Annotated in this window: 30 protein-coding genes and 3 pseudogenes; 23 read left to right on the plus strand and 10 right to left on the minus strand. The window is 41.0% G+C overall.

What is annotated here, in order from left to right; translation table 11 throughout:
* The 12 genes from NBH01_RS21815 to NBH01_RS21870 all read left to right on the plus strand — a co-directional run.
* The coding region (locus NBH01_RS21815) for a n-acyl-d-glucosamine 2-epimerase (protein ID WP_250700297.1) at positions 1-1,015 on the plus strand (1,015 nt) is incomplete at its 5' end.
* Between the two features lie 22 nt (positions 1,016-1,037).
* The gene (locus NBH01_RS21820; protein WP_008760740.1) at positions 1,038-2,111 is read left to right on the plus strand and encodes a DUF4434 domain-containing protein; all 1,074 of its coding nucleotides are present in this window, start codon (positions 1,038-1,040) and stop codon (positions 2,109-2,111) included.
* Between the two features lie 22 nt (positions 2,112-2,133).
* Complete coding sequence (locus tag NBH01_RS21825; RefSeq protein WP_195583415.1) at positions 2,134-5,280, plus strand: SusC/RagA family TonB-linked outer membrane protein; 3,147 nt, start codon at positions 2,134-2,136, stop codon at positions 5,278-5,280.
* 13 nt (positions 5,281-5,293) lie between these two features.
* Complete coding sequence (locus NBH01_RS21830) at positions 5,294-6,925, plus strand: RagB/SusD family nutrient uptake outer membrane protein (RefSeq protein WP_130042317.1); 1,632 nt, start codon at positions 5,294-5,296, stop codon at positions 6,923-6,925.
* 16 nt (positions 6,926-6,941) lie between these two features.
* Positions 6,942-8,609 carry a DUF5018 family protein gene (locus NBH01_RS21835; protein ID WP_195583417.1) on the plus strand — a complete coding sequence of 556 codons (1,668 nt, stop codon included), beginning with the start codon at positions 6,942-6,944 and terminating at the stop codon, positions 8,607-8,609.
* Between the two features lie 74 nt (positions 8,610-8,683).
* Positions 8,684-10,060 carry an alpha amylase family protein gene (locus NBH01_RS21840; RefSeq protein ID WP_250700298.1) on the plus strand — a complete coding sequence of 459 codons (1,377 nt, stop codon included), beginning with the start codon at positions 8,684-8,686 and terminating at the stop codon, positions 10,058-10,060.
* A 33-nt stretch (positions 10,061-10,093) separates the two neighbouring features.
* The gene (locus tag NBH01_RS21845) at positions 10,094-11,416 is read left to right on the plus strand and encodes an alpha amylase family protein (RefSeq protein ID WP_195583419.1); all 1,323 of its coding nucleotides are present in this window, start codon (positions 10,094-10,096) and stop codon (positions 11,414-11,416) included.
* A gap of 17 nt (positions 11,417-11,433) precedes the next feature.
* The gene (locus NBH01_RS21850; protein WP_195583422.1) at positions 11,434-14,109 is read left to right on the plus strand and encodes a calcineurin-like phosphoesterase C-terminal domain-containing protein; all 2,676 of its coding nucleotides are present in this window, start codon (positions 11,434-11,436) and stop codon (positions 14,107-14,109) included.
* A 6-nt stretch (positions 14,110-14,115) separates the two neighbouring features.
* Complete coding sequence (locus NBH01_RS21855) at positions 14,116-15,540, plus strand: sialate O-acetylesterase (protein WP_195583423.1); 1,425 nt, start codon at positions 14,116-14,118, stop codon at positions 15,538-15,540.
* A gap of 10 nt (positions 15,541-15,550) precedes the next feature.
* On the plus strand, positions 15,551-16,969 hold the full coding sequence (locus tag NBH01_RS21860; RefSeq protein WP_195583425.1) for a DUF5009 domain-containing protein: 1,419 nt from the start codon (positions 15,551-15,553) through the stop codon (positions 16,967-16,969).
* A 3-nt stretch (positions 16,970-16,972) separates the two neighbouring features.
* The gene (locus NBH01_RS21865; protein WP_195583427.1) at positions 16,973-18,004 is read left to right on the plus strand and encodes a phosphodiester glycosidase family protein; all 1,032 of its coding nucleotides are present in this window, start codon (positions 16,973-16,975) and stop codon (positions 18,002-18,004) included.
* Positions 18,005-18,031: 27 nt separating this feature from the next.
* Complete coding sequence (locus NBH01_RS21870) at positions 18,032-19,084, plus strand: SGNH/GDSL hydrolase family protein (protein ID WP_195583429.1); 1,053 nt, start codon at positions 18,032-18,034, stop codon at positions 19,082-19,084.
* A 111-nt stretch (positions 19,085-19,195) separates the two neighbouring features.
* Here the strand turns inward: NBH01_RS21870 and NBH01_RS21875 are convergent, their stop codons facing one another.
* Both NBH01_RS21875 and NBH01_RS21880 read right to left on the minus strand, forming a co-directional pair.
* Positions 19,196-19,879, minus strand: coding sequence for a hypothetical protein (locus NBH01_RS21875; RefSeq protein WP_008760731.1), 684 nt, complete (start codon positions 19,877-19,879; stop codon positions 19,196-19,198).
* Positions 19,876-21,024 (minus strand): ATP-binding protein, encoded by a 1,149-nt coding sequence (locus NBH01_RS21880; RefSeq protein WP_008760730.1) that lies wholly within the window; start codon positions 21,022-21,024, stop codon positions 19,876-19,878. Before NBH01_RS21880 ends, NBH01_RS21875 begins: the two co-directional genes overlap by 4 nt.
* 452 nt (positions 21,025-21,476) lie before the next feature.
* Between NBH01_RS21880 and NBH01_RS21885 the strand changes: the two are divergent.
* From NBH01_RS21885 to NBH01_RS21930, 11 genes and pseudogenes are all read left to right on the plus strand, one after another.
* Positions 21,477-21,971 (plus strand): annotated as a pseudogene (locus NBH01_RS21885) (MFS transporter); the annotation flags it as partial.
* 37 nt (positions 21,972-22,008) lie between these two features.
* Entirely contained in the window at positions 22,009-23,172 is a 1,164-nt protein-coding gene (locus NBH01_RS21890; RefSeq protein ID WP_070750287.1) for a n-acyl-d-glucosamine 2-epimerase, read from the plus strand.
* Positions 23,173-23,249: 77 nt separating this feature from the next.
* Positions 23,250-25,442 carry an alpha-N-acetylglucosaminidase gene (locus NBH01_RS21895; RefSeq protein ID WP_070750300.1) on the plus strand — a complete coding sequence of 731 codons (2,193 nt, stop codon included), beginning with the start codon at positions 23,250-23,252 and terminating at the stop codon, positions 25,440-25,442.
* 134 nt (positions 25,443-25,576) lie between these two features.
* Positions 25,577-28,699 carry a SusC/RagA family TonB-linked outer membrane protein gene (locus tag NBH01_RS21900; RefSeq protein WP_070750288.1) on the plus strand — a complete coding sequence of 1,041 codons (3,123 nt, stop codon included), beginning with the start codon at positions 25,577-25,579 and terminating at the stop codon, positions 28,697-28,699.
* Positions 28,700-28,713: 14 nt separating this feature from the next.
* Positions 28,714-30,597, plus strand: coding sequence for a RagB/SusD family nutrient uptake outer membrane protein (locus tag NBH01_RS21905; RefSeq protein WP_016267827.1), 1,884 nt, complete (start codon positions 28,714-28,716; stop codon positions 30,595-30,597).
* A gap of 21 nt (positions 30,598-30,618) precedes the next feature.
* On the plus strand, positions 30,619-31,995 hold the full coding sequence (locus NBH01_RS21910) for a BT_3987 domain-containing protein (protein ID WP_225694232.1): 1,377 nt from the start codon (positions 30,619-30,621) through the stop codon (positions 31,993-31,995).
* A 77-nt stretch (positions 31,996-32,072) separates the two neighbouring features.
* A pseudogene (locus NBH01_RS26840) lies at positions 32,073-33,044 on the plus strand (DUF4855 domain-containing protein); the annotation flags it as partial.
* Positions 33,039-33,788, plus strand: coding sequence for a glycerophosphodiester phosphodiesterase (locus tag NBH01_RS26845; protein ID WP_050581214.1), 750 nt, complete (start codon positions 33,039-33,041; stop codon positions 33,786-33,788). The pseudogene NBH01_RS26840 and the gene NBH01_RS26845, both read left to right, overlap by 6 nt.
* Positions 33,789-33,980: 192 nt before the next feature.
* Positions 33,981-34,331: pseudogene (locus NBH01_RS21920) on the plus strand (fibronectin type III-like domain-contianing protein); the annotation flags it as partial.
* Between the two features lie 11 nt (positions 34,332-34,342).
* Positions 34,343-35,599: a hypothetical protein gene (locus NBH01_RS21925; protein WP_070750291.1), complete on the plus strand. Its 1,257-nt coding sequence runs from the start codon at positions 34,343-34,345 to the stop codon at positions 35,597-35,599.
* A 13-nt stretch (positions 35,600-35,612) separates the two neighbouring features.
* Positions 35,613-36,713: an SGNH/GDSL hydrolase family protein gene (locus tag NBH01_RS21930; RefSeq protein ID WP_070750292.1), complete on the plus strand. Its 1,101-nt coding sequence runs from the start codon at positions 35,613-35,615 to the stop codon at positions 36,711-36,713.
* A gap of 656 nt (positions 36,714-37,369) precedes the next feature.
* Here the strand turns inward: NBH01_RS21930 and NBH01_RS21935 are convergent.
* From NBH01_RS21935 to NBH01_RS21970, 8 genes are all read right to left on the minus strand, one after another.
* The gene (locus NBH01_RS21935; RefSeq protein ID WP_070750293.1) at positions 37,370-38,779 is read right to left on the minus strand and encodes a DUF5009 domain-containing protein; all 1,410 of its coding nucleotides are present in this window, start codon (positions 38,777-38,779) and stop codon (positions 37,370-37,372) included.
* Positions 38,776-41,430 carry an alpha amylase family protein gene (locus tag NBH01_RS21940; protein ID WP_070750294.1) on the minus strand — a complete coding sequence of 885 codons (2,655 nt, stop codon included), beginning with the start codon at positions 41,428-41,430 and terminating at the stop codon, positions 38,776-38,778. The genes NBH01_RS21935 and NBH01_RS21940 overlap by 4 nt, the downstream gene beginning before the upstream one ends.
* 11 nt (positions 41,431-41,441) lie before the next feature.
* Entirely contained in the window at positions 41,442-42,875 is a 1,434-nt protein-coding gene (locus NBH01_RS21945; RefSeq protein ID WP_016267817.1) for a calcineurin-like phosphoesterase C-terminal domain-containing protein, read from the minus strand.
* 134 nt (positions 42,876-43,009) lie between these two features.
* Positions 43,010-44,413, minus strand: coding sequence for an alpha amylase family protein (locus NBH01_RS21950; protein WP_008766057.1), 1,404 nt, complete (start codon positions 44,411-44,413; stop codon positions 43,010-43,012).
* Positions 44,414-44,459: 46 nt separating this feature from the next.
* Positions 44,460-46,157, minus strand: a complete 1,698-nt coding sequence (locus NBH01_RS21955) for a DUF5018 domain-containing protein (protein ID WP_070750301.1) — start codon at positions 46,155-46,157, stop codon at positions 44,460-44,462.
* A 19-nt stretch (positions 46,158-46,176) separates the two neighbouring features.
* On the minus strand, positions 46,177-47,838 hold the full coding sequence (locus tag NBH01_RS21960) for a RagB/SusD family nutrient uptake outer membrane protein (RefSeq protein ID WP_070750295.1): 1,662 nt from the start codon (positions 47,836-47,838) through the stop codon (positions 46,177-46,179).
* 18 nt (positions 47,839-47,856) lie between these two features.
* Positions 47,857-51,081 (minus strand): SusC/RagA family TonB-linked outer membrane protein, encoded by a 3,225-nt coding sequence (locus NBH01_RS21965; protein ID WP_008766060.1) that lies wholly within the window; start codon positions 51,079-51,081, stop codon positions 47,857-47,859.
* Positions 51,082-51,135: 54 nt separating this feature from the next.
* Positions 51,136-52,299, minus strand: coding sequence for a n-acyl-d-glucosamine 2-epimerase (locus NBH01_RS21970; protein WP_119200439.1), 1,164 nt, complete (start codon positions 52,297-52,299; stop codon positions 51,136-51,138).
* Positions 52,300-52,466 lie beyond the last annotated feature (167 nt).

Below are 52,466 nucleotides of genomic sequence, written 5' to 3' on the forward strand. Positions count from 1 at the left end.
CATCTGGTTGCAGGGACGTGAGGTATGGATGTTCTCCATGCTTTACAACAAAGTGGAAAAACGACAGGAATGGCTGGATTGTGCCGTTCAGGGTGGTGAATTCTTAAAAAAATACGGACATGACGGGAATTATAACTGGTACTTTTCACTCGACCGTTCGGGTAGACCACTGGTAGAACCATACAATATTTTCTCATATACTTTCGCCACGATGGCCTTCGGACAGCTGAGTCTAGCAACTGGTAATCAGGAATATGCGGACATAGCAAAGAAGACTTTCAAGATCATCCTTTCCAAGGTTGATAATCCGAAAGGCAAGTGGAACAAGCTTCATCCGGGTACTCGTAATCTGAAGAACTTCGCCCTCCCGATGATTCTCTGTAATCTGGCTTTGGAGATCGAACATCTCCTGGATCCCGGTTATCTGGAACAGACGATGGAAACCTGTATCCATGAAGTGATGGATGTCTTTTATCGTCCGGAGCTGGGGGGCATCATTGTTGAGAATGTCGATATGGACGGTAATCTGGTGGATTGCTTCGAAGGTCGTCAGGTGACTCCCGGTCATGCTATCGAAGCGATGTGGTTTATCATGGATCTGGGCAAAAGGCTGAACCGACCGGAGCTCATACAACAAGCAATGTTAACCACCTTAACAATGCTTGATTACGGTTGGGACAAGCAATGTGGCGGCATCTATTACTTTATGGACCGTAACGGTTGTCCTCCCCAGCAATTGGAGTGGGATCAGAAACTTTGGTGGGTACACATTGAATCCTTGATTTCATTATTGAAAGGTTATCAGCTGACCGGAGATAAAAGATGTCTGGAATGGTTTGAGAAGGTACATGACTACACATGGACACACTTCAAAGATCCGGAATATCCGGAATGGTTCGGTTATCTGAATCGGCAGGGAGAAGTATTGCTGCCACTCAAAGGTGGGAAATGGAAAGGATGTTTCCATGTACCAAGAGGATTGTACCAATGCTGGAAAGTACTGGAAAATTTATAAACCCTTATTTAAATAGAACGATATGGACGGACGACGTAATTTTCTAAAAACCGCATTTGCCACATGTTCATTGCTAGCAGGCAGCAAACTTCTGACGGCATGCACTCCCATCAAAAGGGCAGCATCTGAAGAAGAAGAAACATTTGAGACATTTGCCACTCCCAATGCCTTGAAAGGGATGCCTATCAAAGCTACTTTTCTGGACGAAATCAGTTGGGATATTCCGCACCAGAATTGGGGTACAAAAGAATGGGATAAGGATTTTAAAGCTATGAAAAAGATGGGAATCAATACCGTAGTGTTGATTCGTGCCGGTCTTGGTAAATGGATTGCTTCTCCTTTTCAATGCCTGTTGGGAAAAGAAGATGTGTATTATCCGCCTGTAGACTTGGTCGAGATGTTTCTGACACTGGCCGATAAATACGACATGGCTTTCTATTTTGGTATGTACGATTCCGGGAAGTACTGGCAGGAAGGATTATTTCAGAAAGAAATAGATTTGAACATGGCTCTGATTGATGAAGTATGGAAGAAATATGGTCATCATAAATCTTTTCAGGGATGGTATTTATCTCAGGAAATCAGCCGCCGGACGAAAAACATGTCTAAGATTTATGCGGAAGTCGGAAAGCACGCCAAGAGTGTCTCCGGCAATCTGACGACTTTAGTTTCTCCATACATACATGGAGTAAAGACAGACCAGGTAATGGCGGGTGACAAAGCCTTATCAGTGAAAGAACACGAAGAAGAATGGGACGAAATATTGGATAATGTAAAGGGAGCAGTCGATATCATGGCATTTCAGGATGGTCAGGTAGACTATCATGAATTATATGATTATCTGGTTATTAACAAAAAACTGGCTGATAAATATAATATGAAATGCTGGACCAATATCGAATCTTTTGACCGGGACATGCCTATTCGTTTCCTGCCCATTAAATGGGAAAAGCTATTGTTGAAACTGGACGCTGCGCGAAGAGCGGGAATGGAAAATGCAATCACGTTTGAGTTTTCTCATTTCATGAGCCCTAATTCGGCTTATCTGCAAGCCGGACACTTATACGAACGATATTGTGAACACTTTATTCTATAAACCTATCTAATATTGTAATGCAATGAAAAAAAGAATCAAATGGAATCCGAGGTTTATTACCTCATTATTTATTGCGTTCATGTGCACACTCAACTGTCTGGCACAAAACGTAATAAAAGGATCAGTCAATGATGGTAGTGGCGAACCATTACCTGGAGTATCTGTAGCTGTAAAAGGTACAACCAGCGGTACTATCACAGACTTGGATGGAAAGTTCAGTATCAATGCCCGAAATAATGATGTATTGATATTCTCTTATGTTGGCATGAATACACAGGACATCAAGGTAAACAACCAGCGTTTCATTTCAGTAACTATGAAAGACGACGTTGCTTCACTGGATGAAGTAGTAGTTGTGGGATACGGTACTCAAAAACGTGGAAGCATCACTGCAGCTATTTCTACCGTATCGGACAAAGAATTGCTGAAAGCTCCGACGATGAGTATCAGTAACGTAGTTGGCGCACGTATTGCCGGTGTGGCAGCTGTACAATCCAGTGGTCAGCCGGGATCTGACAACGCAACATTGACCATGCGCGGACAAACGGGTATTGTATACGTAATCGATGGAATCCGCCGTACATCAGCCGACTTCAACGGACTGGACCCTAACGAAATAGAATCGGTATCTATCCTGAAAGACGCCTCGGCTGTAGCCGTTTACGGTTTGGACGCCAATGGTGTTTTCATCGTTACTACGAAACAGGGTAAGGCAGAAAAGATGTCTATTACTTATACAGGTTCTGTCGGTTTCAGCCAGAATGCGGAACAACAGGAATGGCTGGATGGACCCGGTTATGCTTATTGGTATAATAAAGCACGCGAACTGCAAGGAGACTCTCAGGTATTTACAGCAGAGATGGTGCAGAAGATGAAAGACGGAGTTGATGGTTGGGGAAACACAAACTGGTATGATAAGGTATATGGCACCGGTACCCGTACACACCATAACATTTCAGCAACCGGAGGTAGTGACAGAGTACGTTTCTTTGCATCTATCGGTTATCTGAATGAGGATGGTAATATAGACAACTATGGTTACAACCGTTTGAATCTTCGTTCCAATATTGATGCAAAGTTAACCAAGAGCCTCACTTTCACCTTAGGAGTATCCGGTCGTATTGAGAAAAGAGATTCGCCGCGCTATTCTGCCGATCCGAATGCCTGGCATAATGTTCCGCAACAAATCATTCGTGCCCTGCCTTATGTGCCTGACACTTATGAATATGAAGGAAAAACATATAATGTATCCACTCCGACGGCTTCCTCTCCGGTGGCTCCGGTGGCATCTATCAATGAATCCGGATACAGCAAATCCAACTATTCCTATATTCAGTCTAATTTCAGTCTGAAATATGACGCACCTTGGCTGAAAGGATTAAGTTTTAAATTTCAAGGGGCTTATGACCTGACATATAATTTCAGCAAGATTCTCAGCAATCCTTATGAAGTAATGATCATGAATCTTCCGACTATTGAAAGCACCTCATTAACTTATTATAAAGGCACTGATGCATCAGGCAATTCAATCAGTCTGAGTGAATCTGCTTCCCGGGGATATACATTTACCACACAGTCAAGTGTGACGTATGACAATAAGTTCGGGAAACATACTGTAGGAGCTATGTTCCTGGCAGAAACCCGTGAAAACAAAAGTAATGCATTAAGTGCCACCGGTTATGGACTGGACTTTATCCAATTGGATGAACTCAATCAGATCACGAATAAGACAGGAAACGGAGCAGAAAAATTCCCATCTATCGGAGGATATAGCGGACATACCAGAGTAGCAGGTTTTGTAGGTCGTGTGAACTATAATTATGATGATAAGTATTATTTGGAGGCTTCTCTTCGTCACGATGGTAGTTATCTGTTTGGAGGTATGAATAAACGTTGGGTAACATTACCCGGTGTTTCTGCAGGTTGGAGACTCAATAATGAAAGTTGGTTCAATGCTCCCTGGATCAATAATCTGAAACTGAGAGCCGGTATTGGTAAAACAGCCACCAGCGGCGTAAGTGCCTTCCAATGGAGAAATACAATGGGAATCAGCAAAAATGCAGTTGTCATTGGCGGCAGCAGTCAGACCATGATGTATGCTTCTGTATTAGGTAATCCCAACTTGTCGTGGGCACAGTGCCTGAACTATAATGTCGGCGTCGATGCAACGATGTGGAATGGTTTGTTAGGAGTCGAATTTGACGTATTCTATAAATATGAATATGATAAACTGGCCACTGTGACCGGAGCATACGCGCCTTCAAGAGGTGGATATTATTTCAGTTCTGCCAATGTGAACAAGACTGATTATAAAGGTTTCGATGTTACTTTGACTCATTACAACCGTATCAACAAATTTAATTATGGTGCCAAGTTGATCTGGTCATATGCATACGGTCGTTGGCTGAAGTATGTAGGCGACTCAGACAATGCTCCTGAATATCAGCGTTTGACAGGAAAGCAAATCGGTTCTAAATATGGTTTTATCGCAAATGGTCTGTTTCAGAGCGAGGAAGAGATAGCAAATTCGGCAACAGTTAAAGGCTATAAGGCATTGCCGGGATACATTAAGTATGTAGACAGAAATGGTGATGGTATTATTACAGCGGCACAAGACCAAGGTTATGTAGGCAAAAGTGCTACTCCGAAGCATACCGGTTCTTTGAATTTATTCGGTAATTGGAAAGGATTTGACTTTGACTTATTATTCTCTTGGGGATTGGGCAATGTCGTTGCACTGACAGGTCAATATACAGCTAGCGGTTCTGAAGGTACACAGGATAATACCTCATTTACGAAGCCTTTCTATCATGGTGGAAACTCACCGACTTTCCTGGTAGAGAACTCATGGACACCTGATCACACTAACGCGGAATTTCCACGTCTGGAAATCACAGGTCCGAGTAACAACAATGGGTACTCTTCAACTTTTTGGTACAGGAATGGTAACTATATGCGTTTGAAAACTGCACAGATAGGTTACAACTTCCCGAAAAAGTGGTTGAATCCGGCAGGTATAGAAGGACTAAGACTTTATGTAGAAGGATATAACCTATTGACCTTCAGCGGACTTACCAAATACAACATCGACCCGGAATCACCGGCAGTAAACAATGGTTATTATCCGCAACAGAGAACATATACGCTAGGTGTAAAACTAACATTCTAAAAAACGGAAGCATATGAAAAAAATATTATTAAATATATCATTAGCACTGGCACTAGGCTTTAGTATAAGTTCGTGCAATGACTGGCTGGACGGTGTGGAGCAAACCTCGACCGTTAGTGATGAAATTGTTTGGCAAGATGAAGCATATGTGGATAAATACGTCAATGCATTCTACACATATCTAAACAAATACGGACAATTTGGTGAATCTCAGTTCTCGGGAAGTTTAACGGAAAGTTTGACCGAGACATTCAAATACGGTTCAGTATCTTTAGGAGACAGAGCCGGACATCCGAACAACTACGTAACTAATCCGGATGTTATCAGTCCGGACGGATGCCGTTACAACATTTGGGATAAGGATTTGGCCTACGGTAATATCCGTCAGATGAATCAGTTTTTGGTTATGCAGAAGAAGTACTCTACATTCCCGGATGATAAGAATCTGAAATGGGAAGCTCAGGTACGCTTTTTCCGTGCTTATGTTTATTTTCAGTTAGCCAAACGGCATGGCGGAGTCATTCTGTATGACGATCTCCCTACCTCTAACGACAAAGCACGCAGCACAGCAGCGGAAACATGGCAATTCATTGCAGATGACCTGGATTTTGCGGCAACCAATCTTCCTAAAGAATGGGATGCAGCCAACAAAGGACGAGTGACAAAAGGTGCGGCTTACGCATTGAAATCACGTGCTATGCTATATGCTGAGCGTTGGCAGGATGCTTATGACGCAGCTGATGAAGTAGAAAAGTTACAGCTGTATGATTTGGTGGACAACTATGCAGATGCTTGGAAAGGCAACAATAAAGAAGCTATTCTGGAATTTGACTACAATAAAGACAGTGGTCCGAATCATACCTTCGACCAGTATTACGTCCCTCAATGTGACGGCTACGACTTTGGTGCGCTAGGTACTCCGACACAGGAAATGGTAGAATCTTATGAAGATAAAAACGGAAATAAAGTAGACTGGTCCGAATGGCACGGCACTACCACCAAAGAACCTCCTTATGATCAGTTGGAACCTCGTTTTGCAGCTACTATTATTTATCGCGGCTCCACGTGGAAAGGCAGAGTGATGGATTGTAGCGTAGGCGGAACAAACGGTGCTTTCATGGCTTATCGTGAACAGTCATACTCCTATGGTAAAACAACAACCGGTTACTTCCTGCGTAAACTGCTGGATGAGAAACTGATTGACGTCAAAGGAACCAAAAGTTCTCAGGCATGGGTAGAAATCCGATTTGCTGAAGTTCTGTTGAATAAGGCCGAAGCAGCATACAGACTTAACAAAACCACTGAAGCACAGTCCTTAATGAATCGCGTCCGCGGACGTCAGGGAGTAAATCTGCCGGGCAAGTCTTCCAGTGGTGAAACATGGTTCAATGATTATCGCAACGAACGTAAGATTGAGCTTGCATACGAAGGACATCTGTTTTGGGATATGCGACGTTGGAGACTGGCACACATTGAATATAACAACTATCGCTGCCACGGTCTTAAGATTACGAACGGTACGTACGAATACATTGATTGCGACGGACAAGATCGTAAGTTCCCACAGAAGTTATACGTTTTACCGGTACCGACTTCTGAAATAAAAAATAATGCGTTAATTGAGCAATATGATGAATGGAAATAACTAAAAGCTTAATACAATGAAAAATAAAATATTATCAATTATTTCAGTCATTGCGTTTCTGATGGGTATAAGCGCATGCCATAGCCCTGAAGAATTCAATCCGACTGTTGAAAGGAACATTATCAATAATTTGACAGCATCCTTCCCGGATGATGACAGTGATGACAATAGTTTCACCAGTGAGATAGATTATACAAATCATGTGATTACCGTTGTATTTCCATATAACTATCCCAAACTTTCGGACAATGTCCTGCAACTGTCTGATCTGAAAAAGATGCGTATGATTGCTGATCTGGACAATAATGTATATGTATATCCTACATTATTATTTATGGATATGACGAAGGATAACTTTATAACAGTGAAAGACCAAACCGGCACAAGTACCGAATATAAAGTTGTGGCAGAAATTCGTAAAAGTAATGAGTGCGCAATCACGAAGTTCAATCTTACAAGTCTGGGATTATCAGGTATTATCAACGAAAGTTCCAAAACTATTTCTCTGATTAGCCTGGAAAGTATAGGTGAAGTATTAGCAGATGTATCGATCTCTCACGGAGCAACGATCTCGCCTGATCCAAGAACAGTCGCATTGAATTACGACCAAGACCAGAAAATTACTGTGACCGCACAAAACGGCACAACTAAGTCTACGTATACTGTCAAGAAAGAAATTCCAGAAAAGATTGCTGCCGGCTTACGCGCAAACAGTGCTAAACTTATTTGGGCTAAGAAACTTACAGACATAGGTATTTCAAGTTCTGATATGACGACTGGTATTGCTGTAACAAATGATTATGTAGTTATTAATGAACGCGCCAAAAATCCTATATACCTGAACGTCAAGAATGGAGAAAAAGCAGGGACAATGAATATTAGTTTTGCAGGTAGTCTGACAAACTTCTATACAACATCAGACAAGGACGGTAATATCCTGTTCACGAATCTGACTCCAAATGCCGGACCAGCCTTTACCTTATGGAAAGCCTCGGGAGTAGACCAAGCACCGGAAAAATACATAGAATTTCCTACTTCACTGGCTATGGGTAGAAAACTGTCAGTATCTGGCAGTCTGAACAATAATGCTATTATAACCGCTCCTATCTATGCTACTTCAGGACAGTTTGCCCGTTGGCAGGTAGAAAAGGGTGTACTTAAATCACAGACGCCGGATATTATTACAGCACAAGGAATAGGTGGCTGGGGAACAAATGCCGATGTCATTTACTCTGATCCGACAGATCCGACCAGTGATTATTTTACTACATTCTATGCCGAACCACGCAACCTATGCTGGATGGATGGAAAAACCAATTCAATCAAGAACAAGGGAGTGGCACTTGATGGAAACTACGTACCAAATGCAGTTGATCATGCTGTATTTAATAAGGTGGAATATGTAGCTTCAAATCTGGTAAATCCATGGAGTTGGGGAACTGCCGACAACATATACCTGTTCGATCTTTCATCAGGTTCATTAGGGACTCAGGCTATTGACTTCGGAAGTACCGGTCTGGGAATCAATGGAAACTATGGGTCTAAGATTCTTGGAAACACAAACGGTAATTATTGTGGTGATGTAGTATTGAAAGTTTCAGATGACGGTTATTATATGTACATCTACTTCATGTTCTGCAATGGATATGTAGGTTGTGTACAGTGCGACTGTATCGACATGTAAATACCATCTTTATGCAAGAAGCCTGTACCTCTTTCAGGTACAGGCTTCTTACTTCAACTATTAAGTCGTATAAAATGAATATTAAGAAAAATATAATAAAAGCATTTATGGGGGGAATAGCTGCCTGCTTGTGCATGGCATGTGGCGGCAACGACTCAAAAGATTATTGGGGAGACACCAGCGGAGGAGAAGACGAAGAACCGACAGAGAATCCTAATGCTTCCAAACCCCGTTATATCTGGATTGACGCGGCTGCCAACTTTCCCGATTTTGCCAACAGCAAAGAAAATATAGCTCGTGATCTGGCTTTGGCCAAAGATGCCGGTTTCACAGATATTGTAGTAGACGTACGTCCAACTACCGGAGATGTTCTATTTAAAACGAATCTTGTAGATCAAGTCAAATTTATGTATGCCTGGATCGGAAGTAACTATACCAAAGTAGAAAGAACGGCAACATGGGACTATCTGCAAGCCTTCGTTGACGAAGCACGCAAACAGGGGCTTCGTATTCATGCTGCCATCAATACTTTTGTCGGTGGAAATCAAATCGACGGAGGCACAGGACTATTGTATAGAGACCAGTCTAAGGCAGAGTGGGCAACACAGATGAACATGCAGGTAGGGATTACAAGCGTAATGAATACCAGTGAAAGTACCAAGTTTTTCAATCCTGCCCATCCGGAAGTACAAACGTTCCTTTGTGACTTGCTCAAGGATCTTGCAGGTTATGATCTGGACGGTATATTCTTAGACCGTGGACGTTTTCTCAATTTACAAGCCGATTTTTCTGACGAGTCCCGTAAGCAATTCGAGAATTACATGGGAGGTATAAAAATCCCCAACTACCCGAACGACATCTTGGCACCGGGTGCTTCCAGTCTTCCTGCCACCTATCCTAAATATCTGACTAAGTGGTTGGAATTCCGTGCAAAAGTGATTTATGACTTTATGCAGAAAACACGCACTGCTGTAAAAGGAGTGAAACCCGGCATCAAATTCGGAGTTTATGTAGGCGGCTGGTATTCTACCTATTATGATGTAGGTGTCAACTGGGCAGCTTCCACTTATGATACCTCGCGCTATTACAACTGGGCGACAAGCAAATATAAAAATTACGGCTATGCCGCCTGTATGGATCAAATACTGATTGGTGCCTATGCTTCACCGCTAAAGGTACACGGCACGACGGAATGGACTATGGAAGGTTTCTGTTCATTGGCTAAAGATAAAATAAAAGGAGAATGCCCCATTGTAGCCGGAGGTCCGGATGTAGGAAACTGGGATACCAATAATCAGGCTACTCAGGAACAAGAAAATCAGGCAATCGTACAATCTGTAAAGGCCTGTATGAATGTTTGCGACGGATATTTTCTGTTCGACATGATTCATCTAAAGAAAGCCGATCAATGGCAATATGCCAAAGAAGGCATCAAACTCGCAATTGAATAAAAAAGAATAACCGACACATTAGAATATGATCGTATGAGAAAAATAACAATAGTACTTTTATCAAGTCTGTTAATCATTGCATTGGGAGCATGTAAAAGCACAGCTCCCAAAGTGGAAAATGCCAAGCCCGCTTTGATGTGGTTTGATGCGGAAGCAAACTTTGAACGCTTCAGCAATCCTGACTCCATTGATTATTATCTGACAAAAATAAAATCATTAGGTTTCACCCATGCTATCGTTGATGTACGTCCCATCACCGGAGAAGTACTGTTCGATACGGAGTTTGCTCCTAAAATGCGTGAATGGCATGGATATGAACGCAAAGACTTCGATTACTTGGGACATTTCATCAAAAAAGCCCATGAACTGGGTATAGAAGTACATGCTTCACTCAATGTCTTTGTCGCAGGACACAATTATTTCGACCGTGGATTAGTCTATTCCACGCATCCTGAATGGGCATCGACAGTATACACTCCGAAAGGAATCACTTCCATCACCAATGAAAAGAAGAAATATTCGGCAATGGTTAATCCTATCAATGAGGAGTTTCAGACACATATATTGAATGTTCTCAAGGATTTAGTGAAACGTTATCCCGATCTGGATGGATTGATGCTGGATCGTGTACGCTATGATGGTATAACGGCAGACTTTTCAGACCTCTCCCGCCAGAAGTTCGAGGCGTATATCGGACAGAAAGTAGAAAAGTTTCCGGAAGACATCTTCGAATGGAAAAAGGACGAGAATGATAAATACTATCCCGAACGCGGAAAACATTTCCTGAAATGGATTGAATGGCGCACCAAGAACATCTACGACTTCATGGCCCGTGCCCGGAATGAAGTAAAGAAAGTGAATCCGGATATTTCTTTCGGTACATACACCGGAGCATGGTATCCTTCTTATTATGAAGTAGGCGTAAACTTTGCAAGCAAGAAATACGATCCGAGCGAAGATTTTGACTGGGCTACTCCCGAATATAAGAATTACGGTTATGCCGAACTGATGGACTTATATACTACCGGTAATTATTATACCGATATCACCATAGAAGAATCTCTGAAAAACAAAAAGAGCGTATGGAACGAAACTGATTCACAGGCACAAAGCGGCACGTGGTATTCTGTTGAAGGTTCTTGTCAGAAATTACGTAATATCATGAAAGATAATAAATTTATGGGTGGTATTCTGGTGGATCAATTCTATGACAATCCCGCCAAATTATCCGCAACCATAGAAATGAACCTGAAAGCTTCCGACGGACTGATGGTATTCGATATTGTACATATCATCAACAAAGGCTTATGGAAAGAAGTTGAAAACGGAATGAGAGCCGGAGGAGCTCTGAAGTAAAATCGAAAGAATACACTATGAATATGAAAAGATTCTCAATTATCTCCCTTTTATTATGGATAGGCATTCTGGCATTTGCCTCGGGAAAGCCAAAAGTAATGTGGTTAGACTGTTCGGCTAATTTCCAACGTTTCAGCTACCCCGATTCAATTCGCTACTATGTAGACAAATGCCATGAAGCAGGTATCACGCATCTGGTATTGGACATAAAAGACAATACGGGTGAAGTATTATATCCCAGCAAATATGCCGCACAGAAGAAGAACTGGAAAAACTTCGACCGTCCGGATTTTGACTTTATCGGTACCTTTATCGAAGCTGCTCATGCCCGCAATATGATCATCTTTGCCGGAATGAATATATTTGCTGACGGACAGAATATCGTGAAACGTGGCGCCATCTTCGATAAACACAAAAAGTGGCAGGCTATCAATTATGTACCGCGCAAAGGACTGCTCCCTGTAACGGAAATAGAAGGAAAGCCTACCATGTTCCTGAATCCGGCACTGAAAGAGGTGCAGAAGTATGAGATTGATGTGATCAAAGAAGTTGTCCGGAATTATGCATTTGACGGCATCATGCTTGACCGTGCACGATATGATTGTATTGATTCGGACTTTTCTCCTGAGTCAAAGAAGATGTTTGAGAAATTCATCGGAAAGAAAGTTGAGAAGTTTCCGGAGGATATTTTTGAGTGGCGCCCTAATGCCGAAGGAGGCATAGACCGTGTGGGTGGCCCATACTATCATCAATGGCTGACGTGGAGAGCTTCTGTTATATATAACTTTATAAAAGATGTACGTACTTCCATCAAAAAGATAAAGCCGGAATGTATGTTGGCCGCTTATACCGGTGCATGGTATCCTACTTACTTTGAGGTAGGTGTCAACTGGGCAAGCCGTAATTATGATGTCAGCAAGGACTTCAGTTGGGCTACTCCTGACTATAAGAATTATGGCTTTGCAGAGTTGCTGGATTTCTATACGAATGGCAATTACTACTGGAATGTAACGCTGGACGATTATTATAAATCTTCCGGTAAATTTAAGAATGAAACAGACAGCGAGTTTTCTACCGGAGAATATTTATGTGTAGAAGGCGGTTGCAAATATTCCAAGTACTTGCTGAAAGATGCGGTGCCAGTATGCGGCGGTCTGTATGTAGAAGATTACAAACGGGACGTAAACCAATTCCAGAAAGCAGTCCGTATGAACTTGAAAGAATCGGACGGTGTGATGATTTTCGACATTGTACACATTATCCGCAACGGATGGTGGGACGAACTAAAAGAAGCACTGGACGAAACTAAGCTGGATGAAGCGCGAATGATCAAAGGAACCGTTACTTGCGATGGCAAAGGTATAGCCAATGTGGTAGTGACAGACGGACAGCGTTGTGTCACTACAGACAAGAACGGTATTTACCATCTGCCCAATCTCGGAAACACACGCTTTGTATATATCACGACTCCTGCCGGATACTTGACGGATTGTGAACAAACGATTCCCCGATTCTATCAGGAAATTGATCTGAACAAGACGAATGAGTATAATTTCCGTCTGAAGAAGAATTCTAAAGACGACAGTAAACACTTGTTTGTGCTGGAAGCGGATGTACAGGCCGGTCTGAAAGAGCACTGGGATCTGTATGCTCCCATTGTCGATGACTATAAACAGTTAATCGATCAATATTCGGATCGTGATGTATTCGGTCTGAATTGTGGAGACATCTTTTGGGACACACCAGCTACTTTCTTTCCACCTTATATCGATAAGGCAAAGAAACTGGATATCCCTATATATCGTGCAATCGGTAATCATGATATGGATTGTAATGGAGCTACTCATGAAACGTCGTACCGGACTTTCGAAGGATATTTCGGCCCTACTCACTACTCATTCAATAAAGGAAATGCCCACTATATTGTTATCAACAACAACTTTTATGTAGGACGTGAATACTTCTATATCGGCTATATAGATGAAACAACTTTCAAATGGTTGGAAGAAGATCTGTCTTATGTCCCTAAAGGTACATTAGTCTTTTTCATAACGCATATTCCTACGAGAATAACGGAACAGAAAAGACCTTTTAATTACGACTATGCCATGTTGGCAGGAGAAACGATCAATGCTGAAGCGGTTCATCAATTATTGGATGGCTATGAAACACACTTCCTGACGGGCCATCTTCATTCCAACTCGAACATTGTATTTAACGATCACCAAATGGAGCACAATACGGCTGCCGTATGTGGTATCTGGTGGCATGCGGATGTCTGCATCGACGGCACCCCACAAGGATACGGAGTCTACGAAGTAGACGGAAACCAAGTGAAATGGTACTATAAAAGTGCCGGCCATCCGAAAGACTACCAATTTCGAAGCTATGCTGCAGGAACATCTAAGGAATTCCCCAAAGATATTATTGCCAATGTCTGGAACTGGGATAAAAACTGGAAAGTAGAATGGCTGGAAAACGGAAAAGTGATGGGTACCATGACTCAATATACCGGAGTCGACCCGTATGCGCATCAAGTATGTACAGACAAAAAGAGAACCATGCAGAGCTGGATATCAGCAGCAAGTACAGGACATATGTTCCGTGCCACTCCCCGTAATCCGAAAGCTAAAATAGAGATCAGAGTAACAGACCGTTTCGGTAAAGTGTATCAGCAAAACGTTTCTAAATAAAGATTCATGAAGTATATCATATACCACCTATGGATTATCAGCCTGCTATTCCCATTGGGAATGCAGGCCAAAGTCAGGTTAACTTCCATCTGGGGTGATAACATGGTGTTGCAACAACAATCGGAAGTAACCTTCCACGGCAAAGCCTCTGCCAATAGTAAAATTACGATTGAAGCGTCATGGAATCACCGGAAGCTAACGACCCGAAGTGACCAGCATGGAAATTGGAATATTCAACTTCCTACTCCGGAAGCAGGCGGTCCCTATACTATTACATTCTCTGACGGCGAGGCACTTATATTAAAGAACATCTTACTGGGAGAAGTCTGGTTCTGTTCCGGCCAATCGAATATGGAAATGCCGGTCAGAGGTTTTCGGGGACAGCCGGTTTATGGTTCACAACCCTATATCGTGGCTGCCGACTCCAAACGGGAATTACGTTTGTTTACAGTCAAAAGAGATTGGAGTACGACTCCTAAGGAAGAAGGTATTACGGGATATTGGTCGGAACTTTCTCCGAAAGAAGTCGGAGACTTTAGTGCTGCCGCTTATTTTTTCGGAGACTTACTACAACGTTCATTGGATATTCCTGTCGGACTGATTCATTGCTCATGGAGTGCTTCCAAGATAGAGACTTGGATGGATAAAGAGACACTGTCCCAATTTCCGGAAGTTCAATTACCGGATATTGGACAAACCAAGTTCGACTGGCCTGCGGGCACACCTACTTTATTATGGAATGCAATGGTAAATCCATGGAGGGGATTTCCGGTCAAAGGAGTCATCTGGTATCAGGGAGAATCCAATTCTGCTGATCCCGCTCTTTATAAAAAACTCTTTCCCGCAATGGTCGCCCAGTGGAGAGAATTCTTTCATAGCCCTGCAATGCCTGTATACTATGTCCAGATCACTCCATGGCAGGCCGAAGGTAAAGATAGGCTTGATCGTGCATGGTTCCGTCAATGCCAGCTGGAATTAATGCAGGAAGTTCCTAATGTTGGTATGGTCACAACAACAGATGCAGGAAGTGAAAAATTCATTCATCCTCCCTACAAAATTAAAGTTGGTCAGCGCCTTGCTTACTGGGCTCTTGCCAAGACTTATGGCAAAAAAGGTTTTCTGTATGCAGGCCCTTTGTATAAAAGCCATCAATTGAAAGAGAATGTAGTAGAAATCACTTTTGAACATGGCAGTGATGGACTGATCCCTGAAAATCAAAAGTTGAGGGGATTTGAACTTGTAGACGAAAAGGGAAATATCGTACCGGCAGAAGCGGAAATAATCAATGGTTCTGCTCGTGTGAAAGTATGGAATGATTCGGTGCCTCATCCTGTAGAAGTGCGTTATTGTTTCCGCAATTATATGGAAGGTGATCTTTTCAATAACGCGGAAATACCTGCTTCTCCATTTCGGGCCGTAATACATCAATAAAAGGAAAATTATGAGTAACAACAGTACACGAGCTTCTTCTTTGGATGTCCTGCGCGGGTATGCCATTCTGACGATGGTTCTTTCCGGCAGCGTTGCCTGGGGAGTACTTCCCGGATGGATGTATCATGCTCAGGTAGGTCCCCGTTCCAACTTTGTGTTTGATGGTTCTATATATGGAATCACTTGGGTTGACCTGGTGTTTCCTTTTTTCCTGTTTGCAATGGGAGCTGCCTTCCCTTTTTCAATAGGTAACAAATACAGAAAGGGCAGCTCCCGCTGGAGAATTATATACGACAGCCTTTTAAGAGGTTTTCGGCTGACTTTCTTCGCTATTTTTATTCAGCATATATATCCGTGGGTAGTATCTTCTCCTCAGGATGTCCGCTCATGGCTCATTGCATTGGGAGGGTTTGCCTTGATGTTTCCCATGTTCATGAGGATTCCGTTCAAAATGCCGGAATACGTAAGGATGCTGATTAAAGTACTGGCTTATGCAACGGGAGTGTTCATGCTGCTGAATATCAACTATGCCGATGGACGGACATTCAGTCTGGGCTACAGTAATATTATCATTCTGGTATTAGCCAATATGGCTATTTTCGGTTCTCTGATTTATACGTTAACGATCAATAAACCATGGATTCGTATAGCAATATTGCCTTTTATCATGGCAGTGTTCCTGGGAAATGAAAACGCAGAATCATGGAATCATAGTCTGATGGCGTTCTCGCCCTTGCCGTGGATGTATAAGTTCTCCTATCTGAAGTATCTGTTTATCGTAATTCCCGGTAGCATTGCCGGAGAATATCTGCATGAGTGGCTACACTACAAAAACACGATGCCGGTAAACGACAATAAAGACGAACGCAAAAGAATGCCATGGATACTCTTATTGACTATCGGACTGATCGTATTTAATTTATACGGACTTTATATGCGTTATCTTTTGCTCAATTTAGCGGGTACGATCGCTATATTGTGTATCCTCTACATTCTATTGCAGGTAGAAGGGAAAAACACCAGTTACTGGTATAAACTCTTCAGAGCAGGAACTTATCTGATATTATTGGGACTGGCTTTTGAAGCTTATGAAGGGGGAATCCGGAAAGATCCTTCTACGTACAGTTATTATTTCCTTGCATCGGGACTTGCCTTCATGGCAATGATTGCATTTTCTATTATGTGCGACATTTATTCTTGGTCCCGATTGACCCGTCCATTGGAATATGCAGGGCAGAATCCGATGATTGCATACGTATCCACCCAGCTGGTAGTATTACCTTTATTGAATCTGGCAGGACTGGGAACATATCTTTCCTATCTGGATCAAAATGCCTGGCTGGGCTTTTTACGGGGAGTCATCGTAACTTCCCTGGCTTTATTAATAACCATATTATTTACTAAATTAAAATGTTTTTGGAGGACTTGAACCATGTTAATCAAACGTCTGTATTTTATAGCAACAGCACTGCTTACCTTCTCTGTATGTTCATGTGGAGAAAGTTATCCCGATCATCCGTGGGAATGGGATCAGGAGACTGAAGAGGAAGAATCGAATCCTGATATTGTATCACAAGGATGGACGGCAGCCGATAATTTCGGCAATCTTCCGGACTATATTCATATCTATAAATCACCGGAAAATCTGACGGGAAAGAAGGCGATTGCCTACATAGCTGTCGCAGATATGAGTAAAGCTAAATTTGAAGTTCTGGGCGACATCGCTTTCTCACAGGAAGCCAATGGATATGGAAGCAAATCGATACACACCCCTTCGGAGTTTTATGAATCTTCCAAAGCACCGGTAATCATCAATGGAGGATTGTTTTTTTATAGTGCCGGATTCTATTATTCGCAAAATCTAGTGATCCGTGAAGGGCAGATACTGGCACCCAATCAGAACTATTATTCGAAAGACTGGGTAACCATGTGGTATCCGACTTTAGGAGCCTTCTGCCAGATGAAGGACGGAACATTTCAAACGACATGGACTTATCAGGCATCCGACGGAATCAATTATTGCTATCCCGCCCCTGCTGATAACGATATAAATAAGGATCCGCTACAAGCTCCGTCATCTACTTTCCCCAACAGCGCAAAAGCACTGGAAGCTACCACCGGTATCGGAGGTGTTACTGTTTTACTGCGTGCCGGAGAAATTAAAAACACGTATGTAGAAGAAATGCTGGATATTTCTGCAGCTTCCAATCAACCTCGCACCGCAATTGGTATAACAACTGACAAAAAAATGATTATCTTTGTGTGCGAAGGCAGAAACATGACAGAAGGAGTAGCGGGGCTGACCACTGCCAACGTAGCTAAAGTAATGAAAGACCTGGGATGTACAGAGGCGCTGAATCTGGATGGAGGCGGTTCATCATGCATGCTGGTCAATGGCAAAGAAACCATTAAAGGCAGTGACGGCAAACAAAGGAAAGTGCTGACCGCTGTCGGAATTAAATAGATGATGAAACAATTCTTTTTTTTCACAATGTTGTGCCTGTTCGGCATTCAGTTGCAGGCACAACAACTGACGTACTATGATGCGTCATGCTTTCCTCTTTTAGGAAAAGCAACACAAGACACAGGGGCAAGATATGAGAGACTACCGGATTCTCTCAAAAACATTTCTCGCCCTCCTCTATGGAACTTGAGTCGTAATTCGGCAGGAATGGCGATACGATTTCGTAGTAACTCTACCCGAATAGCGTTGAAATGGGAGAATCTCTTTAATAACCATATGAATCATATGACCGATGTAGGAATAAAAGGTCTTGATTTATATTGTTGGGAAGGGAACGGTCAGTGGAGATTTGTCAATAGTGCACGTCCTAATGGAAAAACAAATCAAGCTACCGTTATCGCCAATATGCAGCCTAAAGAAAGGGAATATATGCTATATCTTCCTCTTTATGACGGACTTGTGTCACTGTCTATAGGAGTCGATTCTTTATCTTCCATTGATCAGCCTCAGATTAATTATCCAATCCGTGAGAAACCAATTGTATTCTATGGAACCAGCATCCTGCAAGGAGGCTGTGCTTCACGTCCCGGAATGGCACATACCAATATCATATCAAGAAGGTTGAACCGAGAATGCATTAATCTTGGTTTTAGTGGTAACGGACAACTTGACCTTGAAGTCGCAAGAGTCATGGCGGAAGTGGATGCCGGTGTCTTCGTTTTGGATTTTGTACCCAATGCTTCAGTAGAACAGATGAAAGAACGTATGGAAACTTTTTACCGGATCATTCGCAACAAGCATCCGAAAACTCCGATTGTATTTATAGAAGACCCTATTTTCACTCATACATTATTTGATCAGAGAGTAGCTCATGAAGTAACAAGGAAGAATCAAACATTGAATGAGATTTTCAATTCACTCAAGAAGAAGGGGGAAAAAGATATATATTTGATTCATTCGGAAAAGATGATAGGAGAAGATGGTGAGGCTACGGTTGATGGCATTCATTTTACCGACTTGGGAATGATAAGATATGCCAATTTGATAACTCCATTCATAAAAAAAATGATAAAGCGATAGGGTCTATGAATTTATCTTTTTCATCCGGCTACATTTAAGCATTAAAACAGTAGATTTATAAGATGTTATTTAATCTACTGTTTTAATTTTCTGAATATCTCTCAACGCATATCAACTCAACCTAAATGAATATTCATGGCTGATTCTACGAAATTCGAAACCTTCGGCATTTATTGAAGGATGTTCCAATAAAGCTCCATTTTCTCCAGTTTCTCTAGATTCAATCAGCTTATATCTTCCAAAAGATTTTTGGGCGCTTGAAACCTTTGAATCTTCATCAGGTTTAATAAGATATGACATCAAGCATACTTTACGCTTATATCGATTTATAAAAGCAGAAATAGAAGGAACAGCCTTGATTGTTCTTAACGTTTCCAACAATTGTATTTCCGCTTTTTCATATTTTCCACCGGGATAGATCACGTTTTTATCCTTATCAAGTATAGGCTTAGATAAGTTCTCAATATTTTTTTTGGTAGATGTTTGTTCGTTTAAGATATAAAAACTATCACAACTGCCTCCTGTCTCGTGCAAAATAAAATCACACCTCTTCCTTCCGGTTTCAAATTTTGTTCCCTTCAGGCCTATTAGATACGCTTCATAATTAATAACCTGAACTTCTGTCCGATTACTATGATCGAAAGAAATATTCCCAGTCTTATAATCCACGATAGATGTCAGACCTCTGTCTGTCAAATCAAAGTGCTCTTCAGCAGTAATCTCATATGGAACATCAACAATGGTACGATGTAATTTATAATGTGACGGTAGTTCCCGTTTTAGTAAGTCAATCATTGTATCTCATCTAATTTATCGTACTCATTGTATATCTCGTTAATATCATCCGATAGGTAATCCGTGTTTATCAGATGGGCATTTTGAACTTTAATGCTTTTTACCATCCCATGCTCTACTACATATACCTCAGTCTTATGATAGTCCAATGCTGCATTTTCTATTTTCACCCCTTTGTCAAATGCTTTAAGCAAAAGATTCAAATGATTAATGATATATGGACTATGAGTAGCCAAAGTCAATGTCATATATTTATTTCCGTTCAAGCATTTATCTATAAGCATATTTAATGATGAACGCTGGGCTGTAGGAAACATACTCAGTTCCGGTTCTTCAATCATCAGATGTATGGAACGGTTGGCAATATCACCGATATTCATATCATGTCTGAAAGATGATAAACTATCATTTTTGCCCAATAGAGTAACTATAGAAGAATTAAATCCGTGTACCAGATCAAAATGTTTTGAGAAATATTCAGCGATCACAGCAAGGGGTGTCATCGTTTGAATGCCAGAAGATGCATCTTCAAAATGAATTTTATAAGTGTCATTTACATTGCTGATAAAGAATTGTCTACTTCCATTCTGAGCTTTCTTTTCATAGTAGCGAACACCTAAATAAGGCATTTCCAGCTCCTTTATCACTTCTGTAGCTTTTTTAAAGTCTTGAAAGGTCTCGGTAAAATAGAATCCCAACGCTGCTCCATCACTCAAATTTGCTAATAAAGGAGCTATAGCTCCCCGTTTATCAGAGAAAAATGAGATCTTCTCCAATGATAAATTCTCGCTGCTGATTATTTTTCTTGTTCCTTTTAGTCCTTTCTGTGGAGTATAGGTTATATTACAATCTCCTTTGCTATAAACTATTTCAGTATCATTTTTGACATAATCTGTCATCCCGCCATTACGTAGATATTCAGAAATGCTTAAATCTATGGTTTTATCAATAACATTACCCAATTTCAAGTATGAGCGAAGATTTATTTGCTTACACATATGTCTCATCATAGCCAGCACCTTTAAAATGGTACTTTTTCCACTACCTGATTCACCAATAAAGAAAGTGAATGGTTTGATATTATCTAATTTGACATCCTTTATCGGGCCAAAGGATTTAATACTGAGATATTCTTTTTGTTCCATTATTTATATAATTCTTTATTATTGAGTAAAGGTAGTCTTTTTTTCGAGAACAACTTCATTTCAATGTTACTAAAATGATTCTACAAAAATAATAAAAAACTTTTTAGCTATAATCACTTTCATTTTTTTGCAACGGACAAAACATACATAGTAAAATAAAAACTCATAACAAATAGTTTCTATTTATTGACTTATTATCAACAATACTCAGTTGATTCCAGAATCTTTTTACTAAAAATTTTAAACTGACATCCTATATCGCAGGAAAGCTTGTTACATCGTATATATAAATTGACAATTTATATATATTCATGTTTTTTATCGAGTAATTTGAATATAACGATAAAAAGCAACATATTACATCTATATACATTTCATCCTCTTATTTTTCTATATTTAACTAAAAAGAGGAGCTTTACTAGCTTCATCTGTATACTATAGTTAATTTAAGCCAAGTTCTCGTAGGACTAGTCAACACTCTGACCACTGTTCTTGCTCTTGTAATCATCGACAGGGTCGGGCGCAAGCAACTGGTCTATTACGGAGTTTCGGGGATGGTTGTCTCCCTCCTGCTGATCGGCATTTACTTCCTCTTCGGTGATTCCTGGGGAGTATCCAGCCTCTTCCTGCTCGTTTTCTTCCTGTTCTATGTATTCTGCTGTGCCGTCTCCATCTGTGCCGTGGTGTTCGTGCTCCTTTCGGAGATGTACCCCACCAAGGTGCGCGGACTGGCGATGTCCATTGCAGGATTCGCCCTGTGGATAGGAACGTACCTGATCGGACAGCTAACCCCCTGGATGCTCCAGAATCTCACCCCCGCCGGAACATTCTTCCTGTTCGCAGTCATGTGCGTGCCGTATATGCTCATCGTATGGAAACTCGTGCCGGAGACCACAGGAAAGTCACTGGAAGAGATTGAAAGATACTGGACCCGGTCGGAACAGTAGAAGAAAGAAACCTTAATAACTTAACACTTAAAGATATATGGATTTTAAAACACTAGCCAATCAATATCGGAATGAATTATTGGATAATGTCCTTCCATTCTGGCTCGAACACTCTCAAGATCTTGAGTTTGGCGGTTATTTCACCTGCTTAGACCGCAAAGGAGGAGTTTTTGATACAGATAAATTCATCTGGTTGCAGGGACGTGAGGTGTGGATGTTCTCCATGCTTTACAACAAGGTGGAAAAACGACAGGAATGGCTGGATTGTGCCGTTCAGGGTGGTGAGTTCTTGAAAAAATATGGACATAATGGAGATTACAACTGGTATTTTTCACTCAATCGTTCGGGTAGACCATTAGTAGAACCATACAATATTTTCTCATATACTTTTGCCACCATGGCCTTCGGGCAGTTGAGTCTTGCTACCGGAAGTCAGGAATATGCAGACATAGCAAAAAAAACTTTTGAAATCATACTCTCTAAAGTTGATAATCCGAAAGGTAAATGGAATAAGCTTCATCCAGATACACGAAACTTGAAGAACTTCGCTCTCCCGATGATCCTTTGCAATCTGGCTTTGGAGATAGAACATCTGCTGGACCCTGACTACTTAAAACTAACAATGGAAACCTGCATCCATGAAGTGATGAATGTCTTTTATCGTCCGGAGCTGGGTGGTATCATTGTTGAGAATGTCGATATGGACGGTAATCTGGTTGATTGCTTCGAAGGTCGTCAGGTGACCCCCGGTCATGCTATCGAAGCGATGTGGTTTATCATGGATCTGGGCAAAAGGCTGGACCGACCGGAGCTCATACAACAAGCAATGTTAACCACCTTAACAATGCTTGATTACGGTTGGGACAAGCAATGTGGCGGCATCTATTACTTTATGGACCGTAACGGTTGTCCTCCCCAACAATTGGAGTGGGATCAGAAACTTTGGTGGGTGCACATTGAATCCTTGATTTCATTATTGAAAGGTTATCAGCTGACCGGAGATAAAAAATGTCTGGAATGGTTTGAGAAGGTACATGACTACACATGGACACACTTCAAAGATCCGGAATATCCGGAATGGTTCGGTTATCTGAATCGGCAGGGAGAAGTATTGCTGCCACTCAAAGGCGGGAAATGGAAAGGATGTTTCCATGTACCAAGAGGATTGTACCAATGCTGGAAAGTACTGGAAGAGTTATGAGAAACAAATGAAATTATACATCCATGAAAATCACATATCTAACATATAATACACATTCTTATTTTTATTACCCTGATATGAACAGACAATACTTCTATATAATACTTACAATTTTTCTTTTTACAGGTTGTAGAAAGGATACTGGATCAAGTAACCCAGTATTAGAACAGATGTGCCAGAGATTATTTCCTCAACATGCAGATTCTTTTGAATTTGAATTATTAAATGACTCAAACCAGATGGATCGTTTTATACTAGAATCGGCACACAAGAAAATTCGCATAAAAGGAAATAATAATAATTCTTTGGCCGTAGGTCTTAACCATTATCTGAAATATTACTGCCATACGAATGTATCTTGGTATGCCTCTGATAGCATTGATATGCCCGAAGAGTTACCAGTAATTCCTCAACCAATATCTATCCGTTCTAAGTGTGACAATCGTTTCTTCTTGAACTACTGTACATTTGGATATACAATGCCTTATTGGAAATGGTCTGATTGGGAAAGGTTGATTGACTGGATGGCATTAAATGGAATTACGATGCCATTAGCTATCAGTGGACAAGAGACAGTATGGTATAAGGTCTGGAGCAAATTAGGATTAAACGATGAACAAATACGTTCATATTTCACAGGACCTGCGCACTTGCCCTGGCATCGTATGTCTAATGTCGATTATTGGCAAAGTCCCCTGCCGAAATCATGGTTGGAGCAACAAGAAGTATTACAGAAACAAATATTAAAGAGAGAACGCGACTTTAATATGACCCCTGTTTTACCTGCATTTTCTGGCCACGTACCTAAAGAACTTAAAGCAATCTATCCGGATGCCAAAATTCACGAAATGAGTCAATGGGGAGGATATGATTCAAAATATCGTAGTCATTTTATAGAACCAATGGACTCTCTGTTCAACATCATTCAAAAAATGTATTTGGAAGAGCAGACGGCAATATACGGTACAGATCATATTTATGGAATTGATCCTTTTAATGAGGTTGATTCTCCAAATTGGAATGAAGATTTCCTGGCAAAGGTTTCTAATCAGATATATGAGTCCATTTACCAAGGAGATGCTGAGGCTAAGTGGTTGCAAATGACATGGATGTTTTACCATGATCAAAAGAAATGGACACAACCCAGAATCCGTTCTTTCCTGGAGGCTGTGCCAGATGACAAACTCATACTGTTGGATTACTATTGTGACAGTACAGAAATATGGAGGAATACGGAAAAGTACTATGGGAAACCATATATATGGTGTTACTTGGGCAATTTCGGTGGAAACTCCATGATGGTCGGAAATCTGGATGATGTTGATAGCAAAATCAAAAGGCTCTTTGCAGAAGGTGGTGAGAATGTATATGGCTTAGGAGCTACCTTGGAAGGCTTCGATGTGAATCCTTTTATGTATGAATTTGTATTTGACCAGGCATGGGATTATCCGTTAACAACTGATCAATGGATTCTAAACTGGGCAAAATGCAGAGGGGGAAATCAAGACGAACATATTCTGAAAGCATGGGATTCATTACATAAAAAAATATATAAAAAGCATGCAACAGCAGGGCAAGCCGTTTTAATGAATGCACGTCCAATGTTAGTGGGCACAGATAGTTGGAATACCTATCCGGACATCACTTACAACAATCGTGACTTATGGGATATTTGGACAGAAATGTTGAAAGCCAGTCATATAGACAATACTGGATATCGATTTGATGTAATAAATGTAGGACGGCAAGTATTAGGAAATCTTTTTTCCTTGTTTAGAGATCATTTTACTCAATGCTATTCAGAGAAAGACATAGATGGCATGAAGAAATGGGCCAATCAAATGGATTCACTATTGATAGATACAGACCGTCTGTTATCCTGTGAAACCAATTTTTCAATCGGCAAGTGGATTGACGATGCCCGTTCTTTTGGAGAAACAGAAGCTGAAAAAGAATATTATGAAGAAAATGCACGTTGTATCCTGACAGTATGGGGACAAAAAGCAACTCAATTAAATGACTATGCAAACAGGGGCTGGGGTGGATTAACTAACAGTTACTATCGTAAGCGTTGGAAACGCTTTACAACAGAAGTAATATCCGCCTCACTATCTAGCAAAAAGTTTGACGAAAAGCAATTTTATCAATCAATTACTGACTTCGAATATGAGTGGACATTATCCAAAGAGCACCATCCTATAATTTCTGGAGAGAACCCGATATTGTTGGCTAAAACATTATCAGAGAAATATATCCGATATTTCTATTAAGCACGTATATCCCAATAATAATCAATTATAAAATAAAACAGCCTATGAATATAATACCAAACTTGTAATTAGTGGAATTATCAAATCTAAAGAAGAAAAAAATACAGAATTACTTAACTTTAAATTATTAATGTATGATGTCGGACTTACGAAAAAACATTTTTTCAATTAAAATCTGGACTGTTACGACATTCTGTTTATTATCACTAGTAAACATGAACGCTAGTAATGCTCTTGCGCATTCTTTACAAAAAGATGAGATCAAAGAAGTAAAGGACAATCCTTCTGGCAAGAAAGTCACAGGAAAAGTATTGGATGAATTTGGAGAACCTATCCCCAGTGCATCGATATTGGTAGAAGGACGTTCAAGGGGAGTTATCACTGACTTGGACGGAACATTTGTGATAGAAGTCTTGCCAACAGATAAACTGGTCGTTTCTTTTCTGGGAATGGAAACACAGACTATTTTAGTAGGTAAGCAAACAAATATCGTAGTTAAAATGCAACCCCAAACAGCGGAGCTTGACGAAGTTACCGTAGTAGCATATGGTAAACAGCGAAAAGCAAGTGTTATCGGTGCCATCAATACGGTTTCGATGAATGAACTGAAAATGCCTGTTGCTAAATTGAGTTCCGGTTTGGCGGGACAGTTAGCTGGTATAGTTGTCATGCAACGTTCAGGTGAACCGGGTGCAGGTGCTGATTTTTGGATTCGGGGTATCAATACTTTTGGTGCAGGCAACAAACCTTTAGTGCTGGTTGATGGAGTAGAACGTAGTATGGACCTTGTGGATGTTGAGGATATCGCTTCTTTCTCTATTCTGAAAGACGCTACCGCAACAGCATTATATGGAGTGCGCGGAGCCAATGGTATTGTACTTATCACGACAAAACGTGGAACCGAATCAGCGCCTAAGATTAATGCACGGGTAGAATACGGTTTTACCAATCCGGTACGTATGCCCGAATTGGCTAATACGGAACAATGGATCAATTATTATAATGATATTACTCTGGAATCATCCGGACGCTTGGCTATACAACCTGAAGAAAAAGCAAAATACCTGAATAATACAGATCCGGATCTTTACCCGAATGTAGATTGGATGCAAACATTGTTTAAAGACTTCTCCAACACCACACGCGTGAATATCAACGTTACCGGGGGATCTCCTAAAATACGTTATTATGTAGGCGGCTCCTTTTATTCGGAAGGCAGTGTATTCAATATTTCGGATAAAGACCGCTACGATGCTTCAATGCGCTATAACAAGTTTAGTTTTCGTTCAAATATTGATATCAATGTAACTTCATCTACTGAGCTGAGTCTCTCACTGTCCAATCAATATGAGACCAAGAACCGTCCTTATGGTTCACTATCAGATTTGTATGCTTATATGATCCGTACTTCTCCGATAGCTACTCCTACTATTTATTCAGATGGCACTTTAGCTAAACCAAGTACGGGTACCAATCCTTATAACAGCCTGAATAACTCTGGGTACTCGCAGGATTTCTTCAACAATGCGCAATCACTTATTTCGCTTACACAGGATTTCTCAAAAATGGTAACTCCGGGATTAAAAGCCAATGTTAAGTTCTCATGGGACGCCTACAATGCGCATACACTAAACCGCATTGTAACACCATCTACCTACTATGCAACAGGACGTGATGAAGAAGGAAATCTTGACTTTGTAAGGAGTACTGAAGGTAGTGATTATATGAAACTCACACGGACGAATTCGGGCACACGTACTATCAACTTTGAAGCCTCAGCCAATTACGACCGCCTCTTTGGAGAAAAGCACCGTGTTGGAGCCTTGTTTCTTTTTAGTATGCGTAACTATACAGACAATTTCCCGGGTAATTATGTAGACGCTTTTGCCCACAAAAACATCGGTATTGCCGGTAGAGCTACTTATTCATATTACGACCGTTATTTTGCTGAATTTAACTTCGGATACAATGGCTCTGAGAATTTCGCACCTGACAAACGTTTTGGTTTCTTTCCCTCTTTTGCTATAGGATATATGCTAAGCAACGAAGCTTTCTGGGATCCGTTGCGTTCTACTATCCACCTGTTGAAAATCAAAGGTTCGTATGGAGAAATAGGTAATGACCAGATTGGCGGAAACAGACGTTTTGCATTCAACTCCACCATGAAAGAAGGACAATACGGCTATATTTTCGGAACGAATCCCGGTAGTGGAAGTATCGTAGGTATTTCTACAGGTATTCCGGGAAACCTGAATGTTTCATGGGAGAAAGCTCAAAAAGCGAATGTGGGACTGGAACTTGGCTTATTTGACCAGCTTAAATTCCAACTTGATTATTTTTATGAAAAGCGTACCGGTATCTATATTCAGCAAGAAAGTGTTCCTTCAATCGTCGGTCTCAATGAAACCCAGTATGTGAATCTTGGAGAAATGAAGAATCAAGGTTTCGATGGTTCTATGGAGTATGAACAACGATTTAATGACTGGTATGTCTCTGCCCGTGCCAATTTCACTTACAATCGAAATAAAAAGTTGTATGATGATAAACCGACTCCTATATGGCCCTACCAAAGTGAAGCTGGATTTGCCTATCGTCAGCAACGCGGTCTTATAGCTCTAGGTCTTTTTGAGTCAGAAGAAGATATAGCCAATAGCCCCAAACAAAACTTTGGAAACGTTCGTCCTGGTGATATTAAATATAAAGACATCAATGGTGATAACGTTATCGACGCATACGATAAGGTAGCGATTGGCTATACGGACGTACCGGAAATAAATTATGGATTTGGTATTAGTCTGGGCTGGAAAGGATTTGACGCTTCTCTGTTTATGCAGGGAGTAGGAAATGTGACTCGTATTATCGGTGGAGACGCTCTTTATGGTGCCTCTGATAATATAGAGCGTTTAGGACAGATTTACGCAGATGTAGCCGAAAAACGTTGGACAACCAGCAATCCTAATCCTAATGCTACTTATCCACGGCTTTCTATGAGCAAGGTAGAGAATAATCTTCAACCCTCCACCTACTGGCAACGTAATATGAGTTTTCTTCGTTTGAAAAATGTGGAGATAGGATATACCCTTCCGAAGCATATTTATAAACGTCTGGGCATGTCATCAATTCGTGTTTATGCACAGGGTGTCAACCTTTTGACATTCAGCAAATTCAAATTGTGGGATCCCGAACTCGATTCCAACTATGGAAATATATATCCTCAGATGAGAACAATCACCTTAGGTCTTAATCTTAACTTTTAAAGTATATTAGAACTATGAATAAAAAGATACGAATTTTAGGAATATTCCTATACTTCACCGTTGCATTCAGCTTGGTATCATGCAACGATTATCTGGATGTGACTTTGCTCGACCAGCTTACACAAGACGAAACCTTTAGTAAGCGTGTCTCTACCGAACAGTATTTAGCGCATGTTTATAGCTACTTGCCACGGGAATATGAATATCTGGAAGAAGGAAGCGCAGTTCCCCGTAGTGATGAAGCCATGTTCTCCTGGTATCAGTGGGTCAACTACCTCTCTTTCAATAATGGATCATGGGGACCTTCTACTCCAAACTATAATATTTGGAAAGCAAAGTATACAGGCATAAAACAAGCTAGTATATTCATGAACCATGTTGACGAATGTTTGGAGATTGACTCTGAAACGAGACGTATAATGAAAGCAGAAGCACGTTTTCTGCGAGCTTATTATTACTTTGAACTATTCCGTCAATATGGTCCTGTGTATATCTGGGGAGACATCGAATCGGATGAACTTATAAAACCGGAAACGATAGACCGTCATACAGTTGATGAAAACGTAAATTTCATAGCTGAAGAATATGATAAGGCTATTGCAGAACTTCCTGCAGAGATCAGCGATTTCACAAAATGGGCAGGACGTATCACCAAGGGAGCGGCAATGGCTGCCAAAGCGCGTTTAATGCTCTATGCCGCCAGTCCATTGTATAATGGATGCGATCTTTATAAAGGACAAATGAAGAATCTGTATGGTGATTTCCTTTTTCCACAAAGTCCCGATCCTCAAAAATGGGAAAAAGCCGCTAAAGCTGCCAAAGACGTTATAGATATGAACATCTATGAATTGTACAAAGACCAGACTGAAGCAGACCCTTTACTGCGTGCCATCAAATCTTATCAAGGAGTTCTTTTTGAAGAGTGGAATAAAGAAACGATCTGGGGTGCCTGGGGACGTAATCCTACTAATACTGGACTCGGGGCTATAGGTTTCTATCTGTATAGCCGGTGCATGCCTCCTAGAGTTTGTGAATTGGGTGTCGGTGGCTTCTGCCCGTCTCTGAAATTAGTAGATACTTATCCGATGGCTAAATCCGGAAGATATCCTGTTACCGGATATGATAATAACGGGAATCCTGTAATTGATAAGCAATCGGGATATACCAATACCGGTTTTACAGAAAATTTTAAGCAGCCGGGAGCCAGTTTTGCACCTGGATTTAAAGCGCATAATAGCTGCGTCGGACGTGACGCCCGTTTTTATGCTTCTGTATTTCCAAATGGTTTTTATTGGATCAATCAATATAAAGGCATAAAACAAGTTACCTTTTTTACGGGAGGATCGTCCTCGTACTTAGAATCCGGAGATTGTGTCAAAGTCGGATATCTGTGGAGACGCCCACTCGATCCTGCTCTTAATACAGAAAGTGGCAGTTGGGGAACCGTATTCTGGCCCTATTTCCGTTTGGCCGAAATATATCTTGACTATGCTGAAGCTTGCAATGAGAAGCCCGAACGCAATGAAACGGAAGCATTGAAGTATATTAACCTTGTTCGCGAACGTTCCGGTTTAAATGCCCTCGAAACAGCGTATCCGGAAGTGAAAGGCAATAAGGATTTGTTGCGGATGCTGATTCAAAAGGAACGCATGGTAGAATTAGCCTTTGAGGGACACCGATATTATGATGCCCGTCGCTGGATGATTGCTCAACAAGAGTTTCCCGGACCGGAATATTCTCTTAATTTATTGGCCACTTCATACGAAGATTCTTGGTCGCGGACATCAAATGTTTGGAAAGGTGGTCCCCGGGTATTTGAGCCTAAGCATTATTTCTTCCCTATCAATCAAGAACAATTGAGTGAAATGAAGAATATTACTCAAAATTACGGATGGTAAATATATGTAATGGATATAAATATGAAAAAACATAAGACAATACAATTCATAGCTGCTGCACTTTTTATTGCATCGGCATGTACTGATGATCGTGATAATCTCATGGTTAATGATCAAATCGGACTATTGCATTCTACCTATACAGAAACGGAGGTATTCCGTGGTATGGATACCTCCTATCAATTATTTGTTATCAAAAGTGGGAAAGGAAAGCAGGAGGCGGAAGTTTCCATTTCTGTTGACGAGACTGTACTTCAGAGTTATAATACGGATAACGGAACATCGATCCAATTATTGCCTTCCGATTGTTATACCATTCTTCAGCCTGCTCTGCGTCTCAGCGATTCCGACTATCGGAAAGCTTTTGATATTAAATGGAATGCCGACCGTCTATCCGATCTTCTTTCTACGGGAAAGGAATATGGCTTGCCCATACAAATGAGTGTGGTGCAAAATTTTATCTCAGCAGATGATGAGAGACTAAAAACCATTATTGTACCTACTATTAAGGAACCTTATTTGCAAATGGATGTTCCTGGTATGAGTCCGGTTACTGATTTTATGCCGACTTTCGGCGATTTGAATGAAAGAGAACTATTCGTTAAGATAAGAACTAATTATTCTAATGCCGAAGATGTTTCATTTCACATTGAAGTCGATCCTCAGTTAGTCACTGATTATAATACCGCTCATGGCACAGCCTATAAAATGTTGCCGGAGAGTTCCTTTACTGTAGATAATAAAGGAGTTATATTAACAGGCATGAAGGAAACATTCATTAAAATTAAATACCACAAGAAAGGGTTAATACCGGAAGAGGGTACTTATTTATTTGGTGACTATGTACTTCCACTACGCATTACTTCCGTTTCAAAATATGGTATAAGTCCTGATGCTGCGTCCAAACTGTACACAGTTAAATTCCAACCGGACCCAATAGACAAGAAAGGATGGAGTGTTATAGATTTCAACAACTGTTGTACCCAAGACGGCGGATGGTATCTGAATATGGGATGGGGAGTGGAATCATTGATAGACAATAATCCTGGCACACAATGGCTATGCCGATGGGATGTAAAAGAGCCCTTGCCCTATTACTTTGTATTTGACATGGGGAAAGAATATACATTATTCAGATTTGGATTTGCCAACCCTGTTGCACCAGCAGCACACGTTTGGGCAGGCACAGCGAAAGCCGGTTATGTAGAAGCTAGTATTGATAACGAGAATTGGATCAAATTAAAAGACTGGACTTCTCCCAAAATCGGAGAACCCAACGTTAATATGGATGTTCCTGCGACACAAGCCCGATACATTCGTTTTGTAATAACTGATACCTATCCGACTTATGACGGGCTGAGAGTTAGTCTTGGTGAAGTTTATGCTTGGGGTATGTAACTAAAAACATGAAAATTATGAACTATTTCTCACTATATCTAAAAGGATTGATATGTTTCTGTCTGTTATTTATTACTATGGATAGCCATGCGCTATCCATAGATAAAGGATATAGACAAAATAAAATAAAAGATCTGGCACTTATTTACCAGGGAGGCGTGCATCGTATTGACTGGACTTCGGATCAATTTCTCCCCTATGTGGTACACCAGTTTGCAGATGGACATAAAGACTGGTTATTTGACGGATTCTTGTTTTTGGAGTTCACAGACGGAAAAGGCTGTGGCTTTGCAACACGTTATTCGGACAAAAATGCAAGAAAAACAGAATGGCTATGGTTATTAGATCGTCTTTTTGAAGATGGTAAAGCGCTGTCTGCCTTAGATCGATGTATCGGAACACAGATTAAAGAAATCGGAAAACCGGATTTTACTCATCAGATAGTACTATGTCTTCCGGAAGTTCTTCCCGGACAAAAAGATTGGGGAGAAGTGGATGGTGAGCCAATGGACTTTTCCAGACAAGAGGATCAGGTGAAGGCCACCTGTTGGTATATCGATGAGTTAATGAAGCGATTCAAACAGGCAAAATACAAACATCTGAAATTATCCGGTTTCTACTGGCTGGCAGAGGATATTGATTTCACCAAAGATCTGTCAGTTCCATTAAGTAAGTATATTCATTCGAAGAACAAAACATTTTGTTGGATTCCGTATTGGCAGGCAAAAGGCTACAACCAATGGAGGGAATTAGGCTTTGATATCGCTTATCAACAACCGAACCACTTTTTTAAAGCCTCTATTCCCGATAAAAGACTGGAAGAAGCATGTCAATCTGCCGCCACTCTGAACATGGGGATGGAACTTGAATTTGATGAAAGAGCATTGTTTGATGCCAAGGACTCGTTTTATAATCGTCTGGTAGCGTATATTGATCATTTTGAAAGACAACAAGCCTTCCGTACATCTGCAATGGCCTATTATAGTGGCAATCATGCTGTTCTTGATATGTATAAATCAACGAACCCGAAAGATCATGAAGTCATGGACAGACTGGCTAATCTGATTGTATCAAGACGTGGCAAGCAAAAAAAAGAATCTCATCAGACCAAAGTTATTGCCCATCGTGGATTCTGGAATACACCCGGATCTGCACAGAACTCGCTAGCGGCTTTAGTGAAAGCTGATTCAATAGGTTGTTATGGTTCGGAATTTGATGTATGGCTGACAGCTGACGATGAATTGATGTTGAATCATGACGGATGGCATGACGGATACTCTCTGGAGAAAACATCTTCTGACGTGCTACGCACTTTAAAGTTAAGCAATGGGGAGAATATGCCAACTTTAGAGCAGTTCCTTGATAAAGCGAAGAAACTTAAAATACATCTGATACTGGAGATGAAACCCCTCAGTACTCCGGAACGTGAAACGAAAGCCGTTGAAATGATCCTAAAGTTGGTGGAAGAGAAAAAATTGACTCACAGAGTAGAATACATCTCTTTTTCCCGTCATGTGATGTGTGAGTTTATACGTCTGGCACCTCCTAAAACTCCAATTTTGTATTTGGGACAGGATATTTCGCCCAAGGAACTGAAACAATTGGGAGCTACCGGGGCAGATTACAATTATTGGGCTTATCATAAAAATCCGGATTGGTTGAAAGATCTGAAAAATTCAGGGATGACCTCCAATGTATGGACTGTAAATATCCCTTCTGAGATGCAATGGTGTATTGACAATGGTTTTGATCTGATAACCACAGATGCACCGACAGCTTTCTTAGGCTTATAATAATCATTTGGATAATATGCTGATGGCAAATTCCATCAGCATATTATATTTATACTGTTTATACGGACAAAAATAACAAAACAATGAAATCAATAAATATCATAGCAATTATGCCTTTTCTGGCATCATCTTTCATGACGCAAGCTCCTGTTTATCAAGATGTGAATCACCCCATTGGAAACAGAGTGGTAGGCGTATGGAAAACTAACAGCAAACAAGAAAGTCATGTCAGTTGACGAAACAATAACTTTCAGTTTAGCTGTCAAGAACACAGGGAACCGTGAAAGACAGGAAATTGTTCAGCTTTATATCAGAGACATAAAGTCTTCTCTTCCCCGCCCGGTGAAAGAATTAAAGAGATTTAAGAAAGTAAAATTAATGCCGGGTGAAGAAAAAATAGTTTCTTTGTCTATTGATAAAGAGGCATTAAGCTTTTTTGATGCGGAAAGACATGAATGGATTTGTGAACCGGGCAAATTTGAAGCTATCATAGCAGCATCAGCTATGGATATCAAAGATGTTCTCAAATTTGAATTAAAATAAAGATAGAAGCCATGACGAAACGTTTAATCCTTGCATTCGTATTTTTATCCTGGCACTTAGTAGCCTGCTCGAATGGAGATTCGGGAATTTCTTCCGGACTCCCGGATAAGCCTTCTGCAGAAGAAGACTCTCCCGGGACTGAAACGATATCTGAAGAAATGAGAGTGAAAATAACCGGCGAAGATTTATATATATCAGCCAAGTTAGATGCCAAAACCGATATTCTTTATTGGTTCAAGAAGTGTATGTTCAATGAACTGTTCACATTTTATAGAGTAGGAACAATTGACAACAATATGCCTGCTCCTGTCACTCTGCCCGATGCTTCTCCGACTTCTCTTCTGAATCTGGCTTACAGTGACAATATCGGTCCTTTTAATATAACCGGATACGGGTGGTGTGGAGGAAATCATCCCTATCTGGATGAAGTTACTCAAACTGCCCGCAATATCGGTTATCGTATTTACATAGACGGCAAAGAAATAAAGACAGATCTATCGACTCTGACAAAAGAGATAAAGATTGAAGTAATCAATGAAATAATGAACCCTTCCAAAGCCGATACCAGTAGTGGAAAAACACTTCTGAATGAGATCTTATGTATTGAGACTGTCAATTATTCTATTTATAGAAATAACATTCAAGTCTTGGTTACTCATGAATTTCAAAATGAGTCTCCCGTGACAGTACAAATGTATTACGGAATGCAATCTATGTTTGACAAGGAGACACATACATTAACTGCCAATGGCAAGTATGTGGACTGGACAGTACAAAAGGATGTTTCTACCTTTACAAAGAAAGAGTATCCGTCATTTCGCCGTTTCATTGAGAAAAGCGCAAATGCGTATCAATCTTCTTATCTGTTTGCCGACGGATTGGGAAATCATGAAGAAATATCAGATGATGATATTATATTCATAGGAAATTCCAGCAATAAGACCTACCACAAGATTATAGCTGATAGAGAACACAAAAAGGGGGATATTATTCATTGGAGTGGAGTGTATACCTGGTTTAAGTCTCCTGTTTCTGATGATGATGATTTGCTGTGTTATGAGGGTGTAATAGATAATAAAAAGGTCCTTTTTATAGATTGCAAGAAGAACGTCGACAGGACAATACAGTTGCCTGTCGATTATACAAAGAAGTCTTTTACGATTATAGAGAAAAGTAAATCAATAACAATTACCGGTAATAAAGTAACAGCCAAAGGACTTAGAATTGTATCCGACGGGTCCGGCAGTTGTGTGATTACCTTTGATTAATTTAGAAAACGATATGTGGAAAAATGTGTTAGTTCTGGTTAGCCTCTGTCTGTTGTTTGAAGATGTAAATGCTCAAACTACCAAGAACAGATACTATAAAGCTAATGATGAAAACGTTTCTTACGTGGGACGTACGGAAATACAGAGTGATGGCTCCGTTTCTTTCGACTGGACCGGTACTTATCTTCGTACCCGACTTTCGGGAGGAGAATTGTCTATGAAGATTTCAGATACTGGTATTAATTATTACAATGTTTTTGTAGACAGCCTTTTACACAAAACGGTAAAAGTATCCGGTAAAGATACTTTGATTAATTTCATTTCCGGCATGGATAAAGGCATCCATCATGTGTTGATTCAAAAACGTACGGAAGGGGAATGGGGAAAGACAACCATTCATCAATTTGTGCTTCACAATAAAGGAGAACTGATGAAAGAAACTGAGTGCCCGTCCAGACATATCGAATTTATCGGTAACTCGCTGACGTGTGGCTATGGTGTAGAAGGGAAAGACCGTAGCGAACCTTATAAAGCTGAAACGGAGAATTGCAACTTATCTTATGCCACTATTATCGCCCGCTATTTCAATGCCGATTATACGCTTATTGCACATTCCGGACGTGGAGTAGTCCGCAATTATGGAGATTCCGTCCGAATATCTGCCGTGACAATGAAAGACCGTATGCTGAATACATTTGATATGAATTTGGATAAGAAATGGGACTTTAAAACATACAAGCCCGATTTGGTGGTTGTTAATTTAGGAACTAATGATTTTTCCACCAATATATATCCGTTGGAAGATGAGTTTATTCATGCTTATAAGCTACTAATAAGCCGTCTTCGTGCAAATTACGGAGATGTCCCAATATTATGCATCAGTCCGGCTATTGCTCAACGGCAGATCGTTCAATACATGGAGCGTATGCGCAAAGACTTGAATGATAAGAAAGTTTATATAGCAGTTCTTCCCGAAGGCCTTTGCGATTCGACTACAGACTTAGGAGCAGTATGGCATCCCAATTACAAAGGTCAAATGAAAATGGCTATGTCATTGATTCCTTATATGTCAACTATCACAGGATGGCCATTGAAAAAGGAATCGTTTTATTAAGACTTACCATGTTATATAATTATCAAAATGGCATTTTGTCATTTTGATAATTATAAACTCTTTAACGGGCGTATTTCCATCACTGCACAGGATAGAGAATAAAATGACAGAGATTTGCCGTTACAGGAAATCACTTTATTGCGAATATACATCTATATGCATTCTTTTTGCGTTATTTTTCATGCTATTCTGTAATATCTTTCTTTTTTTATATTACTTTGCATCATTCTGATTAATATTTTTCATCCTAAAACAAAGTCTAATAAATAAGATACCCATCATTTTAGAGCTAAAATGTGCTCCTTTTAAACGGACTTAGCGTTGCTTTTAAAGCAATGGGACGTTCCTTTAAAAGCAACCTTATGTTTATTTACAATCAACCTTATGTTTTAGCTCAATCAACCTTATGTTTATTTCAAACTATACGGTGTTTTTTATGCAAATGACCGCTCGTTTATTCATAATCATGCATATTAATTCAAGATTATATGCATATCTCTTTCTATCTTGACCCATCTATCAAAAGATAGAAATAGCAAAAATAGGGAAATAAGGAAATTATGCTTCCTATTTTACTATTTATCTATCATTTTGTTTTCTGTTCAACTTATTTTTAATGCCTGTTATTATACTGTCGGTATATCTATTGAATGATGTCAAGTTCTCCAAAACCACTTGATCTTAGTAAAAAACATCGTTACCAAAACAGCTAAAGACGTAATGATTACTCCCTGAAGGAACCCAAGCCACGCATTCTGCTGGAAGTAAGACAACAGCGAGGCAACTCCCAGTATATTAGCCAACGGCATAATGAATAAATCACCAACCACGTAAGCAATCATCGGATTCTGCCCGGACATAACAAGAAAGCGGCTACTTCGCACACATCTGAAATAATCACAAACAATACTTAAGAATAAGAGCGCAAGGAATGCCAGACCGGAAGTTACAAAGAAATAGCTAAAAGTGGCAGGATCTTTCTTGATACCTTCTTGAAAAGGTTCAAAACATAGCCCCAAAAGAAGAAGATATGCTCCGGCATTAAACAGCTTTTTCCATAACAAAGCGATTCCTTCTGTCGGACGTAAGAAAACCAATTTGCCAATCAATAACAGCACAAGTGTCGCTAATAAATTCACTGTCACCATACGGGTATAAAGCCCATAGAGATTGAATACAATAATCACCATAGTCAATATCAGCAGCGCAATTCCTATCTTACGGTATTGCGGTGAAGCCGGCTGTTCGGTATCCTTTCGGCCCTTCATCCATTCCATCAAATACTCACCGGCAATGCTGCCGGGAATTACAATAAACAGATATTTCAGATAATCAAACCGATACATCCAGGGCAAAGGAGTATAATTGAATATCACCTGTGTCCAGGAACCTTCGACAGTACTTCCCAAAATAACAGCCATCAGCAGCAATAAAACTCCCAAACGCAACCATCGGTTATGCATCGTAAAAATGTAGAGGGCAGAACCGAAGATGGCCATATTGGCTAATAACAGAATAATCACATTACTAAAATACAGGCTGAACGTTCTTCCATCGGCATAAGAAGTAGTAAGCATCATGATTACCGCAATTCCGTATGCGGCTATCTTTATGCCGGTATGTGCCCAGTCCGGCATTTTCAAAGGAATGCGCATGAACATCGGAAACAGAACCGCAAAGCAAAGAATAGCCAGCAACCAGGCTCTGATGTCCTGCGGAGAACTCAGCACATAAGGATAAAAATGCTGAATGAAGATGGCAAAGAAAGTCAGTTGTACTCCACGTTTCACCGCTTCATATACTAATTTCAGTTTAGAGTCACCTTTCTCTGCACGCTTACCTATGGAAAAAGGGAAAGCTGCTCCCATTGCAAACAGGAAGAAAGGAAAAACAAGGTCTACCCATGTAATGCCGGGCAAAGAAGGATTGAATATATGATCGGGTGGCGGCGTCTGCGCATGACTCATCCAACCGGGGAGCACCTGCGTTACGATGGTAGCAGAAAGTACCATCGTAATAATCGCATATCCTCTCAAAGCGTCTAATGCATAGGCCCGGTTATTCATAAGGAGCCTCCTCTTTTCATTCCTTCCTCTACTTCTTTCCACAGATTTTTGGTAATGATATGTACGATGTCAAATACCATTAATCCGTCCGAACGGCGAAGGTTCATCTCTATCGTTTCCGAAAGTTTGGCGGGGTTGTCATAGAACTGGTCCACCAGAATACCTCCCATAAATTTATTACCTTTCAATATCTGACGTAAATGCTGACATGAGCCTTCTACACAATACCACGTACCGGATTGAGCCTGCGAATCAGTTTCGTTCCAGATACTCCGGTTCGTTTTTCTGTATTCCTCGATGGTTATGTCCGTATAATAATTACCGGTAGCATAAAGGTCTATCAGCTCGGCATAGCCATAATTTTTATATTCGGGTGTTGCCCAGCTGAAATCTTTGCCCGGATCATATTCTTTGCTGGCAAAGTTTACGCCTACTTCATAATAAGATGGATACCAGGCACCGGTGTACGTGCCGAAAGAAACGTCAGGGTTGGCTGCCTTGACTTCTTTACGGGCAAGCGCCATGAAATCAGTAATGTTTTTAGTTCGCCATTCCAGCCATTTCCGGAAATATTTTCCTGGTTGCGTTGTGTATTTCCCATCTGCATTTTTAGTCCAACGGAAAATATCTTCGGGGAAGTTTGCGACTTTTTTACCTATGTATTCTTCAAACTTCTTACGTGACAATGAAGAAAAATCAGCGGTTATTCCATCGTAACGTACCCGGTCGAGCATCAGACCGTCCAGGTCGGGATATTTGGTCACGACTTCTTTCAGAACATTCAGGATATGGGTACGATATTCTTCGTTCAAAGGATTGATCATGGCACCATATTTATGCTTCTCTTCGGTGATTGGAATGATTCCTTTATCGGGAGTGTACACCATCGAAGCCCATTCCGGATGTCCGCTATATACCATTCCACGGTCAAAATAGTTGTGTCCGGCACAGAATACATTCAATGAGGCGTGTATCTCCAGCCCCAGTTCGTGCCCTTTTTTGATAAAGTATCCCAGATAGTCAAAATCACCGGCTTTGGCTCCTTTCCATTCTTTCATTTGCGGAGCATATTCACTTTTATATAAAACTTCCCCTGTGATCGGACGAATGTCGACAACCGCATGTGTAAAGCCCAGCGATTTGATTTTTTCCAAGTAATAATCAATCGAATCTTTATGACTGAAGCGCTCAAAGTTTGCTTCGGCATCAATCCACATTAAGGCCGGTTTCTTTTTGATAACGATCCGGAAAGGAGAAGCCGGAAGCCCGGCATTATTGCATAATTCCCCCTGCATATAATTCCGGAAGCAGTAGCGGACTTCTGTCGGGGCACTAACAGAATCATTCCATACTTTCACAGTAGATGTGCCATTGATGACCTCCGCCTTTGCAGGTCGGAATATACCATCGGAACCTACGATCTCAAAACCTTTCACATTCTGATTTTCCGGAGTCAGTCCTTCCTCTCCATATTCAAAGTCTATTTCTACGGCATTTCCCTGGATACGATAGGTCTTGTAGACAGGACCGGAATATTGGAATCCTTTTCGGCCGTAAGTCTGGGCCAGTGCCCAATAAGCTAACCGCTCTCCAACCTTAATCTTATAAGGTGAATGTATAAAGAGTTCACTGCCTGCGTCTCCGGTGGTCACCATTCCCACTCCGGGAACTTCCTTCATCAGCTCCAACTGACATTGACGGAACCATGCCCAATCCAACTTGTCATTCCCTTCGGACTTCCAGGGAGCAATCTGGACATAATAAAATGGCATTTCAGCATTATGAAAGAAATTTCTCCATTGAGAAACCATAGCGGGAAAAAGCTTTTTATAAAGAGCAGGATCGGGAGTATTCGCCTCGCCCTGATACCAGATAACTCCTTTGACAGGGAATCCTTTCCACGGATTTACCATTGCGTTCCACAACAGAGTAGGCGTCCCGGCAGCCCATTCGAATTTATCCTGATTTGTATCCGGCAAGGTTACTTCGGAAAAATGAGATAAGGTTTCTTTGTCCATCCATGCTTCAATCTTTGACATACTCCAGGAGCAATGTATTAATCCTACAGGCACGTCCAAGGATTGTTGCAACAGATTGCCGAAGAAATAAGCTGTTGCACTGAAATCGGCCACTTCTTCCGAAGATGCTTCACTCCATTGTCCGTCTATTCCTTCTTCTTTCGGAGTCGTGCTCCAATTGTTCTTTACGGTGTAAAGTCTTAATGGTCGTTTAGGATTAGCGGACACGATATAGGGCTGCGAACCATAGACCGGTTGTCCGCGGAACCCTTTTACCGGCATTTCCATATTCGACTGTCCGGAGCAGAACCAGACTTCACCGATCAGGATATTTTTTAAGGTCAGCTCTTCTCCGTCCGAAAAAGTAATGGTATATGGTCCGCCGGCTTCCGGAGTCGGAAGAGCCAGTGTCCATTGTCCGTTCCGGTCACAATCTGCATAGATTTTCCGATGATTCCATGAAGCGGAAGCATATACACGTTTTCCGGGAGTAGCCTTTCCACGAAAAGTAACTTCTGCTTGTTGCTGCAACACCATGTTGTCTCCCCAAATGGAGGTCAGGGTTACTTTAGCTTCTGTTTTCAGAACAAAGAACAAACTTATAAGTAGCCAAAAGTATCTGTTTCTGAACATATGATTTTAGTTTATTTGTTTTCAATAGTTTGAGTATATACATTACCAAAACGGTCAGTCACCTTAATCTCTAGCCTTGCGTTTGGGTCATGAGGAGTTGCATGAAAGAGATGCTCGGTGAGAACCGGAGATATCCAGTCATATTTCACCTTTTCCTTATCTGAACAGATGACTTTTGCCATAGGATCATATCCTTTGTACTTTTGCATTTCGCCCATCCTTTGTCCATTTTCATACCATTCTACCTTCCACAGATCATCCCAGTTCCATACATTGGCTATGATATCAGAAGGATATTCATCCGACGATCCTGCCGGATAAGCATGAAACTGGTGTTCCAGCGGATAACCTGCGCTTTTATAAATCCACTTCAATTGATCTCCGTTCACTTCATATATACCGTAACCTCTGGGAGTTCCGTCTACATTGATGTCTGCACGCCACCAAGTGCCACACACTGCTGCCGTATTATGCTCCATCAACGAATCATTGAAACAAACGTTCGTATTGAAATGGGTATGCCCGGAAATGATATGCGCATTATAGCCCTCCAAGAGTTTATATAGTGCAGCTGTATTCACTGTTTCATCCTGATCCAAAGTATTATATCTTAACTTTTTCTGAAGGCTGGAGGGAATGTGCATGACCACAAATACCAGCTTATCCCTGGACACATACGAAAGGTCTTTTTCCAGCCATGCAAAAGTCCGTTCATCAATATATCCGATGTACTGGTAGTCACGATTGACATAGAAACAATTGTCGAGTACAATGTAATGGGCTTTTCCTTTATTAAACGAATAGTAGATGGGGCCGAAATAACTTTCAAAAGTACGGTACGAGTACTCAAAAGTACGTCCTCCGTAGGTCATGTCATGGTTGCCGATAGCACGATAAACGGGAAAGTCCAAAGTAGATACGGTATTAATGTAAGATGGATACAAAGAGGGGGTATCACCCACGATGTCTCCACAATCAATACCGAATATGTCTCTTTTTCCCGAATAAGGCTGTACATATTCTTTTATATCCTGCAGGAATCTGCCATAGGCTTTCACATCGTCTTCGGAAGTGACTTGCACATCAGCCTGCACCAGAAACAGATGATTCGCATCATTCTGAGGATTTTTCATCAACTCAAAATTATATCCGTCTTGTTTATCCATCTCTATTTGTTGATGGAATAAGGGAATGGTCTTTTCTGTTTTCGGCTGATAACCGGAAGGCACGGACAAGTAAACAAACCGGGCATCCCTTTGAGGAGCAAGCACATATTCGCCCGACTTATTAGTCAGAACACAGTCGATTCCGTCCGTTACAACTACTCCTTGAAGTCCTTTCCCATGACAGGTTACCTTTCCACGAATAGTACCGGATAAATTTTGAGCCTGCAAGTTCAAACTCAAACTCATCAAAATGACAAGTTGTAATAAATATATTTTCATAGTTATCTATTGTTCTTTATACAAATAAGGCAATTCATTAACATTAAGTCTGAACCTTGCGGCTCAGACTTAGTGCTATGAATAGAAAGGAGAATACTTGATTGAGTATATTCTCAGATTGAATTATCAACTTCCTATTTTTGAACGGACTCCAGATAGTTATCAAATCCTGTCTTGAAAGCGTTCCAATAGTCGTACATCTTGATATGACAGAGGTCGAATGCGAAGAAGCCGTCGCTATTGTTTATACATGCGTCGATGGCATCAGGTATTTTAGCGGCTTGTCCACCGTTAGTCCATCCGGTACCATTGCCTATGTCCGGACCTCCGGAGAAGGGAACGTCACCTTTCAGCAACTCGCGACCGTTTTTGCAAAATCCCTCCATTGTCCATTCGCCGCTACCATAAATCTTATCGACAGATGCATAAGCACCTAAGAATATATAATCCAGATGATCGGCATAACCATAGTTCTTATAATCTGCTGTTGCCCATTTAGGATAGTAGGCTGAGGTGTCATATTTAGGACTTGCCCAATTTACTCCCGAAGTATAATAACTGGAATACCATGCGCCTACATACACTCCAAAATTGATTTCTGAATTTACGGATTTTACTTTCTCACGTGCCTTGACGATAAAGTCGTGAATCACTTTTACACGAAATTCCAACCATTTCTTGAAATAGGCAGGCTGATCTGAAGGTATCTCATCTGTGCCTGGTGCCATAATGTCTTCCGGAAAATGAGCAACTGTTTCCCCAATGTACTCTTCAAACTTCTGTTTAGAAACAGCCGAGAAATCACTTTCCAAGCCATAATCGTCATAACGGCAACGGTCCAGAATTATTCCATCCAAGTCATATTTAGCCAGGTCACCCAGTAACTGCAAAACGAAGTTCTGCACATCATCGTTAGCCGGATTCAAAAATTTAGCTCCATAATCGGTCTCGTCATTCAACAAATCCATCGTATTTGTCAGACCGTCAGCGAGATTAGCCACACTTGCCCATTCCTTCTTCGAGTCATCACGGAACAGTATTCCATCTGATCCGAGGTTATAGGGACATAAGTAACCACCGACGAAAGTATTGACTGACGCATGTACTTTCAGCCCCTGACTTCTGGCTGCATCTATAAATGCCTGCAGGTAATCCCATGTTTCAGTACGTTCATAATATACATAACCCGAACTTCCCCACACATCCATTCGCTTCACCTGATCTACTGCAGTAGTGTTGAACAAAACATCTCCTGTAGTGGGACGCACGTCAACAATGATATCAGTAAACCCTGCGTTTTTTACTTTCACCATATCTGTGGAGATATTCTCCTTATTATTCGCATAATCCGGAAAATTAGCTGCCGCATCAATCCAGACATAGCGTGGCTTGATTTCTGTTACATCCGGATTTTCCGGTCCCTCTGTTGAATTATCATTCCAGGGCCATCCGGGGATTCCATCAGAATCATCACTACATGAAGTGATAGCAACCATTCCGCAAAACGTCAATAATAATATTTTAAAAAGATTTCTCATATTATATATGTTTATTAATGTCAGTATCTCTTTTGAAACACATTAATTATTTGTCGATACAATCAAATTCATACCCTCCGATAATCTTACAGTTGTTGTCAACATAGTAGAGACGAAGTTTATATCCATCTGTAGTTGGAGCAAGCAGTACATCACCTGTTGCCGCTACACCATCTGCAGAACCGAACGAAGAAAGTGAAGGATTGAATGTCAAAGCATCTGAAGTAGATACCGTACCAGTGAACGATCCGTCCGAGGTTACATCGTACATATATAAATACGGAGTGCCGCCCCATTGCGGGAAGTGAGCCGTAGATACCAATACAAGATACTGTGCATTATTGAACGTTCTTGCATCCAGACAATTATTATTCATTGCCCAGGAATTGCCATTGTCCGAATTGGATAAAGACTTGGACGCATTATTACTTATTCCATTCACCCAATAAAGTACGTTAGGATCATAATAGGATAAGAAATAATCACTTTGTGCAGTAGTTCCTTTGGTGACAACCTTCGTGTTTGACACAGGAGATCCCCAATAGCCAACACCATTTACCGATACTACTTCAGGACTTCCCAATACACCGTTTGTTATAATCCAGCGAACAAACGTATTAGAACCGGACGAGGCTGTTCCGTCACACGTAGCAATAATAGCGGCATTTGTATTGATATCGCCCTGTACAGATACTTTTGTACCCATATCCAGACTTGTATTGTTGGTATAAGATGTCAATAAAGTTGGAGCTGTGGTTACAGAAGAAGTCTTATAGATAGAGAAGGATTTACCATTAGCTGCTTTTGTTGCCAATAATATGTTTCCTTTACTATCACTTGTCACACAACCTAAAGATGCAACACCTACACTTCCCAAAGTCATATTGCCAATCTTACTTCCTGTAGAGGCATTATAATAGGTAGGAGCAGTAGAACCGTCCCCTAAGCAAACAACTAAATTATTGCCATTAACGGCCAGTGAAGGTGAGTTGGCTGAAGTCCAGGGCAAACCTATAACTCCCATATCCAATTTAAACAATTCTGTCTCACTGCCTTTTCTATATCCATAAGGGATCTTATCCGGCACTGCCTTCTGAACTGTGTACGTCTGCTTCGTCACTCCGTCGTGAGCGATGACCGTCAGTTCTATAGGTGAATTGAAGTCAAGCGCCTCTGTCTTAGGATCCGGCGACATTGTCGCATGAGAGGAAAGCGAATATTCTGCCAGACAGGAAGATAAATCTTCTGCAGAAATCAGAGATACCGTCTTATGCTCTTCGTCAATAATTCCACTAATATCTTCGGCCGGTATTGAGAAACTTAATAGCTGACATTTATTGGATTTCACTCTTTCACCCGTAATGCAGATTTGTTTCTTATATCCCTGCGCATCCGTATAAGTGAAGTAATTTTCTTTAGTCAAATCCAGTATCGTCAGAACAGGGTCAATAGTACAGTTAGGAGCTAACTTTGCCTGAACCCTCATTGTTTTCATGTATTCCGCCGTTTCATTTTCACTGTCTTCCGGATAAAACCATGGCATAGGAATCACATATTTATCTACAGACGCATCCGCAATTGTATAGACAACAGCTTCTTTGTCCACGTAAGGACCTGATGTAAAAAGTGCGGTCAAGCTTGTGATTCCCTGCCGCTCAGCAGTTGGAAGCACATATTCCGGATCTTGGCAGGAACTCATTAATGCCAATACTCCTAATAGTAAATACTGTATATTCTTTTTCATAATTGTTTTCATTTTAGATTTATTGCCATTCTGCATATTGAGTTACAGCACCGTTATTGTCCAACTCCGCCTGTGGCATAGGGAAACGGTACATCTTAGTCGGGAAGTTACGATCTTTGTCATCACACTCTACATAAATGTAATTGAACGAACCGTTTGCATTCTGTTCTATCTTAAGTCCATGAAGACGGACACCGGTGAATGCCGTTGCAGATAGTCTCCAGCGACGCATATCCCAATAATAGTGTCCTTCATAAGCTAATTCGACTTTACGTTCCTGACGAATCGCTTTCATCAGGTCTTCTCCACTCTTGTCCGAATAAGGCAAGCCGACTCTGTTACGAATGTCTTTGATGTCTTTATTGGCTTTATCGGCATAGCCACTCAAATGATAGCAAGCCTCAGCATGATTTAGTAACACTTCGGCATAACGGATTTCGGTCCATGGCTGTGTACTTGCCTGCACAGAAGTGAAACTATGAGTCTCATCCACCAGCTTGCGCAAATAATAACCTGTGGTAGAACGTCCTTCTGGTTTGGCATCCGTTTTCCACGCAGCCCAACCATCAGTACCATTGACATAAGATGCGATCGTTCTGCCTTTCCACATAGCGCCATTATAAAGAATGGTTGCTTTGAAGCGTGGTTCAAGTTTATCGTATGGAGGAGTTGCCGTTGTTCCTTCTGCTGTATGCCAAGTACTCCAATCCGGAAAACCGCTACCGTCCGCATATTCATAAGATTCTACCATTTCTTGTGTCGGAGTTCCGAATCCTCCGGTCATTGAATTACCATCCAATGCTTTATCACCTCCGGGAGCCATATAGCCGTCAAAATCATGAGTTACAGTAGAACTCTTGTCATAGCAATATTGCAGAATAGCTTCCTGACTTCCTGCTTTAAATGCATTAGAATAATTCTCTTTTTCTTCCAGCTTATATCCCATGCCCATCACTTCTTCAGCAGCGATCCGGGCATCATCCCATCTTTCTGCATAAAGCATTGCCCGTGACAGCATTGCATAAGCAGCTCCGCTAGTCAGACGTCCATTAGGGGTTTTATCAACCGGTAAATGTTCGCCCGCAAACTTCAGGTCCTCATATACAAAGTTCCATCCTTCTGCCTCGGAACTGACCGGCATATCCTTCTTTATATTATCCAGATCTTCGTCATATATGATTACTTCCTTATAACGTTTTATCAGGTCGGTATATAAATATCCTCTGAAGAAGCGCATTTCCGCTTCCAGCCGTTCTTGTTCCGTCTGACCGAATGAGGCATATTTTTTCAGTTTATTGATACCTTCGTTGACACGGCGTACATATTCATACATCGTCCCCCAATTGCCTAAATAAGTGCTGACATAACTTACTGTCAGAACGGATCCTCCATAAGCGATTTCGCTAGGTATCTGGCATTTAGACATATAGTTATAGGAACCGTATTTGAGTTGGTCTGTCAACGCTTCCGTCATACCGGCCAGGCATTGTCCGTCACGATAAACTCCTAAATAATCGATATAACGGTAGAAATCGTTGACAGCTTGTTCGGCATATTCCAGTTTACTCCATACCAGTTTATCTGATGCTTTGTCCGTTGGTGTCATGTCCAGATAATCACTACATGAACCAAGCCCTAAAGAGGCTCCCAACAATATGATACTTATAAATTTTGTTTTCATAATAAATCTTTTAAAGGTTTAGAAAGTCAGAGTTATACCGCCCATGATTGTGCGTTGTTGAGGATAATATCCGTTATTCACTCCCGGAGATTCGGGGTCGATTCCATCGGGAAGACCGGAGATCGTGAATAAATTGGAGCCTTCTACATAAATTCTAAGATTCTGAATTCCCACAGGGCTCATCCACTTTTTAGGGAATGTATAACCCAGCTGTGCCGATTTGAGACGAAGGTATCTGCCATTACGCAACCAGAAGGTAGAAGCTAATCCATTGTCTCCTCCATGTCCTTGATTTCCCAGAGTCAGACGTGGGAATGTTCCATTCGGATTTTCCGTGGTATACGCATTCTGAACCAGATATAAAGGTGAGTTGGCGCCTTCTTTGAACGCCTGTGTCCAGACCGTATTGTCATCATAACCATTATAGTAAGTTCCGGTTAATGATACATCGAACAATGCGCCTCCGGTAAATTGCGCGCTCAAATCAAATCCGTTCCAGGCACAATTCAAGTTCAGACCATAAGTCAGTTCCGGACGATTGCCCCGTCCTACACGTGTTCTGTCATCTTCATCTATTTTGCCATCGCCATTTAAATCCTTATATTTGATGTCACCTACATTAGGACGGGTTCCATACCATGCGGAATTATCAATTTCTTCTTCCGAACGGAACAAGCCTTCTGCCACCCATACAACTGAAGCGTCTACACTGCGACCTGTACGTTTTCTCCATTCTACAGTATTGGGACTATCCGGATAACGGAGATAGCGATTTCTTGCAAAAGTCAAGTTGAAACTGGCTCCGTAAGAAAATGGTTTCCCTGCCAGATTTAATTTATTACGATGACTCACTGTGATTTCAACTCCCTTGCTGTCTACCTTGTTATAGTTGGCATACGTATAATAATATCCTCCCATTGATGGCGGATAATCGCCTCCCATTGCTGTCAGAATATCATAGGTATAATTATAGAATGCATCAAATTCCATACCCAGTAAACCATTCCACATGGTAAAGTCGAAACCTGCATTGTAAGTTAACGTATTTTCCCACGTCAGAGTAGGATTCGCAATTACAGATGCACGCAGCGCCTGCATGACTTTTCCGTTCAGAATTGTCTGGTACGCATTTTTGTTACCGTCCATCAGGTTATAAGTACTGAGAAATGCATACGGACTCACATCGTCATTACCCAACAAACCGATAGATGCACGTATTTTCATATCATCCAGGAAAGTCAGATCGGACATAAAGTTTTCTTTGGATATTCTCCACGCTACTGATGCTGATGGGAAAAATGCCCAACGTTTTCCACTTACATTACCCGCAAACTTATACGAACCGTCATATCGTCCTGTGAATTCTGCCAGATACTTATTGTCATAGTCGTATTTCAAACGGAAAACGTAACCAATGCTACGATTGGCATCGCTATATCCGGAAATGGGGGAGTCTGCCGGTTGTCCGAAACTCAGTTCCGGAAGTTCTGCAAAACTCATATTCTTATTATATCCGGAGAAACTGTTTTCTTTATAATCACGGATTTCCGCAAGTACCATGGCTTCAACATTATGCTTACCGAAAGAATTCGCATAATTGATGCTTCCCTGGCCTACCATTTGACGGGAACTGAATTGTCCTTCACCTAAATTTATTCCATTTGCAGTTCCACGAGGATCATCCGCTTTAGTCCAAGTCCAGTCTGTAGTGGAAGTCGGCATTTTATTGATATAAGTAGAATAAGGTGTATTCAGGTTTTTATTATGTGAGGTCTTGTAGTCATAAGCTCCGGTAACCTTTACACTTAATCCTTTTACCCAAGGCAGATTATATTGTAAAGAGAGGTTAGTCTGCAAATCAAAGCTATTGGTATGTTTGTAGCCGGATTCATAAATAGCTGCTAGCGGACTATTCGGTAAGCTTGTATTATTCTGTGTAGTAGCGGTATAAAGTCCATCATATTTTTCCGGTAAATACGGATGCATCATGATAGTCTGGTGAGCAACGGATAACCAACCTTGTTCTCCCAATGTGGAATTAGAATCTGTACCACCGGAGGCATATCCCGGAGTTTCACGTTTTCCTACATTTCCGGCAACTCCCAAACTTAACTGGAAATTCTTGGCCAGCTGAGTTTCAATGTTGGTTCTTAAGTTGTACCGTCTATAAGTAAAGTTATCAATATTACCATCCTGTCCCAAATAGCCGACAGACGTGAAATAACGCATTTTGTCACTACCACCCTGTACGGTGATGTTATGCTTCTGATTGATACCTGTGCCAAATACTTTATCAATATAATTGACGTTATCCCATCCATCAGTAGGGTCGCCGTTCAACATCGCTTCCACATTTGCTTTTGTGAATACCGGTGTATATTGCTTCATGTCCGTAATACTTCCGTTAGCCAGCTTATCCATCATATCAGCCATATTATAATAATATGCAAACTGGGGACCATTCATAAACTGCGGAAAGTTTGCATTCATAGATGCTCCTATTGAACCGTTATATGTGATTCTTGACTTTCCTTCCTGTCCTCTCTTTGTTGTAACAATGATAACACCACCTGCGCCCTTCAAACCGTACACAGCCGCAGAAGCTCCATCTTTCAAGACAGATACACTCTCAATATCATTAGGATCAATGTCATTGATGGAACGAGGCATACCATCTACAATATAAGTAACATTGTAAATAGAACCACGAACCCGCAATACTGCTTGGTCATCACCCGGTTCTCCAGAGACTTGAACAGAAGAAATGCCCGGCAAACGTCCGCCTAACAAACTTGATACATTGGTTGCCGGTGCCTTTAACAGTTCGTCGCCTTTGACTGCAGAAACCGCTCCTGTCAGGGATTGTTTCTTTGCAGTACCATAACCAACGACAATCACTTCATCCAGAGATGCCACATCATCCTTCATCACCACATTGATCGTTTTCTGTCCGGCAACTTTTATATCTTGTTCCGCCATACCTACATATGTGAAAGACAATATATCTTTTGAAGTCGCCTGAATGCTGTATTTTCCATTAACATCTGTAACTGTACCATTAGTAGTCCCCTTTACTACAACACTTACACCAGGTAGAGATTCTCCTGTCTCATCAGTAACAGTACCTTGCACCAAACTCTGTGCATGAGCATTGATAGCACATGCAAAAAGTGCGCATATTGAGAAAAGAAATATCTTCAATATGCGAGAGTTTTGCTTAATTTTTGAGTTAAACTCTGTCATAGAATTAATTTTTAGATTATTAATAAGATTGGTTAACATAATAATTCATTGTTTCTATAGCTGTTCCAATACTTTCCAGCATTGAAATAATCCCCTTGGTACATGAAAGCACCCTTTCCATTTACCACCTTTCAGCGGTAACAAAACTTCCCCTCTGCGATTCAGATATCCGTACCATTCCGGATATTCCGGATCTTTGAAGTGCGACCATGTGTAGTCATGCACTTTTTCAAACCATTCCAGACATTTCCTGTCTCCGGTCAGCTGATAACCTTTCAGCAGTGATATCAGAGATTCAATATGCACCCACCAAAGTTTCTGATCCCATTCCAATTGCTGGGGAGGACAACCGTTACGGTCCATAAAGTAATAGATACCTCCATATTGCTTGTCCCAACCATAGTCGAGCATTGTCAGGGTTACGTCTTTTGCTTTTTCTATCAATTTCGGACGATTCAGGCGTTTGCCCAAATCCATGATGAACCACATCGCTTCGATAGCATGACCGGGAGTCACCTGGCGTCCTTCGAAGCAATCCACCAGATTACCGTCCATATCGACATTCTCAACAATGATGCCCCCTAGCTCCGGACGATAAAAGACATCCATCACTTCATGGATACAGGTTTCCATCGTCTGTTCCAGATAACCGGGATCCAGAAGATGTTCGATCTCCAAAGCCAGATTACAGAGAATCATCGGGAGAGCGAAGTTCTTCAGATTACGAGTACCCGGATGAAGCTTGTTCCACTTGCCTTTCGGATTATCAACCTTAGAAAGGATGATTTCAAAGGTCTTCTTTGCTATGTCCGCATACTCCTGATTTCCCGTAGCAAGACTCAGCTGTCCAAAGGCCATCGTGGCGAAAGTATATGAGAAAATATTGTATGGTTCTACCAGTGGTCTACCCGAACGGTCGAGTGAAAAGTACCAGTTATAATTCCCATCATGTCCGTATTTTTTTAAGAATTCACCACCCTGAACGGCACAATCCAGCCATTCCTGTCGTTTTTCCACTTTGTTGTAAAGCATGGAGAACATCCATACCTCACGTCCCTGCAACCAGATGAACTTATCCGTATCGAAAACCTTCCCTTCACGGTCCAGGCAGCTGAAATAACCGCCAAACTCAATATCTTGGGAGTGCTCGAGCCAGAATGGAAGGACATTGTCCAACAATTCATCCCGGTACTGATTCGCTAGTTTCTTAAAATCCATAATATTGTTTTTATTATAGATAGGTATAGGGTACACCGAAGGCGGGGAAACGTTTCTTGAATGGCCATGCAGAAAACCGCCTGCGGCTTCTCTATACTTCTCAGTTGTTGTTAGTTTACTGTTATTAAGGTCTCTTTCTTCTACTGTTCCGACCGGGTCCAGTATCT

It is taken from the genome of Bacteroides sp. B1-V-101, assembly GCF_023656585.1.
In the GTDB taxonomy this organism is placed as follows: domain Bacteria; phylum Bacteroidota; class Bacteroidia; order Bacteroidales; family Bacteroidaceae; genus Bacteroides; species Bacteroides thetaiotaomicron.

What these genes read in the sequence shown, in the direction of transcription:
- NBH01_RS21905 (WP_016267827.1), top strand. Translation starts at nt 28,714, where the DNA reads ATGAATAAAAAGATACGAATTTTAGGAATATTCCTATACTTCACCGTT.
- NBH01_RS21835 (WP_195583417.1), top strand. Translation starts at nt 6,942, where the DNA reads ATGAAAAATAAAATATTATCAATTATTTCAGTCATTGCGTTTCTGATG.
- NBH01_RS26845 (WP_050581214.1), top strand. Translation starts at nt 33,039, where the DNA reads ATGGACAGACTGGCTAATCTGATTGTATCAAGACGTGGCAAGCAAAAA.
- NBH01_RS21900 (WP_070750288.1), top strand. Translation starts at nt 25,577, where the DNA reads ATGATGTCGGACTTACGAAAAAACATTTTTTCAATTAAAATCTGGACT.
- NBH01_RS21880 (WP_008760730.1), bottom strand. Translation starts at nt 21,024, where the DNA reads ATGGAACAAAAAGAATATCTCAGTATTAAATCCTTTGGCCCGATAAAG.
- NBH01_RS21875 (WP_008760731.1), bottom strand. Translation starts at nt 19,879, where the DNA reads ATGATTGACTTACTAAAACGGGAACTACCGTCACATTATAAATTACAT.
- NBH01_RS21890 (WP_070750287.1), top strand. Translation starts at nt 22,009, where the DNA reads ATGGATTTTAAAACACTAGCCAATCAATATCGGAATGAATTATTGGAT.
- NBH01_RS21895 (WP_070750300.1), top strand. Translation starts at nt 23,250, where the DNA reads ATGAACAGACAATACTTCTATATAATACTTACAATTTTTCTTTTTACA.
- NBH01_RS21970 (WP_119200439.1), bottom strand. Translation starts at nt 52,299, where the DNA reads ATGGATTTTAAGAAACTAGCGAATCAGTACCGGGATGAATTGTTGGAC.
- NBH01_RS21855 (WP_195583423.1), top strand. Translation starts at nt 14,116, where the DNA reads ATGAAGTATATCATATACCACCTATGGATTATCAGCCTGCTATTCCCA.
- NBH01_RS21910 (WP_225694232.1), top strand. Translation starts at nt 30,619, where the DNA reads ATGAAAAAACATAAGACAATACAATTCATAGCTGCTGCACTTTTTATT.
- NBH01_RS21825 (WP_195583415.1), top strand. Translation starts at nt 2,134, where the DNA reads ATGAAAAAAAGAATCAAATGGAATCCGAGGTTTATTACCTCATTATTT.
- NBH01_RS21955 (WP_070750301.1), bottom strand. Translation starts at nt 46,157, where the DNA reads ATGAAAAAGAATATACAGTATTTACTATTAGGAGTATTGGCATTAATG.
- NBH01_RS21935 (WP_070750293.1), bottom strand. Translation starts at nt 38,779, where the DNA reads ATGAATAACCGGGCCTATGCATTAGACGCTTTGAGAGGATATGCGATT.
- NBH01_RS21930 (WP_070750292.1), top strand. Translation starts at nt 35,613, where the DNA reads ATGTGGAAAAATGTGTTAGTTCTGGTTAGCCTCTGTCTGTTGTTTGAA.
- NBH01_RS21845 (WP_195583419.1), top strand. Translation starts at nt 10,094, where the DNA reads ATGAGAAAAATAACAATAGTACTTTTATCAAGTCTGTTAATCATTGCA.
- NBH01_RS21860 (WP_195583425.1), top strand. Translation starts at nt 15,551, where the DNA reads ATGAGTAACAACAGTACACGAGCTTCTTCTTTGGATGTCCTGCGCGGG.
- NBH01_RS21850 (WP_195583422.1), top strand. Translation starts at nt 11,434, where the DNA reads ATGAATATGAAAAGATTCTCAATTATCTCCCTTTTATTATGGATAGGC.
- NBH01_RS21960 (WP_070750295.1), bottom strand. Translation starts at nt 47,838, where the DNA reads ATGAAAACAAAATTTATAAGTATCATATTGTTGGGAGCCTCTTTAGGG.
- NBH01_RS21940 (WP_070750294.1), bottom strand. Translation starts at nt 41,430, where the DNA reads ATGTTCAGAAACAGATACTTTTGGCTACTTATAAGTTTGTTCTTTGTT.
- NBH01_RS21950 (WP_008766057.1), bottom strand. Translation starts at nt 44,413, where the DNA reads ATGAGAAATCTTTTTAAAATATTATTATTGACGTTTTGCGGAATGGTT.
- NBH01_RS21945 (WP_016267817.1), bottom strand. Translation starts at nt 42,875, where the DNA reads ATGAAAATATATTTATTACAACTTGTCATTTTGATGAGTTTGAGTTTG.
- NBH01_RS21830 (WP_130042317.1), top strand. Translation starts at nt 5,294, where the DNA reads ATGAAAAAAATATTATTAAATATATCATTAGCACTGGCACTAGGCTTT.
- NBH01_RS21965 (WP_008766060.1), bottom strand. Translation starts at nt 51,081, where the DNA reads ATGACAGAGTTTAACTCAAAAATTAAGCAAAACTCTCGCATATTGAAG.
- NBH01_RS21865 (WP_195583427.1), top strand. Translation starts at nt 16,973, where the DNA reads ATGTTAATCAAACGTCTGTATTTTATAGCAACAGCACTGCTTACCTTC.
- NBH01_RS21925 (WP_070750291.1), top strand. Translation starts at nt 34,343, where the DNA reads ATGACGAAACGTTTAATCCTTGCATTCGTATTTTTATCCTGGCACTTA.
- NBH01_RS21840 (WP_250700298.1), top strand. Translation starts at nt 8,684, where the DNA reads ATGAATATTAAGAAAAATATAATAAAAGCATTTATGGGGGGAATAGCT.
- NBH01_RS21870 (WP_195583429.1), top strand. Translation starts at nt 18,032, where the DNA reads ATGTTGTGCCTGTTCGGCATTCAGTTGCAGGCACAACAACTGACGTAC.
- NBH01_RS21820 (WP_008760740.1), top strand. Translation starts at nt 1,038, where the DNA reads ATGGACGGACGACGTAATTTTCTAAAAACCGCATTTGCCACATGTTCA.